The sequence below is a fragment of the Betaproteobacteria bacterium genome, assembly GCA_016713305.1.
Classification (GTDB): domain Bacteria; phylum Pseudomonadota; class Gammaproteobacteria; order Burkholderiales.
Window position 1 is genome coordinate 55,494 of the sequence record JADJPK010000018.1, and the last position, 53,061, is coordinate 108,554.

41 protein-coding genes and 10 pseudogenes (1 of these 51 cut by a window edge) are annotated in these 53,061 nt (G+C 65.9%); 24 read left to right on the forward strand and 27 right to left on the reverse strand.

Features of this window, described 5'->3' with window-relative positions; translation table 11 throughout:
• The 6 genes and pseudogenes from IPK20_19565 to IPK20_19590 form a co-directional block, all read right to left on the reverse strand.
• Positions 1-204 carry the 5' portion of a hypothetical protein gene (locus tag IPK20_19565; GenBank protein ID MBK8018689.1) on the reverse strand. Its footprint begins 582 nt before the window's first position, so only the first 204 of its 786 coding nucleotides appear in the window; the start codon lies at positions 202-204; the stop codon falls past the left edge of the window.
• Positions 194-1,195 carry a flagellar motor switch protein FliG gene (gene fliG / locus IPK20_19570; GenBank protein MBK8018690.1) on the reverse strand — a complete coding sequence of 334 codons (1,002 nt, stop codon included), beginning with the start codon at positions 1,193-1,195 and terminating at the stop codon, positions 194-196. Before fliG ends, IPK20_19565 begins: the two co-directional genes overlap by 11 nt.
• Positions 1,188-2,868, reverse strand: a pseudogene (gene fliF, locus IPK20_19575) (flagellar M-ring protein FliF). The gene fliG and the pseudogene fliF overlap by 8 nt, the downstream one beginning before the upstream one ends.
• 18 nt (positions 2,869-2,886) lie before the next feature.
• Positions 2,887-3,204, reverse strand: a complete 318-nt coding sequence (fliE, locus tag IPK20_19580) for a flagellar hook-basal body complex protein FliE (protein ID MBK8018691.1) — start codon at positions 3,202-3,204, stop codon at positions 2,887-2,889.
• Positions 3,205-3,283: 79 nt separating this feature from the next.
• A pseudogene (locus IPK20_19585) lies at positions 3,284-4,644 on the reverse strand (sigma-54-dependent Fis family transcriptional regulator).
• 28 nt (positions 4,645-4,672) lie between these two features.
• Positions 4,673-5,857, reverse strand: coding sequence for a PAS domain-containing protein (locus tag IPK20_19590; GenBank protein ID MBK8018692.1), 1,185 nt, complete (start codon positions 5,855-5,857; stop codon positions 4,673-4,675).
• A 349-nt stretch (positions 5,858-6,206) separates the two neighbouring features.
• On the opposite strand from IPK20_19590, the gene IPK20_19595 reads away from it, so the two are divergent.
• From IPK20_19595 to IPK20_19635, 9 genes and pseudogenes are all read left to right on the forward strand, one after another.
• Complete coding sequence (locus IPK20_19595; GenBank protein MBK8018693.1) at positions 6,207-6,701, forward strand: superoxide dismutase family protein; 495 nt, start codon at positions 6,207-6,209, stop codon at positions 6,699-6,701.
• Positions 6,697-7,401: pseudogene (locus IPK20_19600) on the forward strand (leucyl/phenylalanyl-tRNA--protein transferase). The gene IPK20_19595 and the pseudogene IPK20_19600 overlap by 5 nt, the downstream one beginning before the upstream one ends.
• Positions 7,398-8,138: an arginyltransferase gene (locus IPK20_19605; protein ID MBK8018694.1), complete on the forward strand. Its 741-nt coding sequence runs from the start codon at positions 7,398-7,400 to the stop codon at positions 8,136-8,138. The pseudogene IPK20_19600 and the gene IPK20_19605 overlap by 4 nt, the downstream one beginning before the upstream one ends.
• Complete coding sequence (locus IPK20_19610) at positions 8,135-8,920, forward strand: crotonase/enoyl-CoA hydratase family protein (protein ID MBK8018695.1); 786 nt, start codon at positions 8,135-8,137, stop codon at positions 8,918-8,920. Before IPK20_19605 ends, IPK20_19610 begins: the two co-directional genes overlap by 4 nt.
• A gap of 8 nt (positions 8,921-8,928) precedes the next feature.
• Positions 8,929-9,943 (forward strand): annotated as a pseudogene (locus IPK20_19615) (quinone-dependent dihydroorotate dehydrogenase).
• Between the two features lie 198 nt (positions 9,944-10,141).
• Positions 10,142-13,337, forward strand: a pseudogene (locus IPK20_19620) (hypothetical protein).
• Between the two features lie 9 nt (positions 13,338-13,346).
• The gene (gene rsxB / locus IPK20_19625; protein MBK8018696.1) at positions 13,347-14,036 is read left to right on the forward strand and encodes an electron transport complex subunit RsxB; all 690 of its coding nucleotides are present in this window, start codon (positions 13,347-13,349) and stop codon (positions 14,034-14,036) included.
• Positions 14,033-14,764 carry an endonuclease III gene (gene nth, locus IPK20_19630; protein ID MBK8018697.1) on the forward strand — a complete coding sequence of 244 codons (732 nt, stop codon included), beginning with the start codon at positions 14,033-14,035 and terminating at the stop codon, positions 14,762-14,764. Before rsxB ends, nth begins: the two co-directional genes overlap by 4 nt.
• A gap of 64 nt (positions 14,765-14,828) precedes the next feature.
• Positions 14,829-15,254 (forward strand): DUF1841 family protein, encoded by a 426-nt coding sequence (locus IPK20_19635; protein MBK8018698.1) that lies wholly within the window; start codon positions 14,829-14,831, stop codon positions 15,252-15,254.
• A 64-nt stretch (positions 15,255-15,318) separates the two neighbouring features.
• Here the strand turns inward: IPK20_19635 and IPK20_19640 are convergent, their stop codons facing one another.
• From IPK20_19640 to IPK20_19655, 4 genes are all read right to left on the reverse strand, one after another.
• Positions 15,319-15,660: a cytochrome c gene (locus IPK20_19640; protein ID MBK8018699.1), complete on the reverse strand. Its 342-nt coding sequence runs from the start codon at positions 15,658-15,660 to the stop codon at positions 15,319-15,321.
• Positions 15,661-15,689: 29 nt separating this feature from the next.
• The gene (locus IPK20_19645; protein MBK8018700.1) at positions 15,690-16,019 is read right to left on the reverse strand and encodes a cytochrome c; all 330 of its coding nucleotides are present in this window, start codon (positions 16,017-16,019) and stop codon (positions 15,690-15,692) included.
• Positions 16,020-16,387: 368 nt separating this feature from the next.
• Complete coding sequence (locus IPK20_19650) at positions 16,388-17,227, reverse strand: quinoprotein dehydrogenase-associated SoxYZ-like carrier (protein ID MBK8018701.1); 840 nt, start codon at positions 17,225-17,227, stop codon at positions 16,388-16,390.
• Positions 17,228-17,425: 198 nt separating this feature from the next.
• Complete coding sequence (locus IPK20_19655; protein ID MBK8018702.1) at positions 17,426-18,385, reverse strand: quinoprotein relay system zinc metallohydrolase 2; 960 nt, start codon at positions 18,383-18,385, stop codon at positions 17,426-17,428.
• Between the two features lie 129 nt (positions 18,386-18,514).
• Here IPK20_19655 and IPK20_19660 point away from each other — a divergent pair, with 129 nt between their 5' ends.
• The 4 genes from IPK20_19660 to IPK20_19675 all read left to right on the forward strand — a co-directional run bounded on the left by IPK20_19660 (position 18,515) and on the right by IPK20_19675 (position 21,368).
• Positions 18,515-19,414 carry an MBL fold metallo-hydrolase gene (locus IPK20_19660; GenBank protein MBK8018703.1) on the forward strand — a complete coding sequence of 300 codons (900 nt, stop codon included), beginning with the start codon at positions 18,515-18,517 and terminating at the stop codon, positions 19,412-19,414.
• A 72-nt stretch (positions 19,415-19,486) separates the two neighbouring features.
• Positions 19,487-20,050: a cob(I)yrinic acid a,c-diamide adenosyltransferase gene (locus IPK20_19665; GenBank protein ID MBK8018704.1), complete on the forward strand. Its 564-nt coding sequence runs from the start codon at positions 19,487-19,489 to the stop codon at positions 20,048-20,050.
• 35 nt (positions 20,051-20,085) lie between these two features.
• Positions 20,086-20,652, forward strand: a complete 567-nt coding sequence (locus IPK20_19670; protein MBK8018705.1) for a sigma-70 family RNA polymerase sigma factor — start codon at positions 20,086-20,088, stop codon at positions 20,650-20,652.
• On the forward strand, positions 20,649-21,368 hold the full coding sequence (locus tag IPK20_19675; protein MBK8018706.1) for an anti-sigma factor: 720 nt from the start codon (positions 20,649-20,651) through the stop codon (positions 21,366-21,368). The genes IPK20_19670 and IPK20_19675 overlap by 4 nt, the downstream gene beginning before the upstream one ends.
• A 55-nt stretch (positions 21,369-21,423) precedes the next feature.
• On the opposite strand, the gene IPK20_19680 is transcribed toward IPK20_19675, so the two are convergent.
• The 4 genes from IPK20_19680 to IPK20_19695 form a co-directional block, all read right to left on the reverse strand.
• A complete protein-coding gene (locus IPK20_19680) occupies positions 21,424-21,969 on the reverse strand; it encodes a cyclic nucleotide-binding domain-containing protein (protein ID MBK8018707.1) in 546 nt (181 codons plus the stop codon).
• Positions 21,970-22,081: 112 nt separating this feature from the next.
• A complete protein-coding gene (gene tldD, locus IPK20_19685; protein ID MBK8018708.1) occupies positions 22,082-23,554 on the reverse strand; it encodes a metalloprotease TldD in 1,473 nt (490 codons plus the stop codon).
• Positions 23,555-23,654: 100 nt separating this feature from the next.
• Positions 23,655-24,473, reverse strand: a complete 819-nt coding sequence (locus IPK20_19690; GenBank protein ID MBK8018709.1) for a carbon-nitrogen hydrolase family protein — start codon at positions 24,471-24,473, stop codon at positions 23,655-23,657.
• A 237-nt stretch (positions 24,474-24,710) separates the two neighbouring features.
• On the reverse strand, positions 24,711-28,544 hold the full coding sequence (locus IPK20_19695; protein MBK8018710.1) for a TIGR02099 family protein: 3,834 nt from the start codon (positions 28,542-28,544) through the stop codon (positions 24,711-24,713).
• A gap of 165 nt (positions 28,545-28,709) precedes the next feature.
• Here IPK20_19695 and glnE point away from each other — a divergent pair.
• Positions 28,710-31,378, forward strand: a pseudogene (glnE, locus tag IPK20_19700) (bifunctional [glutamate--ammonia ligase]-adenylyl-L-tyrosine phosphorylase/[glutamate--ammonia-ligase] adenylyltransferase).
• On the opposite strand, the gene IPK20_19705 reads toward glnE, so the two are convergent.
• On the reverse strand, positions 31,297-32,334 hold the full coding sequence (locus IPK20_19705; GenBank protein ID MBK8018711.1) for an adenylate/guanylate cyclase domain-containing protein: 1,038 nt from the start codon (positions 32,332-32,334) through the stop codon (positions 31,297-31,299). The pseudogene glnE and the gene IPK20_19705 overlap by 82 nt on opposite strands.
• 26 nt (positions 32,335-32,360) lie before the next feature.
• Entirely contained in the window at positions 32,361-32,687 is a 327-nt protein-coding gene (locus tag IPK20_19710; protein MBK8018712.1) for a hypothetical protein, read from the reverse strand.
• A gap of 353 nt (positions 32,688-33,040) precedes the next feature.
• Here IPK20_19710 and IPK20_19715 point away from each other — a divergent pair.
• The 7 genes and pseudogenes from IPK20_19715 (at position 33,041) to IPK20_19745 (ending at position 39,583) form a co-directional block, all read left to right on the forward strand.
• A pseudogene (locus IPK20_19715) lies at positions 33,041-33,960 on the forward strand (branched-chain amino acid transaminase).
• Between the two features lie 6 nt (positions 33,961-33,966).
• Positions 33,967-34,173 (forward strand): zinc-finger domain-containing protein, encoded by a 207-nt coding sequence (locus IPK20_19720; protein ID MBK8018713.1) that lies wholly within the window; start codon positions 33,967-33,969, stop codon positions 34,171-34,173.
• A gap of 52 nt (positions 34,174-34,225) precedes the next feature.
• Positions 34,226-35,233, forward strand: coding sequence for a lipopolysaccharide heptosyltransferase II (gene waaF, locus IPK20_19725; protein MBK8018714.1), 1,008 nt, complete (start codon positions 34,226-34,228; stop codon positions 35,231-35,233).
• Complete coding sequence (locus IPK20_19730) at positions 35,230-35,667, forward strand: nuclear transport factor 2 family protein (GenBank protein MBK8018715.1); 438 nt, start codon at positions 35,230-35,232, stop codon at positions 35,665-35,667. The genes waaF and IPK20_19730 overlap by 4 nt, the downstream gene beginning before the upstream one ends.
• A gap of 26 nt (positions 35,668-35,693) precedes the next feature.
• Positions 35,694-36,660 (forward strand): annotated as a pseudogene (locus IPK20_19735) (alpha/beta fold hydrolase).
• A gap of 274 nt (positions 36,661-36,934) precedes the next feature.
• A pseudogene (locus tag IPK20_19740) lies at positions 36,935-38,309 on the forward strand (phosphomannomutase/phosphoglucomutase).
• A gap of 41 nt (positions 38,310-38,350) precedes the next feature.
• A pseudogene (locus IPK20_19745) lies at positions 38,351-39,583 on the forward strand (EAL domain-containing protein).
• Between the two features lie 81 nt (positions 39,584-39,664).
• On the opposite strand, the gene IPK20_19750 reads toward IPK20_19745, so the two are convergent.
• From IPK20_19750 to recA, 4 genes are all read right to left on the reverse strand, one after another.
• Positions 39,665-40,189 (reverse strand): SRPBCC family protein, encoded by a 525-nt coding sequence (locus tag IPK20_19750; protein ID MBK8018716.1) that lies wholly within the window; start codon positions 40,187-40,189, stop codon positions 39,665-39,667.
• 85 nt (positions 40,190-40,274) lie between these two features.
• A complete protein-coding gene (alaS, locus tag IPK20_19755; GenBank protein ID MBK8018717.1) occupies positions 40,275-42,872 on the reverse strand; it encodes an alanine--tRNA ligase in 2,598 nt (865 codons plus the stop codon).
• Positions 42,873-42,903: 31 nt separating this feature from the next.
• Positions 42,904-43,344, reverse strand: a complete 441-nt coding sequence (gene recX, locus IPK20_19760) for a recombination regulator RecX (GenBank protein MBK8018718.1) — start codon at positions 43,342-43,344, stop codon at positions 42,904-42,906.
• Positions 43,341-44,357, reverse strand: a complete 1,017-nt coding sequence (recA, locus tag IPK20_19765; GenBank protein MBK8018719.1) for a recombinase RecA — start codon at positions 44,355-44,357, stop codon at positions 43,341-43,343. The genes recX and recA overlap by 4 nt, the downstream gene beginning before the upstream one ends.
• Positions 44,358-44,527: 170 nt before the next feature.
• On the opposite strand from recA, the gene IPK20_19770 reads away from it, so the two are divergent.
• Genes IPK20_19770 through IPK20_19780 form a run of 3 tightly spaced genes read left to right on the forward strand, consistent with a single transcriptional unit; the run spans position 44,528 to position 48,093 of the window.
• Positions 44,528-46,921 (forward strand): protein kinase, encoded by a 2,394-nt coding sequence (locus tag IPK20_19770; protein ID MBK8018720.1) that lies wholly within the window; start codon positions 44,528-44,530, stop codon positions 46,919-46,921.
• Entirely contained in the window at positions 46,914-47,834 is a 921-nt protein-coding gene (locus tag IPK20_19775) for an adenylate/guanylate cyclase domain-containing protein (protein ID MBK8018721.1), read from the forward strand. The genes IPK20_19770 and IPK20_19775 overlap by 8 nt, the downstream gene beginning before the upstream one ends.
• A gap of 37 nt (positions 47,835-47,871) precedes the next feature.
• Positions 47,872-48,093 (forward strand): hypothetical protein, encoded by a 222-nt coding sequence (locus IPK20_19780; protein MBK8018722.1) that lies wholly within the window; start codon positions 47,872-47,874, stop codon positions 48,091-48,093.
• Positions 48,094-48,165: 72 nt separating this feature from the next.
• On the opposite strand, the gene IPK20_19785 is transcribed toward IPK20_19780, so the two are convergent.
• The 7 genes from IPK20_19785 to IPK20_19815 form a co-directional block, all read right to left on the reverse strand.
• Entirely contained in the window at positions 48,166-48,669 is a 504-nt protein-coding gene (locus IPK20_19785) for a CinA family protein (protein MBK8018723.1), read from the reverse strand.
• Positions 48,662-49,174, reverse strand: a complete 513-nt coding sequence (locus IPK20_19790; GenBank protein ID MBK8018724.1) for a phosphatidylglycerophosphatase A — start codon at positions 49,172-49,174, stop codon at positions 48,662-48,664. The genes IPK20_19785 and IPK20_19790 overlap by 8 nt, the downstream gene beginning before the upstream one ends.
• Positions 49,158-50,111, reverse strand: coding sequence for a thiamine-phosphate kinase (gene thiL, locus IPK20_19795; protein MBK8018725.1), 954 nt, complete (start codon positions 50,109-50,111; stop codon positions 49,158-49,160). The genes IPK20_19790 and thiL overlap by 17 nt, the downstream gene beginning before the upstream one ends.
• A gap of 105 nt (positions 50,112-50,216) precedes the next feature.
• A complete protein-coding gene (nusB, locus tag IPK20_19800; GenBank protein ID MBK8018726.1) occupies positions 50,217-50,768 on the reverse strand; it encodes a transcription antitermination factor NusB in 552 nt (183 codons plus the stop codon).
• On the reverse strand, positions 50,665-51,147 hold the full coding sequence (locus IPK20_19805) for a 6,7-dimethyl-8-ribityllumazine synthase (protein MBK8018727.1): 483 nt from the start codon (positions 51,145-51,147) through the stop codon (positions 50,665-50,667). The genes nusB and IPK20_19805 overlap by 104 nt, the downstream gene beginning before the upstream one ends.
• 14 nt (positions 51,148-51,161) lie before the next feature.
• On the reverse strand, positions 51,162-52,271 hold the full coding sequence (gene ribB, locus IPK20_19810; GenBank protein MBK8018728.1) for a 3,4-dihydroxy-2-butanone-4-phosphate synthase: 1,110 nt from the start codon (positions 52,269-52,271) through the stop codon (positions 51,162-51,164).
• Positions 52,272-52,530: 259 nt separating this feature from the next.
• Positions 52,531-53,061: choline dehydrogenase (locus tag IPK20_19815; GenBank protein ID MBK8018729.1), on the reverse strand; the 531-nt coding region annotated here is incomplete at its 5' end.

Sequence of the window (53,061 nt, forward strand, 5' to 3'; positions counted from 1 at the left end):
CGACGGAGCGGCGGCCTTCGAAACAGATGCAACGACCGACGACGTTGCCGCCGCGGTCGCGTTGCGTTCGGCCTCCGCCTGCTGGCGACGCACGGCGAGCGGCGGCTTCGTGGATTTCACCGGCGGCCGGGACTGCAGATCCCCCGGCTTCCACGCCTCCACGCGAACCGGGTCGTCGGGCCGGATGACGCGATTATTCGACAAGTCCCTCGTCTCCGCCCTTGCTGCCCATCACGATCTGACCTTCGTCCGCGAGACGCCTGACGATCTTGAGGATCTCCTTCTGCTCCGACTCGACCTCGGACAGGCGCACAGGCCCTTTCGCCTCGAGATCTTCCCGAAGCATCTCGGCCGCTCGCGACGACATGTTCTTGAAGATCTTCTCCTTGAGAGGCTCGGACGTGCCCTTGAGCGCCACCACGAGCGTCTCGGACTGCACTTCCCGCAGCAGCAGCTGGATGCTGCGGTCGTCGAGCTCCAGCAGATTCTCGAAGACGAACATCTTGTCCTGGATCTTCTGCGCGAGATCCGCGTCGGATTCCTTGATGAATTCCGTGATGGACGTCTCGTACTGTCCGCCCATGAAATTGAGGATCTCCGCCGCGACGTCCACCCCGCCCATGGAACTCTTCTTCAGCCGTTCGCCCCCGTGAGAAGCTGCGTGGAGGACCTCGTTCAGATCGCGCAGAGCGGAAGGCTGCACGCCCTCGAGCGTGGCGATGCGAAGCATCACGTCGTTGCGTTGCCGCTCCGTGAACGACTTGAGGATATCGCTCGCCTGGTCGGCATCCAGATGCACGAGGATGGTGGCGATGATCTGGGGATGTTCGTTCTTGATGAGCTCCGCGACCGATCCGGCGTCCATCCACTTGAGACTTTCGATGCCGGCGTTGTCGTTGTTGCTGAGAATGCGGTCGATGAGCGCGCCTGCCTTGTCGGTGCCCAGCGCCTTGGTGAGCACGTTCCGGATGTATTCGTCCGAATCGGTATGTATGCCGTCCTGCCGCTCGGACTCCAGGCGGAAGTCCGTCAGGACCGTCTCGAGCCGCTCGCGCGGGATGCTGCTGATCTTGGCCATTTCCATGCCGAGCTTCTGCACCTCCTTCGGGCCGAGGTACTTGAAGACTTCGATGGAGGCTTCCTCGCCCAGGGTCATCAGCAGCACGGCCGCGCGATTGACGCCGTCGTCACTCATCCTTCGTCACCCAGCTCCTGATGATCTGCGCCACCAGGCGCGGATTGTCGCGTGCGATCTCGCGTGCGAGCCGCAGATTGCGCTCGTACTCCGTTTCCTCGTGCGGCGCCGCCTGCGTGGCTTCCGCACCTTCGCCGGTCCGGGCGGCGGCTCCTTCGGCCGTCTCCTCGCCCCCCACCGCCGGTCCGCCCTCGGGCACGGGCTCCGGCGGCCGGCTCAGGCGGATCACGTCGCGCACGGCGGACCGGACCATGAGCAGCATCGCCAGGACCAGCCCGGCCACCAGCAGCCACTTGGCCGCGTCGATGGCGAACGGCAGGTTGCCCGGATCCTTCCAGAACGGAATGTCTTCGGTCTCGAAGGCCGGCCGGAACGCCGCGTTGACCACATTGAGCGTATCGCCGCGGTCCTTGTCGAAGCCCATCGCCTCGCGCACGAGCGTCTGGATCTGCACCATCTCCTTGTCGTCGTAAGGGACGAACTTGGAGGCGCCGTTGTCGATGACCTTCTTGTGATTCACGACCACGGCCACGGACAGCCGCTTGACCGAGCCCACCTCGGACTTGGTGTGGCGGATCGTCTTGTCCAGCTCGAAGTTGACCTTGTTGTCCTTCTGCGACGTGGTGGCCATGGGCACGGTCGCGCCCGCCGGCTGCCCCGACGGGCCGCCCGGGGGTGCCGACACCAGCGGCGCCGATGCGGCGCCCGGAGGTGTGTTCGAGAGTGCACCCGGCACGCCCTGCGGCGGTTGCGGCGTCTGGCTGTTCGATTCGACGAGTTGCTGGCTGCGCATCGCCTGGTCTTTCGGATCGCTGTTGGGGCGATACGTCTCGGAAGTCTGCTCGACCTCCGAGAAATCCAGGCTTGCCGCGACCTGGGCGCGCACGTTGTCCGGTCCGGTGATGGGGCGGAGGATCGTCTCGATCTTGCGGGCGATGTCGTCTTCGATCTGATGCAGGGAACTTGAGCTGGGACCGATCGAGACCGGCCACGCCCATGTCCTCGCTCGGGCCGGACAGGAGCTTCCCGGACTGGTCGACCACCGTGACCTGTCTCGGGGAAAGCTCGGGAACGCTCGAAGCGACGAGGTGGACGATGCCACTCACCTGCGCGGCATCGAGCACGCGCCCGGCATGCAGCGTGAGCAGGACCGACGCGCTGGGCTTCTGGTTTTCCCGCAGGAACACCGTGGGGCGAGGAATGGCCAGGTGCACCCGCGCGTCCTGCACCTCGCGCATGGACCGGATCGTCTGGCCGAGTTCCCCTTCCAGTCCGCGCTGGTAGTTCACCTGCTCGACGAACTGGCTGGTGCCGAACTTCTGCTTCTCGAGGACTTCGAAGCCGACGCCGCCACCCTTGGGCAAGCCCTGGCTCGCAAGCGTGAGACGGGTGCGGTAGACCACGTCCGAGGGGACTTCGATGACCGTTCCGTCCCCGCTGATGCGATAGGGGACGTTCATCTGCGACAGCTGGGCGATGATGGCACCGCCGTCCTTGTCCGAGACGTTGGAGAACAGGATCTTGTAACTGGGCGCGGATGCGAAGACTGCGATGGCGATCGCGACGGCGATCAGCGCAGGGACACCGATCAGGATCGCGAGCTTGCGGGCGTTGCTGAGCTGGCTGAAACCCCGCCGCAACGCGTCTAGGGTTTCACGAGGAGCCTGGGCCACCGGTGCGAGACCTCAAGCTCAGACTTGCATGCTCATGATTTCCTGATACGCCGAGACGAGGCGGTTGCGCACCTGGACCATGGTCTGGAAGGAAAGGCTGGCCTTCTGCAACTGGACCATGACGTCCTGGAGATTGACGTTGGGATCGTTGGCATCGAACGACTGCTGGAGGTTGGCCGCCTCCTGCTGGGCGGCATTCACCTGGTCGAGCGATGCCTTGAGGAGGTCGGCAAAATTTGCCGCCCCCCCGGCAGGCGTTGCCGCGTCCTGGCCTGCCGCCTGTGCAGCCGCCTGACGCAGTTCGCCGAGTAGTTGGTCGATTCCCTGTGTGTTCATAGTGCTCGCGGGCGCGGACCGGATGCCGGAGGGCAGCCGTTCGCGTCGAGGACCTTCTCCGTTGCAAAGCCCATGCCGGCTACATGTCGGCGGTGTCGTCCTGCGTTCCGCCGGAGGGGATGGCGAACCCCTCCTGACGGTACTGCTGCAGCTTGTACCGCAGCGTGCGCTCGGCCATGCCCAGTCGCTCCGCAGCTGCCCGCCTCACTCCCCCGGCCGCTGCAAGCGTTTCCAGGATATGCCGGCGTTCCAGGGTTCGCATGTCTTCGTTCTGCGGTTCCGGACGTCCTCCGCCCGATTCCCGCGACGGGCCCGCGGAATCCTTCGGCAAGGCCAGATGCTGCACGTCGATCACGCGTGCGGGCGCGAGAATCATCGCCCGCTGCAACACGTTTTCAAGCTCCCGGATGTTACCGGGCCACCCATAGGCGGTCAACGCAGCTTCGGCCGCGGCGGTGAGCGTGCAGGCCTCGTGTCTTCCGGGCGTGATTCCGCGCGCAAGCAGGCGGCGAGCAAGAGGGACGATGTCCGCCTTGCGGCTGCGCAGCGGCACGTTGTGCAGCGGAAATACGTTCAGCCGGTAGTACAGATCCTCCCGGAACCTCCCTGCCCGGACCTCGGCCGCCATGTCGCGATTGGAGGTGGCGAGAACGCGGATATCCAAGGGGACAGGCTTGCGTCCGCCCACGCGCTCCACCTCCCTCTCCTGCAGCACTCGCAGGAGCTTCGCCTGCAATGCGAGAGGCATTTCGGAGATCTCGTCCAGCAGCAGCGTTCCGCCCTGCGCCTGCTCGAACTTGCCGGGCGTCGCGGCAGCGGCCCCGGTGAAAGCTCCCTTCTCGAACCCGAACAGGGTGGACTCCAGCAGGTTGTCGGGAATGGCCGCGCAATTGATGGCCACGAAAGGGCTGGCCGCCCGCGCGGACAGGCGATGGATCGCCCGCGCGAGTACCTCCTTGCCGGTGCCGCTCTCGCCCGTGATCAGAACGGTGGCGTCGGTGCCGGCCACGCGCCGGGCGAGTTCCAGGGACTTCGCGGGACGCGGGATCCTCCCGCGATCACGTCGCCGTGCTCGCCGAACGTCGCGGGTAGCATGTGACGGACGATCTGCGCGAGCAGGACTTCCGGCTCGAACGGCTTGGTGATGTAGTTGCAGGCGCCGTCCCGCATCGCCGCCACGGCGCGGTCGATCATGCCGTACGCCGTCATCAGGAGCACCGGCAGATAGGGCTGCCGCTGCTTCACCTCCACCAGCAGCCGATGGCCATCCATCGGTTTCATCTGCACGTCGGTCACGACCATGCCGACCCGTTGGCGGTCCAGATGCCGCAGCGCGGATTCCCCGTCCACGGCTTCTATCACGTCGTAGCCGGCCAGACGGACGGTGTCGACGAGGGCCTCCCGCAACGCCGGATCGTCCTCGACGATCAGGATCGGCAGCGGCCTTCCTGCCTTGTCCCGGGCACGTTCATGGCTGCACCTCCTCCGGTACCGGCCCCAGCAGCGGAAGACGGATCACGAAGTCGCTGCCCTGTCCGGGATCCGACTCCACGTCGGCGTCACCGCCGTGGGCATTGGCCACACTGCGAACGATCGCCAGTCCCAGGCCGGTACCCTCCTGACGGGTCGTGAAGAACGGCTCGAACACGCGCCGACGCACCTCGGGTTCCATTCCTCGCCCTGTGTCGATGACATGAATGCGGATTTCCTGTTTCACCGTCTCCGCCGATAGCGTGACGGTCCCTCCCTCCGGTGTCGCCTGCATCGCATTCTCCAGGAGGTTGAGCAGCGCACCCGCGAGGGCCTTGCGGTCTCCCCGCACCTGCCGCGCAGCGGCATCGCCCAGGACGCGAAAGCTCACCCCCCGGGCCTGCAACTGCGGCTCGATGGTCTGCGACACGTCGGCCAGCACCTCGCCGACATCGACCGCCTCGTCCGCGGCAGGCTGCCCGCGCACGAACTGCAGCATGTCCTGGATCATGCGCTCCAGATGGCGCAATCGCTCGCGAACGCGTTCGCTGAAGCGCTGACGGTCGGCCTCGGACAGGTCCGACCGCGCAAGATTGGCCGTATGCAGCAGCGCCGTGGCGAGCGGCGTGCGCAGCTGGTGGGCCAGGCCCGCGGCCATTTCGCCCATCGCCGACAGCCGTTTGTGATGCTCGAGCTGATGGCGCAGCTTCACCGCATCGGTGACGTCGTTCAGCAGGAGAATCCGTCCGCCCGAGGCGTCCAGCGGGCTTTCGGAAACGGTGAGCCGGCGGGCGCCCTTGGGTGCGACGAGCGTCCACTCCTGCGCACCGGGGGTCGCGACCAGTCTTGCGGACGCGACCGCCGCCCATCGCTGCCCCGCCAGTTCATCGCCCAGCCACGCGCGTGCTGCGGGATTGGCCTCGATCACCCTGCCCTCGCCATCCAGAACCACGACGCCGCCCGGCAGCGCATCGAGCAGCAGGCGCAGGCGCTCCGACAGCGCTTCCTTCTCCAGGAACTGGCGTTTCAGTTCACCGTTGGCGACCGCAAGCTCCCCCGCCAGACGGTCGACGCGCGCCTGCAGGTCCGCATAGGCCGACGCGAGCTGCGTCGACGCCTGGTTGAACAGCGAGAACGCTGCCTCGAGTTCGCGCGGATCGAGCGGTGGAACGCTTTCGGTCACGGCAGCGGCGACGCTTCGTCTCGCGGTTGCATGGCCGCATTATGCTCGCGTGATCGCGATTTCGGGAGCGGCGCCGCGCCCCGTCCGGCGAGCTCTCCACGCCTCGCCGGCGGGCATGGACGCGAGCGGCGCATCCGCACGCATCTCCTTTGCGCGGGACGCCGGCGCAGCGCGTTCGGCACCCTTCCGCCCGGGTTTGACACTCGCCTGGGCGGGTGCTAAAAGAAGCCGGACCCGGAACGCGCGGGCATGGACCTTCAGCCGTCGCTGTCGCATAGAAGATTCGATGAAATCGATCCTGCTGTTGCTGGTGTGCGCCACCGCCCTGACGGAGGTCGGTTGCGCTCGCGTGAACAAGATCGTCAACAAGACTGCCGGCGCAACGGCCATGCTGCTTCCCACCCGGGACAGCGAGGTTCGCGGCACCATGAAATTCCAGCAGCGGGCAGACGTGGTGTTCATTACAGGCACGGTGACAGGCCTGACCCCCGGTCCGCACGGGCTCCACATTCACGAGAAGGGTGACTGCACCGCCCCGGACGGCAGCAGCGCCGGTCCACACTTCAACCCGCACGGCAGCCCTCACGGCGCGCCGACGGATGCGGGCCACCACGGCGGTGACTTGGGCAATATCGTGGCCAACGAAGAAGGCACGGCCGATTTCACGCTGGAGTCGCGCGACATCACGCTTGGCACGGAGCCGCACAGCATCATCGGACGGGCGGTGATCGTGCACGCCGATCCGGACGACCTCAAGTCGCAGCCGGCAGGGCAGGCGGGGCAAGGCTCGCGTGCGGTCTCGTCAGCAAGGATCCCTGAGGCCTCTCGCGTGGCCTGCGATTGATTCCCTGGCTGCGGCCCGGCGATCCGTTCCCCCCGTCACCCAGGCCCTAGAGCGGCCCAATGGGCTGCTCGCGGCCGGCGGCAATCTTTCCGTGGACTCCCTCCTCGGGCCTATCGCCAGGGAATCTTCCCTGGTTTCCGAAGGGGAACCGCTCTGTGGTGGAGCCCCGACCCCGCATGGTCCTGTTCCCCGAGGAATTCAATCCTCCCGCTCTCTCGGCAAGACTCTGCGCAACCCGCCACTACACCGTGCGCGCGGACACGCATTCCGCGCCGTGATGGAAGGCTGCGGCCGCCCTAGGCCGGGCAGTCATGGCACGTGGATCACCGCCCGGATGATCGATGCGTACTGCGAACTGCACGACGCGGGGTGGGCGCACAGCGTCGAGACCTGGATGGACGGCGAACTGGCGGGCGGCCTGTACGGGGTCGCGATCGGTCACGTGTTCTTCGGCGAGTCCATGTTCGCGCGGGTGACGGACGCCTCGAAGATCGCATTCGCGCCCACCTGGTCGCCTACATGCGTGAACGCGGGTTTCGGCATGATCGATTGCCAGATGGCGACGGAGCACCTCGCGTCGCTCGGCGCGCGCGAAATACCCCGGCGGGAATTTTCGGCCCGGCTCGCAACCTTGGTAAACTCGTCTGATTCGCGGCCGGCTCCGTGGCCGCTGCTTGCCCCGCACGAGGGCGCCCGATGACCCAGTTGAACGACCTGCCCTTTTCGGTACTGCAGTTCTACGCCACGGCGCCGTATCCGTGCAGTTACCTGGCGGACCGGCTCGCGCGTTCGCAGGTCGCCACGCCCAGTCACGCGATCGACACGCACGTCTACAGCGAACTCGTGCGCGCCGGCTTCCGCCGCAGCGGAGCATTCACCTACCGTCCCTATTGCGACAGGTGCCGCGCCTGCGTGCCGGTTCGCATCCTGGTAGATCAGTTCAAGCCCAATCGCGCGCAGCGACGGACTGCGACCCGGCATGCCAATCTCGAAGCGCGACTTCTCGAACTCAAGTACAGCGCCGAGCACTATGCGTTGTATCTGCGGTACCAGTCCGCCCGCCATTTCGGCGGCGGAATGGATCACGACTCCCGCGAGCAGTACCGGCACTTCCTGCTCCAGAGCAACGTGCGCTCGAACCTCGTGGAATTCCGCGAGAACGGCACGTTGCGCATGGTGAGCATCATCGACCGCCTCGAGGACGGAATCTCCTCGGTGTACACGTTCTTCGAGCCCGATCTGCCGCAGTCGAGCTTCGGCACCTTCAACGTGCTCTGGCAACTGCAGATGTGCCGGAGACTCGGCCTGCCTCACCTGTACCTCGGCTACTGGATCGGCGAAAGCCGCAAGATGGCCTACAAGGTGAATTTCCGGCCCATCGAAGGACTCGTCGACGGCCAGTGGCAGCTCCTGCCGGACAGCCCTTCCGAGCCATGATCGGTTCGGTCACCGTCGAACGGCGCGGCCACGTCCTGTCGATCGGGCTGGATCGCGTCGCCAAACGGAATGCCATCGACGTTCCCATGTACGAATCGCTGTCCGCAGCACTCGGGACGCTGGAGCGCGACCCCGAGCTTCGTTGCGGTGTCCTCTTCGCCCACGGCGACCACTTCACCGGCGGAATCGATCTGCCGCAGTGGACGCGGCATTTCGACGAGGGCCGCAGACCGGCGCTGCCCGACGGCGGCATGGACCCGCTGGGACAGGAACCCGAGCGCGCGCTGACCAAGCCCCTGGTGATGGCGGTGCAGGGTTACTGCTTCACCATCGGCATCGAACTGCTGCTCGCGGCCGACATCCGCATCGCCGCGGACAACACGCGATTCGCGCAAATCGAGATCAAGCGCGGCATCTTTCCGATCGGCGGAGCGACGACCCGGTTCATTCAGGAAGCAGGGTGGGGCAATGCCATGCGCTGGCTCCTCACCGGCGACGAGTTCGATGCATCCGAGGCGCTGCGGATCGGCCTCGTGCAGCAGGTGGTGCCGGCAGGTACGCAGGCCGACGTGGCTCACGCGATCGCCGCGACGATCGCGGAACAGGCACCGCTCGCCGTGACCGAGACGCTCGTTTCGGCGCGCCGGTGCCGCGTGGAAGGTGAACGCGCGGCGACGGCCCGGCTGCTTCCGGAACTGCAGCGGCTGCTTCGCACGGACGACGCCCGCGAGGGCATGGAGTCCTTCCGCAGCCGCAGACCGGGACGATTCACGGGCCGCTGAGGATCGCCATGTCGCTCTACGCGGTGATGCGGCCGCTGCTTTTCTGCCTGGACGGCGAACGTGCCCACGATCTCACGCTGTCCGCCCTCGATCGCGCATCCTCCCTGCATCTGCTGCCCCCTCCCAGGGCCCTGCCCGGGCGGCCGGTCCGCTGCATGGGGCTCGACTTTCCCAACCCCGTGGGGCTCGCGGCCGGCCTGGACAAGAACGGCAGCCATGTCGATGGTCTCGCTTCGTTCGGCTTCGGCTTCCTGAGGTGGGCACCGTCACGCCGCGCCCGCAGACGGGCAATCCGAAGCCCAGGATGTTCCGGATCCCGCAGGCGCGCGCCATCGTCAACCGCATGGGCTTCAACAACGATGGCGTCGACGCGCTCCTGCGCAACGTCTCGCGCATGCGCTACCGGGGCATCCTCGGAATCAACGTGGGCAAGAACTTCGACACGCCGATCGAGCGCGCGGTGGACGACTATCTGGCGGGATTGCGCAAGGCCTATCCGCTCGCCCACTACGTGACGGTGAACATCTCGTCCCCCAACACGAAGAACCTCCGCAGCCTGCAGGAGCCGGGCGCACTCGATCCCTTGCTTCAGGCGTTGAAGGAGGAGCAGGCGCGGCTCGCGCAGCAGCATGGCCGCCAGGTGCCCATCGCGCTCAAGATCGCACCCGATCTGGACGAAAGCCAGATCGACGTGATCGCGGATCGTCTGATCGCTCACCGGATCGATGCAGTGATCGCCACCAACACCACGCTGTCGCGCGAGGGCGTGGCCGGCCTTCCCGGAGCCGAGGAAGCGGGAGGGCTGAGCGGTGCGCCATTGCGCGACCGGGCGACGGCCGTCGTCCGCTCGTTGGCAACGCGTCTGACCGGCAGGGTTCCGATCATCGCGGCCGGCGGAGTGCTGAGCGGCGCCGACGCGCGGGAGAAACTGGACGCCGGGGCAGCGCTGGTGCAGATCTACTCCGGCTCGTCTACCGCGGTCCGGGCCTGGTCAGGGAAGCCGTCGCAGCCACAAGACGCTGAGAACGTACCGCTTGCGGGTCTTCTCTCCGATGCCTTTCGCACCGAAGGCGATGCCCTCCGGCCGGGCCCTTTCACAGATGGAGCGGGCATGTGCTTATGCAGGCCCGGCATAAACACCCCTGGGTATAATTCTCTCTCCTGGCCGAGCGCGCAAGCCTGCGTCACCGGGACCCGTCTCATTCCATCCTTGCCGACCCAATGCCCGTAGAACATTCCCTGAGTCTCGGATACGGACTCAGCCTGCCCGATCTTTACCATCGCGAAGGTCTCGCCCGCGTAGACCGCGCCTTCGTCGAAGCAGTTGCAGCGGACGACCCTTCGCTCGCGTTCCGCCTGGCCGAAGCGCGCATCGACGCCACCGAGCTGGCGCCCAAGGCGGAGGCCGCGCTGCTCCTGGAACTCGCGCCATTCGTCGAGGACTTCGTCGCCCGCCTCTTCGGCATCGGCGCCGAGGCGCAGGCGCTGGCAAGCCGGCATCACGCGCTCGCTCCCCTCTACGCGGTCAAGCGACTGTTCGTCCAGCGCAAGGCGATGAATCGCGTGAAACCGGACGACGCGCAAGGCATCGACGGCCCAGCCCTTGAAAAGGAACTGGCCGAGGCCATGGGGACCCCGTTCACGGAACTCGATTTCGCTCGTGCCGTGCTGACCTGGCAGCAGGATGAAGCGGCCAACGCGGCCATCCTGGAAGCAGCGCTGCGCTACAGCGCGTGGTCGGCGCACACTCCGGTCGGGCAGACCCGCCACGCGGAAGGCGTCCTGTTCAAGGCACCGCGCAAGCTCGATTTCCTGAATCTCGTTCCTCTGCACACCGACGCCGAAGCCGGCATCACCCGTCATCGGTTGCATCATCTCCGCCGGCGCGAAGGTTTCGCCCTCACCGACGCGGGCACGGATCTCACCGGCGCGCTCGATCAGACCAACTATTGCATCTGGTGTCACGAGCAGGGAAAGGACTCCTGTTCCCACGGCCTGCCCGAGAAGGCTCCGGCGACCGGTTTCAAGAAGACGGTGTTCGGCGTTCCGCTGGCCGGCTGTCCGCTGGAAGAACGCATTTCCGAGTTCCAGAAGCTGAAGAGCGAAGGATTCCCGGTCGCAGCCGCTGCGATGATCTTCGTGGACAACCCGATGGCGGCTGCCACGGGCCACCGGATCTGCAACGACTGCATGAAGTCCTGCATCTACCAGAAGCAGGAGCCGGTCAACATTCCGCAGGCGGAGACGCGCACGCTGAAGGACGTTCTCGAACGGGGGCGTGGCGGAGTACGGCATCACGGTGCGGTGGGACAAGAACTTCCTGAAGGTGATCCGCCTGCTGCTGGAACGGCGGGCCGAGTTCTCTCTCTTCGGTGGCGTGCGTTTCGGCGGAACGCTCACGGTGGACGACGCGTGGGCCGCCGGATTCGACCACATCGCCCTGTGTGCCGGGGCGGGACGTCCGACGATCCTCGATCTTCCGAACGGGCTCGCGCGGGGCGTGCGGACGGCTTCCGACTTCCTCATGGCACTGCAATTGACCGGCGCGGCGCGTACGGATTCCATCGCCAACATGCAGCTCAGGCTGCCGGTCGTGGTGATCGGCGGCGGGCTTACCGCCATCGATACCGCGACGGAATCCGCTGCCTATTACCCGCTTCAGGTCGAGAAGTTCCTGCAGCGCTACGAGACGCTCGTGGCGGAGCATGGCGACATCGCGGTGCGTGCGCGATGGACGCCGGAGGAAGCGGGCATCGCCGACGAGTTCATCGCCCATGCGCGCGCGATCCGCGATGAGCGCCAGGCAGCGGTGGCGCAATCCCGCCCGCCGCGCATCGCGGAGTTGATCCAGTCCTGGGGGGGCGTCACCGTGGCGTACAGACGCCGGCTGGTCGACAGCCCCGCGTACACGCTCAATCACGAGGAGATCGAGAAGGCGCTGGAGGAAGGTGTGTCGTTCGCCGAAGGTCTGACGCCGGTCGCGGTGGAGGTCGATACTTTCGGCCACGCATGCGCGCTCAAGGTGAAGGCCAGGTCCGTGGAGGGTGAAGGCAACGAGATCGCGGAGGAAAGGATCCTCCCTGCCCGCGCCATTCTCGTGGCGGCCGGCACACAGCCGAACACCGTCGCTGCGCGTGAGGACGAGACCCACTTCAAGCTGGACGGCAAGTACTTCCAGGCAGTGGACGAAGCGGGACAGCCGGTCAAGCCGGAACGCAGCGCCAAGCCGCAGGAAGTCCGAGTGCTGCTGTCCAAGGAAGCGGACGGCCGTGCGATCAGCTTCTTCGGCGATCTGCATCCTTCCTTCTTCGGCAACGTCGTGAAAGCCATGGGCAGCGCCAAGCAGGGTTATCCGGTGGTGAGCAGGGTGCTGGCCGGAATCCGCCCTTCTTCCTCCCTGGACGATGCCGCGTTCCTGCGCCGCTTCAACGACGACTTCCGGGCGACCGTCCACGCCGTCCACCGGCTCACGCCCAACATCGTGGAGGTGGTGCTCAGGGCACCCGCTGCCGCGAGGCGATTCCGGCCCGGCCAGTTCTACAGACTGCAGAACTTCGAGACGCGGGCACCGCTCGTCGACGGCACCCGTCTCGCGATGGAAGGCCTGGCGCTCACGGGAGCCTGGGTCGATCCGGATCGCGGTCTGGTGTCGACGATCGTGCTGGAGATGGGCGGGTCGTCGGACCTCTGCGCATCGCTGGAACCGGGCGAGCCCGTGGTCCTCATGGGACCGACCGGCACCCCCACCGAGATTCCTTCCGGCAAGACCGTGGTTCTGGTGGGGGGCGGTCTGGGCAATGCGGTGCTCTTCTCGATCGGTCAGGCGCTGCGCCGGGCCGGTTCGCGCGTGCTCTACTTCGCCGGCTACAAGAAGCGGATCGACCGGTACAAGGTGGCCGACATCGAAGCGGCCGCCGACACGGTCGTGTGGTGCTGTGACGAGGCGCCGGGATTCGAGCCGACGCGCAAAGGCGACCGGACGTTCACGGGCAACATCGTGCAGGCGATGCGTGCCTACGCCGAAGGTGACCTGGGGGAACGTCCGATCGACATGCGGGACACCGATCACATCATCGCCATCGGGTCCGACCGCATGATGGCGGCGGTGGCAGCCGCACGGCACGGCATCCTTGCTGCGCATCTGAAGCCGCATCATTTCGCCATCGGCTCCATCAACTCGCCGATGCAATGCATGATGAAGGAGATCTGCGCGCAGTGCCTCCAGCCGCAGGTCGATCCGGTCACGGGAGAACGGTCGGTCGTGTTCTCGTGCTTCAACCAGGATCAGCCACTCGACTCGGTGGACTGGGCCGGACTCAATGCGAGACTGTTGCAGAATTCCGTTCTGGAGAAGCTGACGGCGCAATGGATCGATCGCTGCCTCGTACGTTCGAAGCGCCGTCCTGTGGCAGCGTGAGCGCCTGACATCGGGGACCGCAACCGCGTGATTTCCAGCGACGACATCGATGCGCTGCTGCCGCAGACCCAATGCACCAAGTGCGGTTTCGGCGGCTGCCGGCCTTACGCCGAAGCCATCGCGGGCGGCAGTGCAGCAATCAACCGCTGCCCTCCGGGAGGTGCGGCAGGCATCGAGCGGCTCGCCGTGCTGCTGGAATGTGCGGCCCTGCCCCTCGACCCTGAGGTGGGCATCGAAGAGCCGCCCGCGGCAGTGCTGATCGACGAAACACGGTGCATCGGGTGCACGCTGTGCATCCAGGCATGTCCGGTGGATGCGATCGTGGGCGCATCGAAGAAGATGCACACCATACTTCTCGAAGACTGCACGGGTTGCGGCCTGTGCGTTCCGCCCTGTCCCGTCGACTGCATCGTGGTGGTACCCATAGGCCGTCTGCGCGCGGACGGTTACAGGCTGGAGGACCGGCCATCGGAGCGGTGGCGCGAGCGCGCAGCTGCCGCCCGCTCGCGAACGGCAGCCCGCAACGCCCGTCTGGTGCGCGAGAGGTCGGACCGGGACGAGCGTCTTGCCGCGAAAGCCGTTCACAAGCTTGCCACTCTGTCCCCTGATGATCCTGAAGCGGAGCGCAAGCGCGCAACGATCGAGGCGGCCATGGCGAGGGCGCGAGCGCGCCGTGCGACAACGGCGGGTTCCGCATGAACAACGCCAAGCGGTCGGAAATCTTCCGGCGCCTCCAGGCCGCCAACCCCGCGCCCACGACAGAACTTGTCTATCTCACGCCGTTCGAGCTGCTCGTGTCGGTGGTCCTGTCGGCCCAGGCCACGGACAAGAGCGTCAACGCGGCGACGGCGAGACTGTTTCCCGTGGCCAACACGCCGGAGGCGATCGCCCGGCTCGGCGAGGAAGGACTCGAGAACTACATCCGTACCATCGGGCTCTACCGCACGAAGGCAAGAAACGTGGTCGCGTTATCGCGCCTGCTGATCGAGCGTCACGACGGCGAAGTGCCCCGAGACAGGGAATCGCTGGTAGCGCTGCCGGGCGTCGGGCGCAAGACCGCCAATGTCGTCCTCAATACTGCATTCGGAGAACCTACCATCGCGGTGGACACGCACATCTTCCGTGTATCGAACCGCCTCGGGCTGGCTCCCGGCAAGACGGTGGAAGCGGTAGAGGAGCGTTTGCTGAAGGTGGTGCCCCCCGAGTACCGCAAGGATGCGCATCACTGGCTCATTCTCCACGGACGCTACGTGTGCATCGCTCGCAAGCCGGCTTGCCCCACGTGCCTCCTGCGGGACCTGTGCGAGTACAAGGACAAGACCCCGCCGCCCCCGGAACGGCCTCTGGCGCCCCCCCCGGCGCAAGGCGCCATGACCTGCGACACTCGGGCAGGACTGAAGAAGTCACGCGGTGGTGAGGGACGTTGAGCGATTGTCTTCCCACGGCATGCCAATCGCCTGACGCATTCCTGCGCCCCTTCGGAGCCGATCGATGTTCACACCCACCAGAGACGAAGCCCGCTGCTACTTCTTCGGTGTCTGGGCGAAGCACCGGGCCGGGGAGACGCTCGAACCCATGGAGCGGCTATGCCTCGCCGTGATTTTGGAACATCCGGAATATCACAAGCTCCTGGATGATCCGGAACGCAATCTCCAGAGGGACTGGACGCCTGAAAGCGGCGAATCGAATCCCTTCCTGCACCTGTCCCTCCACGTGGCCATCGAGGAACAGTTGTCGATCGATCAGCCACCCGGAATCCGGGCCGCCTGCGACGCGCTGGAGGTACGGCTTGGAAACCGGCACGAGGCTCGTCACGGGGTTCTCGAGTGTCTGGCCGAGACGATCTGGAGCGCACAACGGCACGGCACCGCGTTCGACGTGGCCGGTTATCTCGACTGCTTGCGCTCGCGGGCCTGATTTCCTTGCGGGTTACCGAGCGCGGGCCGCGCATGCGGCCGCACTCGTGTCGAACGTGGCGAGGTCAGTGATGGTACTTGTAGCGGAGCGACTGCTGCCGGGAGAAGTAGGCCGCAAGATCCGCGATGTCCTTCTTGCTGAGGGGTGTGGCCATGCCCGCCATGATGGGGTTCTTGCGCTTGCCCGTCTTGTAGGCGTGGAGACTGTGCCGCAGGTAGTCCTCGTGTTGACCGGCAAGCACGGGATAGTCGGGGCTCGTGGGCGTCGCGCCCGTGTCTCCATGACAGGCCGCGCAAACTTCCTGGGCCTTCTTCTGGCCGGCCGCGACGTCTCCGCCTGCGAGAACACCGCCGCTCGCCAGGAGCGTGACGGCCGCAAATGCGACTGCTGCAACGAATGCGTTCATTGCGAATCTTCCGTGGTGGTTGCGGGAACTCAGTTGGCGGCGGAGTAGTACGCAGCCAGATCCGCCATGTCCTGCTCCGACAGGCTCGCCGCGATGCCGCGCATCGTGGGATGCACACGATCGCCGCTCTTGTAGGCCTTCAGGGCGCTCACGATGTAGCCCGGATTTTGTCCACCGAGCTTGGGCACCGTGTAGACGTCGGGATATGCCGTGCGGAAGCCTTCGATGCCATGGCACCCGGCACACATCTGCGTCTTCTTCTTTCCCGAGTCGGCGTTACCGTCGGCCGACCAGGCCTGGGAGGAGGCGGCCGCGAGAGCCAGCCCGGCCAGAATGGCCGTCGAGCATAGAGAGTTCATTGTGTATTTGGTGTCGTTCAGGGTTGGAACAACACCATTGTGGCGGAACTCGCCGAACGCGGTCAACGGCGCACACCCTGAACGGCCGGCCGTCCTGCTCGCCTGCTGCGGAGCACAACAGGGCGCCCAATGGAGAACGGAGAAACGTGGCGGGCGAAGGCCTTGTCCACGGGGATTCGACCGGGGCCGTCAGAGCACTCACCCCGTCATGGCATCGGCATCCGCCGCGGTACGGGCATCCGGCTTCGCCGGCCATGTTACGCCGCCGGACTTCGCCGGCCATCCTACGCCGCCGGACTTCGCCGGCCATGTTACGCCGCCGGACTTCGCCGGCCATCCTACGCCGCCGGACTTCGCCGGCGCGGCACTCAGCCCCCCGGAAGCGGCGTGCCCTCCGTGATGGTCATGCGGTGAACGTACTGCTGGTCGTGCGTGTCCTCGACGATCGCCTCCAGCTGACCCTCGTGAGGGGGCTTGAAGAAGAAGCGGAAGCTGGGATTGTCGGAAATGGAGAAGTCCACCTCGCCGCTCATCACCGGTTTGCCGTCGAAGGTCACCTTCACGCTTCGGACGAAGCGCGGCACCTTGGTCTCGTCGAAATCGGACGCGAGGGCGGATTCGTTCGGATGCCGGATCATGAGCTGCACCAGCGCCGGCTTGTTGTACTCCAGGGACTCCTCGACGAACTTGAACCGCATCTGGCCGACCAGATGGGGCGGAATGCGGTTGCGTTCGCCCGGGGCCGAGCATCCTCCGGCCGCCTTGACCCAGCGCGTGGACATGTACAACTTGCCGTCGTTGGTCTCGGCGATGGCCCGCACGAAACTGAAGTCCTCGAAGCGAAGCCGCGTCTCGAGTTGTGCGCGACCGCTGTCGGGAGTGAAGTGGAACAGGCCCGCTGCGGGCGACGGATTGCGCTCGACGATGAGGTAGAGCAGCTTGATGTACCGCTCGGATGTCTGGTCGAACTGCGCCTTCACCGACAAGGGCACCGTGGTCGCATCGATCGCACGGGTGTTGAGGTAGACATGGATGACGTCCTTGCCGTCCAGGATCTCGCGGTCTCCGAACATCATCTGCCGGATCGGGGTCCAGTACTGGCTCTTGGCGGGGTCGGGTTCGGCATTCTCGTTGGCTGTAGCCGCCGCGGCCGTTGCGGCCAGCAACAACGCCAAGATCCACCGCATGAAGGGCAAGGCAATCGACATCTCACGTCCTCCTGGAACCGGCCGGACCGTGGATTCTCCATGGTGCCGGCAGTGTTGCTGTCACGGGCTCGTCTTCGCGGTCACCGGGGGAACCGGGAGATCCGCAGACGGCCATGCCCGGATCGGTGTGCGCCTTCGATGCGTCCCCGCCAGGGTCTGGTGAAGGAAGTATAACCCCGGCCCAGCGCCCGGCCCCTGTCACTCCCACTCGAGCTCGGTGTATGCCGCCGAGACATTGCGCTGGTGGTACAGATCGAAGTTCACCCACTTCGCCGCCTCCGAGCCACCAACGGAGTCCATGGCCTGTTCGAGCGTCTTGCGGAACTTGAGGGCCTCCCGCGTCTCCCTGACGATGAGCGAGAGATAGTCTCTCTGACGGTCGAGCACCTGGGGCCAGGGCAGATCGCTTCGGCCATGACCCGGCACGTAGTGTCTCACCTGCATGGCGGCGAGCATGTCCAGCGCCGCGAGAAATCCGGAGATGGAGCCATCCACGACGGGGGTATGATCGACAAACAGCAAATCGCCCAGCCAGAGCGTGTTCGTCGATTCTTCCACCACCGTCAGGTCGTTGTTCGTGTGGGCCACCGGCCACGCCCGTAGGGACAGGGTCCGCCCGCCCAGATCGAGCCTCAGGTCCTGTCCCGTCTTCACGGCCACGGTGGGAGACACGATGTCGCTGCCGGCCGCGGCTTCGCCCAGGTCACGCTTGAGCGCGTTGCTGTACGGCCTTGCGAGGATACCCATGGCCCGTGAATACGCCTCGTGGGAAACGAACTGCACGTCGGCACCGCGGAACGCGGCCGCCCCGAAGAAATGATCCGGATGAAAATGCGTGATCACGACGTAGCACACCGGTTTGTCCGTGATGCGGCGCACGGCGCCCGCCAGCGCCTCTCCCACGGCCCGGGACCCGCCCGTGTCGATGACTGCGACGCAGCGCTCGCCCACGATGAAACCCCCGTTGGCCTGGTCGCCCAGATTGGCAGGGGAACGATCCTCCAGGCTGCCGAAATGGACGAAGTTTCCGGGCGCGATCTCGTCCACGGAGAAGTCGCCCAGGGGGCTCTGCGCGCCTTGGGCACTGCAAGCCATCAGTGCCGCCACCGCACCTGCAAGAACGCGGCTTACCGCGGCGCGCCAGACTCCGTCGATCATCGTCCGTCTCCACTTCGTCAGCGGGACCTCCGGCAGGACCTTCCGGCCGGTCTCCCCGCTACGCTGGATCATGCCCGGGTCGGTCCAAGCTTGGCAACGTGGCTCGCAAACGGGTTCGCCGCCTGTCTTTTGCTATTCGCGTCCTTCGGCGAGGCCGCCGCGACGGATGCGGTCCGCGTGGCGGAGGGGGTGTACGTCTTCGTCGGCGCGGCCGGAGAGATCTCGCCGGAGAATCTGGGGCGCATCGGCAATAGCGGCTTCATCGTGAGCGATACGGAGGTGACGCTCATCGACTCCGGGGTGTCCCACGCCCATGGCCTGGAACTCCTCGCTGCGGTGCGCCGGGTCACCGACAAGCCGCTGGGTAGACTCATCCTCACCCACGCCGTTCAGGAATTCATCTACGGAACGAGCGCCTACGTGGACGCCGGAGCGAGGCCGCTTTGCCACGCAGGGAGCGCAACGCTGATGCGGAGCCGATGCGAGCACTGCCTCCAGAATCTGCGAACGGCGCTGGGGGAACCGGCGATGGCCGGTACACGCCTCATCGTGCCCGACGATCTGGTGGACGGCAGCACGGACTTGCGCAGCGGGGACCGGATCATCGAATTGATTCATCCGGGTTGGGCGAGCACTCCGGGCGATCTCATGGTGCTTGACCGCCGCTCGGGCGTGCTCTTCGCTGGCGGCGTGGTCACGAACGGCCGCATTCCGGAACTGCGGGACGGCCAGCTGGACACCTGGCTCGAGACGCTGCAGTCGTTGGGGCAGCGGCCTCTGAACCGTGTGATTCCGGGCTACGGCCCGCCCATGCCGCCTGAAAGAGTCGCGGACACGCTCGACTATCTGCGGGCGCTCGATGCTGCCGTGCAACAGATGTACGCCGCCTCGGCGAGCCTCATGGAAACCATCGAGGGAGCCGATGCGCCTGCCTTTCGAGGCTGGACGGGCTACGATTCGATCCATCGCCGCAACGCTCAGCTGCGCTATCTGCAGCTTGAGACGAAGGAGCTAGATTCTTCCCGGTAGACGGGCCTGCGATTACCCGCGCCCGCGGAAGGCCGATATAGTGACGGTTCCGAAACGCATGAGGCCTTCCACGTGGGAAACCGTCTATCGAAGATCTATACACGCACGGGCGACGACGGCACGACCGGACTCGGCGATGGTTCCCGGACGGCCAAGGACAGTCTTCGTATCGAGGCCATCGGCGCCGTGGACGAACTGAACAGCGCCATCGGCGTGCTGGCCACCGAGCCTTTGAGCACGGATCTGACGGTGCTTCTGAACGGCATACAGCACGACCTGTTCGATCTGGGCGGCGAACTCAGCATCCCGGGGTACGTCGCCGTCAAGGAAGCGCACATCTCCGCACTCGAGCTGGCACTGGACCGCCACAACGCCGACATGCCTCCCCTCAAGGATTTCATCCTCCCGGGAGGAACGCGTGCCGCAGCGCTGTGCCACGTGGCACGCACCATCTGCCGGCGAGCGGAACGGCGAGTGGTGAGCCTGTCACAGTCCGAGGCAGGGTCCGACCTGCCGAGACGCTATCTCAACCGGCTTTCCGATCTCCTGTTCGTCCTGTGCCGGGTCATCAACCGGGACGCCGGGGTGACCGACGTGCTGTGGAACAAGGAAAGAAGCCGCACCGCATCCGAATGAAGCGCCGGCTCGTATCTGCTGGGTGAGGACTGTCCATGGATGGAATTGACGAACTGATGGCGCGTTGCAGCCTGCGCGACCAAAGGGCCTTCGCCGAGCTTTATCGGCGGACTTCCGGCAGGCTGCTGGGAGTCGCGCTGCGCATCGTCAGGCGGCGCGACTGGGCCGAGGAGATTCTTCAGGAGAGCTTCGTGAGCATCTGGCACCACGCGCCCGACTTCGACCGCGTGCGCAGCGCCCCGATGACGTGGATGACGACGATCGTCCGTAACCGGGCGCTCGACTGGGCCCGGCGGCCGCGTCACGAACAGCCGGAGGAGGATCTGGAAGGCATCGCGGAATCCTGGGCGGATTCCGGACCGGGGCCCATGGAACGGCTGCAGGACGCGTCGCAGGCGTCAGCGCTCGCCCACTGCCTCGATCAGCTGTCCGGCCAGCAAAGGCAGTCGATCGCCCTCGCCTACATGCACGGTCTGTCCCACAGCGAACTGGCGACGCACCTGGAACAACCTCTGGGAACCATCAAGACGTGGATCCGGCGCGGACTGGAGCGTCTGCGGGGTTGCCTGGACACGCGGGGCATCGAGGGGCAACGATCATGAAACTCAAGGATCCGAAAGCCCGCACGCTGATCGCGGCCGAGTACGTCCTGGGAACGTTGAACGGCCGCGCGCGCGCCCGCTTCGAACTGTGGCTGCGCAGCGACCCGGCCCTGCGGCGCGAGGTCGCGCAGTGGCAGCAACACCTCGAACCGCTCGGAGGCGCGCTTCCCGAAGTGGCTCCGGCACCTGCTGTCTGGAGGAATATCGAGTCGCGCATCAATCCGCAGCAGGCGTCTGTCCGGTCGCAGCCTTGGTGGTCCAGTCTCGCCTTCTGGCGCTGGTCGTCCGTCGGCACGGCGGCACTGGCAACCGCGTTGTTCGCCTACGTGATGATCACGCCCTTGCAGCACGCGCCCATGCCGGAGGACGCCATGGTGGTGGTGATGGCGGACGACACGGCCAGGCCGCAGATGACCGTCGCCTGGACCATGGATCCGGTAGGCCGGCCACGCCTGCGGGTCAGGGTGATCGGTCATCAGACCATGGAGCCCGACACCGCATGGGAGTTGTGGGCGCTTCCCAAGGGGGAAGGATCGCCGAGGTCGCTCGGGCTCATTACGACTCACGAAACCCAGTGGGTCGAAGTTCCGGCCGAAATGCGGTCGTTGGTGAACGGAGCCGCCGGCATGGCGATGAGCGTGGAACCGAGAGGCGGATCGCCCACGGGCAAGCCATCCGGACCTGTGCTCTATTCCGGAAGGTGCGTGAGGATCTGAAGCAGCTGACCGCCGCGCCACGGGACCGGCTCCCGCGTGGCTTGTCTTGGCTCGCTCACTTCTCCATGTAATGCAGGAGGTTGTGACTGGTCTGGCGCAGCCGCGCCGACAGGAGCGTGACGAGCTTGATGAGGATCTTGGCACCCAGGCTGGGTTCCTCGAGAATGATCCTGACCATGCCGTCGCGGGACAGAACGGCGAAGGTCGTGGGCTCCGCCGCGTTGCAGGTTGCGAACCGAGGTTCGCCGTCGATCATCGACATCTCTCCGAGCGTGGCGCCCGGACCCACGGAGGTCATGGACTGCTTCATGCCGTGGCGGTCGCGCTTCACGATGTCCACGCGGCCCTCGATGATGAGCAGCATGTAGTCGTCGACGTCGCCTTCCCGGATGATCGTCTGGCCCGCGTCGGCCCGGTAGATGCTCATCGAACGTGCCAGCAGTTCGATATCGCTGCGGGTGAAATCGGAGAAGAACCGCGAGTGCCCGATCATGGCGAAGATCCGCTGGGTCGCCGAACTGCCTTCGCCCAGGTATTCCAGCGCCTTCAAGGTCTCGTTCTTTGGCGCCTGCTCCGCGATGTCCGCGTCCACGGTATCCACGCTTTCCTCTGATTTCACTGCCCGAATGCGGTCGCGGCGCGCCGCCTGATCGAGGCAAACGATTATGGGCCAACCGCGGAGTTTGAGGAACTCCCCGCATTGGCAAGCATTTCTACCCTCCCGTCCCGCCGACCGTCAGTCCGTCCACGCGCAGCGTGGGCTGACCCACGCCTACGGGAACGCTCTGCCCGTCCTTGCCGCACGTTCCCACGCCGGGATCGAGCCGCATGTCGTTGCCGATCATCGAGACGCGCTTCAGTACATCCGGCCCGTTGCCGATCAGCGTGGCGCCTTTCACGGGATAGGTGACCTTGCCATCCTCGATCATGAAGGCCTCGGCGGCACTGAAGACGAATTTTCCGCTCACGATATCCACCTGGCCCCCGCCGAAATTCGCGGCATACAGGCCGTTCCTGACCGAACGGATGATCTCCTCCGGGTCGCGGTCGCCGTTCAGCATGCAGGTGTTGGTCATGCGAGGCATCGGGATGTGGGCATAGGACTCCCTCCGGCCATTGCCCGTGGGAGCCATGCCCATCAATCGTGCATTGAGGCTGTCCTGCAGGTAGCCGCGCAGAATGCCGTCCTCGATCAGCACGGTGCAGCCGGTCGAATTGCCTTCGTCGTCCACATTGAGCGATCCGCGGCGACGCTCCAGCGTGCCGTCGTCCACGACCGTGACACCGGGCGCCCCGACGCGCTCGCCGATGCGGCCGCTGAAGGCCGACGTGCCCTTGCGATTGAAGTCGCCTTCCAGTCCATGACCGATCGCCTCGTGAAGGAGGATTCCCGGCCAGCCCGCACCCAGCACGACGGTCATGGTCCCCGCAGGCGCCGGTCGGGCAGCGAGGTTCACCAGTGCCTGTTCCACCGCCTTCCGCGCGTATTCGCGGAGCACCTGGTCATCGAAATAGCCGAAATCGAAACGGCCGCCGCCCCCTGCCGAGCCCTGCTCCCGCCGGCCGTCCTCCTCGACGATCACTTGCAGCGACACGCGGACGAGCGGCCGCACGTCCGCGGAAACCAGCCCGTCGCTCCGGGCAATCAGGACGACCTCGTACTCCCCGGCGAGACCGGCGGTCACCTGCGACACACGCGGATCCGCCGCGCGCGCGAGTCCCTCCAGGCGTTCGAGCAGCGACACCTTCTGCTCGTCGGATAGGCTCTTGAGCGGGTCCACGGGCTCGTAGAGCCGCAGGGCTTGACCGATCCGCGGGACGGCCGCCACGCCGGTCCCTCCCTGGCGGGCGATTGCCCGGGTCGCGCGTGCGGCGTCTTCGAGCGCTCCCAGACTGATGTCGTCCGAGTAGGCAAAGGCGGTCTTCTCGCCCGAGATCACGCGCACGCCCACGCCCTGATCGATGCTGAAGCTGCCCGACTTGACCCGGCCCTCTTCCAGGCTCCAGCCCTCGCTGCGCGTGTACTGGAAGTACAGATCCGCGTAGTCCGCATCGTGGGTCATGATCTGCCCGAAGATCCGGTCGAGACTCGCAAGCTCGAGACCGTAGGGGGCAAGCAGCGCGGAGCCGGCGAGATCGAGCCTGGCAGAGGAAGTGGAGGGGAGGGTCACGGCAGAGGGAACCATCGAAGTGTCGGTCATGGAGTGTTGTCGGCCGCCCGAGGGCGGCAAGGAGTCGGCGGCGGTTCGGGACGAAGGATGGAGGGTGCGCGATGCTCGGATGATGTCACGTCTTTCCCTCCAGCCGTCGATGCGATAGTGCAGGCAATGCCGTTCGGACCCGCGCCACTTCGGAGAGTTTCACCGGGGCGATGACCACGCCCGGCCCGGTCTCGCGGCACGCGAGAACCGTGCCCCACGGATCGACGATCATGGAATGGCCGTGCGTCCGGCGCCCGCTCGGATGGACGCCGCCCTGCGCCGGTGCGACGACGTACGCCTGGTTCTCGATGGCCCGGGCGCGCAGCAGTGTTTCCCAGTGGGCCTGTCCGGTCGTTGCCGTGAACGCCGAAGGGACCGTGATGAGATCGACTGCGCCCATGGCCCGGTAGAGTTCGGGAAAACGCACGTCGTAACAGATCGAGAGGCCGATCCGGCCCCACTCGGTCGGCACCGTGACGATGCTATCTCCGCGGGTGATGGTCCGGGCCTCCGAGAACGACTCGCCGGAGAGTTCCAGCCCGAAGAGATGGATCTTGTCGTAGCGGGCCACGCGTTCCCCGGAAGGGGAATAGACAAGGCAGGCGTTGTAGATCTTTCCGGGCACCGGAGACACGAGAGGAACCGACCCGCCGACGATCCACACCCCCGCGTCCCGCGCCTGCGTGGACAGGAACTCCTGGATGGGTCCCTGTCCAGGTCTTTCCGCCGCATCGACCTTGTCGGTATCCCGCAGACCCATGATGGCGAAGTACTCGGGCAGGACGATGAGCCGCGCCCCGGCGGAGACGGACTGCGCGATCAGTTCACCGGCGACGGCGAGATTTTCCGCCACGATGGGGCCGGAGACGGTCTGGATGGCAGCAACTGGAAGGATATCGGTCATGGTGTCAGGAAAGGTCTGGTCAATGGTCGCGTATCGCGCGGTCCCCGGAAACGGGCAATCGCAAGGCGGGAGGTGAGAGCGCGATGGGACATCCCGTCGATCCGGCCCACGCCGCCGGCACCCGTTTGCGGCACCACGAAGTGAGGGTGGAGGCTCATGCCGCCTCGTGGGCGCGATGCCGAAGCCAACACCCACGGGAAGGGGCCCGGAAAGAGCACGACGCAAGACCGAACGGATTCATCGCCGGCCGCCGAAGTCTCCGGGAACCGGGGAACGCTTCGACTTGCTCACATTCGGTTCGGCCCAGGTCCCCGTTATCCGGTACTCGAACGCGATGGCCTGGTCGAGCGGATTGTTGAGCACCTTGCCTACGATGAGCGCCATGAGTCCGACCACGGGGTTGACCACGGCGGTGCCGAGCGCAAGGCTGTCGGTCACAGAGGGAACGACGCGGACCTCGAGGTCCTGCGTTTCCCGCACGAGATCCAGTTCTCCCATCATCGCGACCTTGGCGCTCGTGCCGTTCATGCGGAAATCCGACGTGCGCAGGACGCCGTGGTTGATGGTCCAGTTGGCGAGGATCTCATCGAATGCGAAACCCTGGCTGAAGACGTCCCTGAAATCGAGCGTTACCCGGCGCGGCAAGGCCTGCAGACTCAGGATCGAGAAGAGCTTGCCGATGCCTGGCTCCATCTGGGTGAAGCGGCCCTGGTGCGCCTCGACCTGGAGAAATCCGGACAGGCTGGGGAGGTCCACCCGCGGAGGCGTGCCCTCCCATTCGACCGTTCCAGTCGCCCGGGCCGTCCCGCCCGCGATGTTCGCCGACCGCCCGAAGCGATCCAGCATCTTGCCCAGGTCGCGCGCCTCCGCCCGCACGTTGAGCTTGGTCCGCGGTTTCCCCCGTTCCGATTTCCACCCGCCTTCCGCCGAGATCCGGCCATCCGGGTTCTGCAGATCGAGCTTGCGCAACTGCCATGCATTGCCATTGGGAACGGCTTGCAGGACGAGGCTTCCAAGGTCCGGCCCGCCGAGCCGGAAACTGGCGGCCGTCACGTCGAACTCGGGCAGATCCGACCCTTCGATGGCACTTGCCGGGGGCGAAGGAACGCCGGCCGATGACTCGGGAACGTGCAATCGCTCGAGTCTCGCCACCAGGCGGCCTCGTCCCTTGGGAAACCACGAGACCTGGCCGGAAATCTCCCGCCCGGTCAGCGTTGCCTCCCACGCGTCACCACGCCGGCTGCCGCGCAGCCGCACCTCGTGGAATTCCCTGCCGTAGGCAACCAGGGTTTCGCTCCCCAGATCCAGCGCCAGCGGCAGCGTGGGCGCCGCGGCCATATCGAGTTCGTCATTCGCGCGCAGCCGCTCCAGCGCTCGTGTCCAGTCTTCCAGAGAGATGCGCGGGAACGTCCCTTCGAGACTGATGACGGCGGACGACGGCAGGCGGGACGCCCCGCCGAACGTGATCGCCGCCCGCCTGAGCCTGGGCGCCCCTCCTTGCGTGCCGAACTCGCCCACGGCACTGCCACGATTCCCCAGCGAAAGCGTGGCTGTCACTTCGTCGTCGCGGGTCTGGGTCTGCAGTCGCGCCGCCACGGACTCGTTCATGGACTTGCCCAGCGGCGCCGGCAGATCGATGGCAAGGCCCTTCAGGTCCGAGTCGACCGTGATCTCGAGCCGGTCTCCTCGCGCAACGGCCTGGGCGCGCACCTCCGTCTCGCCCCGGAGCAGACCCAGCAACGGGTTGTCCGTCTGTTCGGCGAGGCGATCCACGGCGATGCGGCCGCGGGCGTCCACGCGGACGGCTCCTGCGGCCTGGGAAAGCACATTGAATCGCACGGGGTTCCCGAGCACCTCTGCCGTGGCCCCCGTCACCCTGGCGCCCTTCTCCGTGAAGTCCAGCACGCCCTGGACCCTGGATAGTGGAGGAAGAATGGACAGATTCTCGATGCGGTTGGCGGTAAAAGTGTACGTGCCTGCGACGGCCGTCTCGCCGAGGCGGTGGATCGGGATCGACAGAGCCAGCTTGAGCGCTCCGTCCCCGCGTGCGCCGACACCTCGTGCCACGCCACCGATCAGTTCGCCCACGGGGCTGTCGGCAAGATAGCGAAGGAATTCGGCGGTCGGCCCTTCCGCTTCCCCCTTCACCTGCACGGTGAGATCGCTGGATCCGAGATCGGGAATGACCACGCTGGCGCGGGTGACACGAGCGCCCAGGATGTGTCCTTGCGCCTCGATGTCCATGCGGTTGGCACTGAACTTGATCGACCCATCGATATCCTGGATGGGGGGCCAGCCGGGTGCGAACTCGAGCACCCCGTCCCGCACGTCGATGGCCACCTCGAATCGTCCGTCGCCCTGAACGAAAGGAAACTCCCGCAGATCGCCCTGCAGCAACACGGTTGCGCGCGGGATGTGCCCCGAGCGCAACGCCGAACGCAACCACGATCGGGTCTGTTCCCCCGCCACCCGGGGCACGTATTTCCACACGGCCGCCGGGTCGGCGCGCACCAGCGATCCCTGAAGATCGATACGCCGCGACCCGTCGCCGCGCTGCCGGTAAGTGCCCGAGGCGCCGCCCGCCGCATCGGAGTTGAATGCCGAGGCCCCGCGGATCGTCACGTCGAACCCGTCTTCCACCAGTGTCCAGTCGGCCTGGGCACGCACCTGATCGAAGCGCAGCGGATCGGGGAAGATCAGCGGCGCCGCGAAGGCCGTGTTCCCGCTATCCAGCCGCAGACTGCCCCCGTGCTGGTCGGCCGTGACGGTGCCCGCAAGCCCGCTGACGCCGGGCCAGGGCCCGGCCGGCGCCATGCTCAGCGCTTCGAATCCGGTATTGAGTGAATAGCGGGTCGGCGCCCCCTCCGGCAGTTCGATCCAGAACGCGAGGTTGACGAGGCGGCCGGCAGGCCGATGCGACGCGAGCGACTCCCGCAATGCGGACGGAACGGGCAGCCGGTCGAGAAAGTACCTGACGGGCGCCAGATCGAGCCGGTCCGATTCGATCTGCAGCCGCGCGGGCGCGCGGGGCGTCGCGTAACGGTGTCGGACCATGACGTCGGCGGGCGGAAGCTGCTGGCCATCGCCGATGCCGAACGCCAGACGGCGAGCCGACGCCTCGTATCCGTCGTTCGTGGCAAGCCAGCCGATTCGCCCCTGCAGTTCCGGGATATCGAGAGCAGGCATCGAATCGTCGATACGGGCGGTCGCGCCGGCCACCCGCAGGTCGAACGTCGCACTGCGCAGGACGCCTCCCGCAAACTCGGCCCAGGCTTCCACGTTACCCGCCCCCGATTCGAAACGGAGCGGCAGATCGAGCCAGACACGGGCGGCCGCGAGATTCATGTAGGGTGCGTGCAGGTAGATCCTGCCACGCCATTGCCGCAACCCGGACGTTCGTCCGCTGCGGAACTCGCCGCGCACGTCGATCGCCGAACCGACCTCGAACGCCGGACGCGCATTGAGCTGGAACCGGTGATTGCGCCCGCGATTGCGGAACTGGATCTGCACGTCCTTCAATTCCAGCGGCACACCAGTGCGCTGTTCGTCGATCCATGTGAGATCCGCGTCCGAGACCACCACATGCGACTGAACGAGAAACCAGTCGCTGAAACCTCCGGCGTGCTCATCCGGTCGCACCCGGATCCCACCCACGGTGATCTCGCCGTCGCTGCTCCGGCGCACGGTAAGGCCGAGGCGCTCGATCGAGAGCGTGCGGCACCGCACCTGCAGACTGGTGAGCGAACTCCAGCCGAAGATCGCCTGCACGCGCCCCAGATGCAGCGCCTCCCGGCCACTGTCGTCGTGGATCGCGACATCGCGGATCATCAGCCAGGGACGAAAACCTGCCCACCCGCCTGTGATGGGCCCCAATGAAACACGCTGCCCGAGCGATTGTCCGATCGCCTGCGCGATCGGCTCGCGGAAGCGGTCCACGTTGGGCAGCACGAACATCCGCATGACCCCGACGGCGACTGCGCCCACGACGAATCCGGCGAGCAGCACCCACTGCAGCCACCGCCACAGGCGCCGTGCCAGACGCCAGTAGTAGGGCAGCCTGAGGAATTTCACCGGGAAATGGTTCGAAGTCCGGCCCGGATCGGTTCTGCCGGGGCCGTGTCGGCTATAGTCGTCGATCGGTGGGTGGCCCGGCCGGAATTGAATCCGGCACACGCGTCGCGACGCGAAGCCCGCCTGCCGTTGGAGCTCATGACCACGAGAAGAGTTTACCCTGCCATGTCCCCCCACGCAGCCTGGCTGGCCCGCGCCGCGCAGTTCTCACGCTATGCGAAGCGCGTTCTCGAACGCGACCCGGCGCTCCTCGAACCCTCGACCCTGGCGGAGGCCTACGGGCGCGAACGCATGGTCGGCGAACTGGTCGCTGACGCGCCCGCCGACGAGACTGCGCTCAAGCGCGCGGTGCGGCGGCTGCGCGCACGCGTCATGGTCCACGTGATGACGCGGGATCTCGCCGCGCGGCGCCGCTGGAGGAGGTGACAGCGACGGTATCCGCCCTGGCAGAGGTCACGACTTCGTTCGCCTTGCAGCATCTCCACGGCTGGCTCGTGCAGCAGTTCGGGGAACCGGTCGACGGCATGGGCAATCCGCAGGCCCTCATGGTCGTGGGCATGGGCAAGCTGGGGGGGGGTGAGTTGAACGTCTCGTCGGACATCGATCTCATCTTCGTCTACCCGGAAGACGGCGAGACCCGGGGCGGGCGCGGCGTCTCCGTCCACGAGTTCTTCACCCGCCTGGGGAGGAAGCTCATCGCGGCCCTGAGCGAACACACGGAGGACGGATTCGTTTTCCGTGTGGACATGCGCCTGCGCCCCTACGGCGACAGCGGCCCGCTCGCGGTGAGCCTCGACATGCTCGAGGAGTACTTCGCCACCCAGGGCCGTGCATGGGAACGCTACGCGTGGGTCAAGGCGCGGCCTCTCACCGGCGACCGGTGCAGCGAACTGGAAGGCGTGTCGCGTCCCTTCGTCTTTCGCCGCCACCTCGATTTCAGCGCCATCCAGTCGATGCGCGAACTGCACGCTCAGATATCGGCCGAGGTGCGACGGCGCGACATCGCGGACAACGTGAAGCTGGGGCCCGGCGGCATCCGGGAGGTCGAGTTCACGGCCCAGGTCTTCCAGCTCATTCGAGGCGGACGCGAGGCCAGCCTGCGCGTGCGACCCACGCTCCAGGCGCTTGCGGCGCTCGCGGAACGCGGTCTGATGCCCGAGGATGCTCGCGCGGAACTGGACGCCGCATACCGGTTCCTTCGCACCCTGGAGCACCGTCTCCAATATCTTGATGATCAGCAGACCCAGGAACTCCCGCGCTCTCCCGAGGATCGGGAGAGCGTCGCCCGATCCATGGGTTTCGCGGACTTCGACGCGCTGCACGCCTGCCTTTCGGTGCACCGGTCGAACGTCTCCCGTCAGTTCGACGCCATCTTCGCCGGCTTCGACGGGACCCGTGCCGACCCGGTCGGCGATGCGCTGCGAAACGGGATGGACGAAGCCAGCGCAGTTGCCCTGCTTGCCGGATTGGGCTACGGCCAGCCTGCCGAAGCACGTGACAAGGTCCGTGCGCTGCGCGCGAGCGCGCGTTTCCAGCGCATGTCGGCCCAGGGTCAGTCCCGGCTCGATCAGGTTCTGCCCAGGCTCGTCCGCGCCGCGGCACAACACGCTCCCGCCGACACGACGCTCGACCGGCTGCTCCGCATCGTGGAAAGCATCGGGCGGAGGGAGTCGTACATCGCCCTGCTGGTCGAATATCCACAGGCGCTGGATGCGGTCGCGCGGCTGGTCTCGCTCTCCCCCTGGGCCTGCGACTATCTGGCCCGGCACCCCATGCTCCTGGACGAGCTCATCGACGCACGCCAGCTGTCCGAACCCGACTGGCGAGCGCTGGATGGATCGTTGACGGCCGCTCTCGCGCAGGACGACGGCAATCTCGAGGCGCAGATGGACCGCCTGCGCAATTTCAAGCACACGCAGACATTCAGGCTGCTGGCGCTGGATCTCGCCGGAGCGTTGACGGTGGAACGTCTCTCGGACCACTTGAGCGATCTCGCGTGCCTGCTCCTCGGCCACGTGCTCCGGCTCACCTGGGACCGGTTGCCGATGCGGCACCGGCCGCTGCCCCGGTTCGCGGTGATCGGTTACGGCAAGCTGGGCGGCAAGGAACTCGGCTACGAAAGCGACCTGGACATCATTTTCCTTTACGACGACGAGTCACCAGCGGCATCTGAGAACTACGCGCGCCTCGCCCAACGCATGAACGGCATGATGAACAGCCATACGGGGGCCGGCATGCTCTACGAGACGGACCTGAGGCTGCGTCCGGACGGTGCCAGTGGCCTGCTGGTGAGCCGGCTCACCGCTTTCGAGGAGTACCAGCGCCAGCAGGCCTGGACCTGGGAACACCAGGCTCTGACCCGGGCCCGCTTCGTGGCGGGCGACCGCGACCTGGGGGATCACTTCGAGGCGTTGCGCACGGAAATCCTGCGTCAACCGCGGGACCTTGACACCCTGCGCGCCGAGGTGCTCGCGATGCGGAAGAAGATGCAGGACGGACATCCGAACTCATCCGGCCAGTTCGACGTCAAGCACGACCCCGGCGGAATCGTGGACGTGGAGTTCACGGTCCAGTATCTGGTGCTGGCCCATTCGGCCGCGCGGCCGGAACTGACGGGCAATATCGGCAACATCGCGCTTCTCAAACTGGCGGAAGCGCTGGGCCTCATCGATTCCCCGCTGGGATCCGCGTCGGCCGACGCCTACCGGACGTACCGGCGCCGGCAGCACGCACTGCGATTGAGGGGAGAGCGTTATGCGCGCGTGGCGCCAGGCGATCTCGTGCGGGAGAGAGAGGCGGTGATGTCTCTTTGGCGCTCGGTCTTCGGCACCTGATCCCGGATGCGCCGGCCGAGAAGGCGGTGGGCCGTGACCCGGCCCTTTCCCTTGAGGGGAAGCTCCACGGGATCGCCGAACTCGTAGCGGCCGGCCAGACGCGCATGGGTGTTGCCGTCCACGAGGATGCTTCCACCCGTCGCGTCCGTGGTCAGGCGGGACGCCAGATTCACCGTGTCTCCCCAGACGTCGTAGCTGAACCGGGTGGTCCCGATGACACCGGCCACCGCAGGCCCGGTCGCGATGCCCACGTGAAAGGCGATGTCGTACTTGCTCACGATGGGGTCCAGAGCAAAGGTCTGCTGCAACTGCAGCGCCATGTCGGCCATGGCCTCCACGTACGCGTCCATTTCGTAGTTGAGCCCGCCCACGACCATGTAGGCGTCGCCGATCGTCTTGATCTTCTCGAGACCATGCTGGGCGCACAGGTGGTCCATGCGGGTGAAGACGTGATTGAGCAGGCCGACGACCTGCCGTGGTTCCAGATCGCCCGCGAGCCGGGTGAAGCCCACCATGTCGGCGAACATCACTGTCACATCGGCGTGACCATCCGCGATGAGCCCGGCCTCGCGCTTCAACCGGGCTGCGATGTACGGCGGTAGCAGGCTGCGCAGGAGGGTCTCGGACATTTCCCGTTCCGCCTGCAGCAGGGCATGCTGCCGTCCCAGCTCGTCCTGCGCCTGCTCCCGCTGGCCCACGAGATGACGAAGAAGAAAGAACGCGATGGTGGAAAGCACAGCTCCGTTCAGTACGGCGAACAGCCCCACGGTCTTGCCGGGAATGCTGGGAACCGATTCGTCCGCGAAGTAATAGTCCCAGCCGACCGAGACCGTGAGCACCGCCGCATACGCAGCGAACCAGGGCAGAGAGCCGCGCCTGCCGTAGGCGAGCAGAGCCCCCAGAGGGGCGAGCATCGACAGCAGCAGAATGCCCGACGAAACGACGAACCCGCCCATGGACCAGTGGATGATGGCCGGGACGATCAGGAAGAGTCCCAGCTGGAGCGCCCGGTAGACACGGAAATTGCGCGATCGGAGGAAATAGATGAGCAGCGCCGCGACGCGACCTGGTACCCCAGCGGAAGAGTGGCGGGCAGCCTCACTCCGAACGCCCAATAGATCGCCAGCCAGACGGCCGCGGCGACGTTCGTGAGCGCAGCGGTGAACAGCAGCATGCTCTTGCGCAGACGTTCGTCGGCGGAATCGTCGGGATCGAACGTGATCCAGCCCAGCCGCTCCAGCCACGAAGGCGGCGATTGCGGGGGGGTTGGCCGAGGTGGCTCGGAGCGCTGCGGTGGCTTCTGGGACACTGGCTTGCCGCGGTGCCGCGGGGTCTCCTGGTGGACCGGCAGGTTTGTATTCGACCGACCCATGGACGCAGCGGCGGGTCCGGGCCTGCGCTCGACGACCGAACCGGTCCGGATGGCGAGCCGCCGGCCTCCCACCATCCCGCAGCCGGCGACATCGCGTGTGCCGCGGGTTCGCCCCTGGAGTTGCCCATCGATCAGCCGTCCGTCAAGGGTAGTGCAGGGGCGTCCGGGCGACAAGTCGGGGACAGGGGGCTTCGCGGCAACTGTCACGTTCTCCGGAATGGCGGGCTGTGCCTTCGTCGCGACGGAACGATCGGCTACAATTCTTCTCTTTGATCCGGGAGTGACTCAGCATGTCCATGGCAGACCGCGACGGCTTCATCTGGTACGACGGCAAGCTCGTGCCCTGGCGGGAAGCCAACACGCACGTGCTCACCCACTCCCTGCACTACGGTCTGGCGGTGTTCGAAGGCATGCGGGCCTACAACACCGCAAAGGGCACCGCGATCTTCCGGCTGCGCGAGCACATCGAACGGATGTACAACTCGGCGCACATCTACATGATGCAGATCCCCTTCACGCCCGAAGAGCTGATCGAGGCGTCGAAGGAAGTCGTGCGGGCCAACAAGCTCGAATCCTGTTACATCCGCCCCATCGCGTTCTACGGCTCGGAGAAGATGGGCGTCTCCCCCGCGGCGCCACGGTTCACGTGGCCATCGCCGCCTGGCCCTGGGGCGCGTATCTGGGTGCCGAGGGTCTGGAGAAGGGAATCCGGGTCAAGACCTCCTCCTATTCCCGCCATCACGTCAACGTGACCATGGCACGTGCCAAGTTCGCGGCAACCTATGCGAACTCGATCCTCGCCAATCTGGAAGCGACTCACGACGGCTACGACGAGGCGCTGCTGCTGGATGTCGACGGCTTCGTGGCGGAAGGCGCCGGAGAAAATCTGTTCGTGGTCAAGAATGGACGCATCTACGAACCCGAACTCACGTCGGCGCTGATCGGGATCACCCGCGACACCGTGGTCCAGCTGGCGCGGGACGCCGGCCTGGAGGTTCAGGCCAAGCGGCTCACCCGCGACGACATCTACATCGCGGATGAAGCGTTCTTCACGGGGACGGCGGCCGAAGTCACGCCCATTCGCGAACTGGACAACCGGCGAATCGGCCCCGGCACCTGCGGACCCGTCACCAAGCGGCTGCAGTCGGCGTTCTTCGATCTGGTGAACGCGCGCGACCCGAAACATCTCGAATGGCTCACCTTCGTCTGAACGTCGATGGAAACTGGCAAGACGGATAACCGTTCCCGTACCGTGGAGGTCACCGCAGCGGACCTCCCCCTCCACTGCCCCACGCCTGCCATGCAGTTGTGGAACACGCATCCCCGGGTGTTCCTGCCCATCCAGAACTCCGGCGAGGCGCTCTGCCCGTATTGCGGCACGCATTTCCGGCTGACGGGCGGCCCGGTCGCGACCGGACACTGACCGCCTGCTCTCGCAGGATCGGTTTCGGGCCTGCCATGGCGGCGGCTTCCCCGTGAGTCGGCGCATCCTGGTCGTGGGCCCGAGCTGGGTCGGTGACATGGTCATGGCGCAGCCGCTCGTTCATCAGCTGAGTGGCGGTGGCAAGGCCAGGGTGGATATGCTCGTTCCCCCATGGGTCATGGGGCTGGCCGCGCGCATGCCCGGAGTGACGGATGCCATGGCAAGCCCGTTCGGCCACGGTGAGCTCGCGCTCGGCAGGCGCTGGCGGCTCGGGCGCGACATATCCCCGCGCGGCTACGATCAGGCCGTCATCCTGCCCAACTCGCTCAAGTCCGCCCTGGTTCCCTGGTTTGCCGGCATCGCACGCCGCACGGGATTTCGCGGCGAGATGCGATGGGGCGTGCTGAACGACATCCGCGCTCTCGATCGCACCTCGGTGCCGCGGCTGGTGGACCGCTTCCTTCTGCTTGCAGACAGCGCTCCCTCCATTCCGCCCATGCCGCAGTTGCGGACGGACGAAACCCGGCAGCGCCAGTTGCTGGAACGCCTGCGCCTGGACGTTTCCCGGCCCGTCGCCGGACTGTGCCCCGGGGCCGAATTCGGCCCGGCGAAACGCTGGCCCCCCCGGCATTTCGCTGCGCTGGCAGTGCACCTGATCGAGCGCGGCATGAGGATCTGGCTCCTTGGATCCTCCCGGGACGCCGCCATCGCCACCGAGATCGAGGCGCAATGTCCGGAAGCCGTCGTGAATCTCTGCGGACGAACCACCCTGGAAGACGCCGTGGATCTGCTCGCAGCATGCTCGGTGGTGGTCAGCAACGATTCCGGACTCATGCATGTGGCCGCCGCCGTGGGACGCCCCGTGATCGCACTGTTCGGATCGAGTTCTCCGGAGTACACGCCACCGCTGTCGGCCACCGCCCGTATCGTGCGCAATCCGGTTCCCTGCAGCCCCTGCTTCAAGAGAGAATGCCCGCTCCGCCATTTCGATTGTCTTGACGGTCTGCTTCCGGCCACAGTCGTGGCACAGGTCGAGGCCGCCATGGAACTGCCACGATGACCGACGCACCGCGATTCTCCGACCCCGACGAGGCGGAAGAGGCTTTCTACGCCGCCTTCGAAACGGCCGATCTCGAAAGCATGATGAAACTGTGGGCCGACGATGACACGATCACGTGCGTCCATCCCGGGGGCAGCAGGCTGGTGGGCCGCGACGAGGTCCGCGAGTCCTGGCGCCAGATCTTCCAGAGCCAGATGCGGCTCAGCTTCCGCCTCACCGAGCGTCACGCGATCTCCGATCGCAACATCGCCGTTCATAGCGTTCTGGAAGAAATCGAGGTAAGTGGCCAAGGCGGGCTCAGCGCCGTCGTCGCCTCCACCAACGTGTTCGTCCTCACGAAAGACGGCTGGCGCATCTGGATGCACCACGCCTCCAATGCGGCGACCAGCGAGGAGGAAGCGGACGACGCGGCGGAAAGGCCGACGCTGCACTGACGCGCAGCGATCGCCCTACGCCCCGGATGGCTCGCAGTTCCTATCGGGCGCCATGGTGGCTCCCGAACCGGCATCTCCAGACGGTCTATCCGACGCTCGTTCTGCGCCCGAAAGCGCCGATGTATCGCAGGGAAGAGTGGGACACGCCCGATGGAGACTTTCTCGAGGTCGACTGGGTCGACGGCCCCGCCGGCAGGCCTCTGGTCGTGCTGTTCCATGGTCTCGAGGGCCACTCCCGCAGCCCCTATGCCGCGGCAATGATGCGGGCCATCCGCGACCGGGGGTGGCGCGGGGTGGTTCCGCATTTTCGCGGTTGCGGTGGACGCCCCAATCGGCTCGCCCGTGCCTATCACTCGGGCGATGCCGACGAGATCGACTGGATCCTGCGGCGCCTTCGGAGCGCGTGCGAAGACCCACTCTTCGCCGCGGGAGTGTCCCTGGGCGGCAATGCACTCCTCAAGTGGCTCGGCCGTGAGGGCGCAGGTGCTTCCAATGTGGTCGGGGCGGCGGCCGCGGTGAGCGCTCCCCTCGACCTGCAGGCGGCGGGACCGGCGCTGGGGCGCGGCCTCAACCGGATGTACACGCGCGAATTCCTTCGCACGCTGATCCCCAAGACACGAGACAAACTCGGACGGCAGGCCCATGGGTTCGATCTGAAGCGCATCGTGGCCGCCACCGATTTCGAGACGTTCGACGATGCATACACGGCACCCGCGCATGGCTTTGCCGATGTGAACGACTACTGGAAGCGCGCCAGCAGCAAGCCGGACCTGCCGCGGATCGCCGTGCCGACTCTGGTGCTCAATGCACGTAACGATCCCTTCCTTCCCGCCCGCCATCTTCCGGGTTCCGGGGACGTATCGGACCGGATCACCCTGGACCAGCCACAAGGGGGGGCACGTGGGATTCGTCAGCGGGCCATTCCCCGGCAATCTGACGTGGCTGACCGATCGACTGCTGGACTTCTTCGCCGCGCACCTGTCCTTGCCGTGAGGATCCCTCTCGCACGGAGGCATCCGCGCCAACCATTGGCACGCACGGATTCAGGCTCCACCAGCTTCCGCGCCGCATGCGCGATTGGACCGGGTGAAGAATCGTTCCGCGTGCGGCCGACCTGCCTCAGGGCATCGCCCACACTGCATGACCATCCTGCGGTTGGCACGCCCGCCTTCATGAATTTGCGCCGCTGCCCTACAGAAACAGGTCCCGCAAGCCGAAGTAACCGGGCGATGGGATAATTCCCCTGTCCTGAGACCTTCGAGCCCCCATGCCACGCATAGCACCCGAAATTTTCAAAGCCTACGACATCCGCGGCATCGTCGACCGCACGCTCACCACGGAAGCCGCCGAACTCATCGGACGCGCGTTCGGCTCCCAGGCGCTCCTGGAGGGAACGCCCCGGGTGGCCATCGGACGCGACGGCCGCATGTCCGGCCCCAGGCTTGCGGAAGCGCTCGCCCACGGCCTGCGCAGCGCGGGCTGCGACGTCGTGGACGTCGGGCGTGTGACCACGCCCATTCTGTACTTCGCCGCCCACCACCTGGGCACCCGCTCCGGAATCATGGTGACGGGCTCCCACAATCCCCCCGAATACAACGGCCTCAAGATGGTCATGGCCGATCGCGCCATTGCCGGAGAGGACATCCAGGCGCTGCGCCGTCGCATCGAGAGCAACGAGTTCGCAAGCGGACAAGGAAGCTACGAGACGGCCGACGTCGGTCAGGCTTACATTGACCGGGTCGTCGGAGACGTGAAACTCGCCCGCCCGATCGATCTGCTCGTGGATTGCGGCAACGGTGTGGCAGGCGCCTTCGCTCCTGCGCTCTATCGCGCCCTCGGATGCCGTGTCACGGAGATGTTCTGCGAGGTGGACGGCAATTTCCCCAATCACCATCCGGATCCGTCCCAGCCCGAGAACCTCGAGGATCTCATCGCCGCCCTGCGTTCCGCTGGGGAACTCGGCTTCGCCTTCGACGGCGACGGAGACCGGCTGGGCGTCGTGACGAAGAGCGGCCGCATCATCTATCCGGACCGCCAGCTCATGCTGTTCGCGGCCGATGTCCTCACGCGCAATCCGGGTGCGGACATCATCTTCGACGTGAAGTGCACGCGGCAGCTCTTTCCCTGGATCCGCGCGCGAGGCGGCAACCCGCTCATGTGGAAGACGGGCCACTCCCTGGTGAAGGCAAAACTGCGAGAGACAGGTGCGCCGCTGGCAGGCGAGATGAGCGGGCACGTCTTCTTCAAGGGAGCGCTGGTACGGATTCGACGATGGCCTCTACGCCGGCGCGCGGCTGCTGGAAATTCTCTCCCGCGAGAAGGATGTCAGCGTACCGCTGGAATCGCTGCCCGACTCCGTGAATACGCCGGAACTGCAGATCAAGCTGGAAGAAGGCGAGAACTACGCGGTGATCGACCGGTTGAAGAACCAGGGCAGGTTCGAGGGATCGCAGTCCATCGTCACGATCGATGGCGTCCGCGTCGAGTATCCGGACGGCTTCGGCCTCGCGCGGCCTTCCAACACCACGCCCGTCATCGTTCTACGCTTCGAAGGCGATAACGCAGCCGCACTGAACCGGATTCAGGAGGCGTTCCGACGGGAGATTCTCGCCGTGGCGCCATCGGCGCAGCTTCCTTACTGACCGCCGATCCCGCACACATCGTGGCCAACGGCGCCGCCACCGAGCTCTATCTCGGACGACAGCCCATCCTTGACGTCAAGGAGAACCTCGTCGCATTCGAGCTCCTGTTCCGATCCAGTCGCATGAACGGAGCGCAGATCGACGATGACCTGGTCGCGACGGCGACGGTGATCAACCACGCGTTCAGCGAACTGGGCGTCGACGCCGTACTGGGTCATTACACGGGATACATCAATCTCTCGGCCGCCCTGCTCATGTCCGATGTGATCGAGTTGCTTCCCAAGGACAGAGTGGTCCTCGAACTTCTCGAGACAGTCGAGATCACGGAGCGGCTCATCACCCGGCTCAAGGAACTCCGGGCGGCAGGATTCCGGCTCGCGCTGGACGACTATGTCGGCGACGAGGCCCAGTACGTGAAGGTCCTCGATCTGGTCGACGTGGTGAAGGTGGACGTGAGCGTGCTGACCACGGAGGAACTGGCGGCAGTGACGGGCCGACTCAAACGTTGGCCTGTCCGATTGCTCGCCGAAAAGGTGGACACGAAGGCGCAGGTCGAGCGTTACATGGCGCTCGGCTACGAGCTGTTCCAGGGCTACTACTTCGCCAAGCCGTCGATCATCACGGGACGCCGCCTGTCCCATGCCGAGACGGCGATCATGCGGCTGATGGGCCTCGTCCTGTCCGATGCCGAAAGCGGCGAGATCGAACAGGTGTTCAAGCGCAATCCGGACCTTTCCCTCAATCTGCTCCGTCTGGTCAACTCGGCTGCCGTGGGCGCCCAGCGCACGATCACGTCCCTGAACGAGGCCATTGCGCTGCTGGGCCGCAGCCAGCTGCAGCGCTGGCTCCAGCTTCTGATGTTCACGGTGTCGGCCAAGAGCGATGCCCGCTTTCCCAGCCCGTTGCTGGTCCTTGCCGCCACTCGCGGCAAGCTCATGGAATTGCTGTTCGCCGCGGCCAGTACCGGAAAGCGGCGCTCAGGCGACGAAGCATTTCTGACCGGCATCATGTCGCTCCTGGGCGCCCTGCTTGGGCTTCCCATGGCCGACGTCGTGAAGAATCTGCCGGTGCCGGAAGCCGTGCGCGACGCGGTCCTCGACCGCTCGGGTGAACTCGGCGCGCTGCTCACACTGACCGAGAAGGTGGAGCAGACGGATATTCCCGCCATCGAGGCCCTGCTCGCCACGCTGCCGTCGCTCGATCCCAGCAAGGTCAACGACGCCTACGTGGGCGCCATCGAATGGGCGAACAACATTGGGGACTCGGGTGACTGACCCTGGAGCAGCGGCGAGTTCTCGACGCGTCCAGCGGGGTGCCGCGGACCTGGGATCCGAAGCCCCCCCCTTCGACCGCCGTCAGTTCTCTTCCACGGCCTTCTTGAGTGCGTCCAATCCTGCCTTGTAGGCGTTGGTGAAGAACTTGGTGACCGTGGCATCGTCCTGACCTTCCGCGGCCGGATCCTGCCAGTAGTTGAGACGGGTGAATCGGCCGCTCCACACGACCTCGGTCTCGCCGTTGCCGGCATCCTTCACCTGGACCGTCGCGAAGTAGTCGCTGGCCATGACGGCCCCGTCCACGTACGTGTAGGTGAGGCGCATGTTGTAGGGATCGTATTCAGTCAGTTTCTCGAATACCTTGGTCCCGTTGCGGCGGATCAGTTCGCGGATCGCGCCTTCTTCGCTGCGCGACTTCAGTACCAGCCGGGTCGATGCCGCTGGCGGAAACCAGCGTGCGAGACCGCCGAAGTCGCCGACGTAGGTCCACACTTCCTCGGGCGAACCCTTGATCCGGATCGTCTGGGTCGTGGACAGTTCTTTCGCCTGCGCCCAGGCCAGCGACGGCAGCAACAATGCCGCCACGACTGCAATCGATCGTTTCATATCGACCATCTCCTCTGTTGTTCAACGACACAATCGTGCGAATTGCGCCTCACACATCGACGGAGAACAGACGCATCCGCGGTTGTCATGTCCTGCTCTTGACCCACTCGGCGACGGACGCCAGGGCCCCTGCCAGCTTGCCTGCGTCCGTGCCTCCGCCCTGTGCCATGTCGGGCCGCCCGCCGCCCTTTCCTCCGATCTGCGCGGCGACGTGCCCCACCAGTTCGCCTGCCTTCACCTTGCCGGTGAGATCGGCCGTGACCCCGGCGATGAGCGTGACCTTGTCTGCAGATTCGGCGCTGCCCAGCACGATCACCGCGGATCCGAGCTTGTCCTTGAGCTTGTCCACCGTCTCTCGCAGCGCCTTGCCGTCCGCGCCCTCCATGGAAGCCGCGAGCACCTTGACACCCTTCACGTCGACCGCAGCGGAGGCCAGATCCTCGCCCTGGGACGCGGCGAGTCTGCTCTTGAGCCTCGCCAGTTCCTTCTCCATGGCCTTCACGTTGTCGACCACCTGGGCGAGCCGGCTGCCCAGTTCGGAGGGCCCCGCCTTGAGCAACCCGGCGATGTCATTGAGCTGTCGTTCCTGCGCCTGAGCGAAGGCCAGCGCTCCGTCTGCCGTCACGGCCTCGATGCGTCGGACGCCGGCGGCCACGCCGGACTCGGCAACGACCTTGAAGAACCCGATGTCACCACTGCGCTTGACATGCGTTCCGCCGCAAAGCTCGGTGGAGAACTCGCCCATGCCGATCACGCGGACCTCGTCTCCGTACTTCTCGCCGAATAGCGCCATCGCACCAGCCTTGATGGCTTCGTCGTATTTCATTCGCCGCGCCTCGACGGAGACGTTGCGGCGGATTTCGCGGTTGACGAGCGCCTCGACCTGAGCAATCTCCTCGGACGTCAGCGGCTGGCCGTGGCTGAAATCGAAGCGGGTACGCTCGGACGTGACCAAGGAACCCTTCTGCTGGACGTGCATGCCGAGAACGGAACGCAGAGCCGAATGCATCAGATGGGTAGCGGAATGGTTGTAGGCCGTTCGCTGGCGGTCCTCCGCGTCGACCTGCGCGACCAGCGTGTCACCCAAGGTGATGCGGCCGGTCTCGACCCTCCCCTTGTGCCCGAACACGTCGGCCTGGATCTTCAGCGTATCGGCAACGGCGAACGTGCCATTTCCCGAGACGAGCTCGCCCGAATCGCCGACCTGTCCGCCGGACTCCGCGTAGAAAGGCGTGCGGTCCAGCACGATCACGGCTTCGTCTCCGTTCTCCACCGCGGGTACGGATGTCCCCTCGCGGTAGATCGCCAGCACCCGCGCATCCTCGATGCGCAACGTGTCGTAGCCATGGAATTCCGTCGCATCGCCGCGGTACTCCACACCCGACTGCATGGAGAACTTCGACGCAGCGCGTGCGCGTTCCCGCTGCTGCTCCATCGCGGTCTGGAATCCGGCGATGTCCACCGTGAATCCACGCTCCCGCGCGATATCGGCCGTGAGATCCAGGGGGAATCCGTAGGTGTCGTAGAGCTTGAAGACCGTGTCGCCGTCCAGCATGCGGTCTTCCTTGGTGAGCGCCGTCTCGAGCACCTCCATGCCGTGCTCCAGGGTTTCGGCAAACCGCTCCTCCTCCTGCTTCAGCACCTGCTCGACCTTGGCGCGGGAAGCCGGCAGTTCGGGATACGCCTCCCCCATGACACGCGACAGCTCGCTCACCAGCGTATGGAAGAAAGGCTGTTTCTGGCCCAGCTTGTAGCCGTGGCGGATCGCCCGGCGGATGATCCGCCGCAGCACGTAGCCACGGCCTTCGCTGCCGGGAATGACGCCGTCGGTGATCAGGAAGCTGCAGGCACGGATGTGATCGGCGATCACCTTGAGGGAATTGCTCTCGAGATCGTCGCTGTGCGTCGCGCGGGCCGCGGCAGCGATGAGGTCCTGGAAGAGATCGATGTCGTAGTTCGAGTGCACGCCTTGCATGACCGCGGAGATGCGCTCCAGGCCCATGCCCGTATCGACGGAAGGACGCGGCAGGGGATGCAGCTCGCCCTTCTCGTCCCGGTTGAATTGCATGAACACCAGGTTCCATATCTCGATGTAGCGGTCGCCGTCCGCATCGGGGGAACCCGGAGGCCCGCCGGCCACACCCGGTCCGTGGTCGAAGAAGATCTCGGTGCAGTATCCACAGGGGCCGGTATCGCCCATCTGCCAGAAGTTGTCGTTCGTCGGGATGCGAACCAGCCGGTCGGCCGGAACGTGGATATCGTCCAGCCAGATGCGGGCCGCACCGTCGTCGTCCGAATGCACCGTCACCCACAGCCGGTTCTCCGGCAGTTGCAGTTCCTTGGTGAGAAAACCCCACGCGAACTCGATCGCCTCGCGCTTGAAGTAGTCGCCGAAGCTGAAGTTGCCCAGCATCTCGAAGAAGGTGTGGTGGCGTGCCGTGTATCCGACGTTTTCGAGGTCATTGTGCTTGCCGCCCGCCCGCACGCATCGCTGCGACGTGGTGGCGCGCGTGTAGGGCCTGCGATCCTGACCGAGGAACACGTCCTTGAACTGCACCATGCCTGCGTTCGTGAACAGCAGCGTGGGATCGTTGCCGGGCACGAGCGGTGACGAGGACACGACCGCGTGACCGTTGCGGCGGAAGTACTCGAGGAAACGGTGACGGATTTCGCTGCTTTTCATGAATGACGATCCTGCTTCCGGAAATGACTCGTTACAGTTCGAAGGGCGTCCGCAGCACCTGGCGGATCACGTCCAGGCCAAAGCCGCGGTTGCGAAGGTACCGCGCCTGTCTTGCCCATTCGTCCATGCCTTCGGGCGGCGCAGCATACTTCCTTCTGAGTACCGCCAGAGCACGCGCCGGTTCATCCTCGCGTGCTGCCGCCACCACCGACTCGACGACAGACTCGGTCACGCCCCGGCTTCGCAACGCCTGCTCGAGCTTGAGCGCGCCGTGCCGGCCCCCGTGGCGGCGGGCCAGCTGTTCGCCGAAGCGGGCATCGGACAGATAACCGGAACGTTCCAGCTCGTCCAGGAGCCCGTCCACGTCGTCGTCCTGGCCGGCGTGCGTCTCCAGCTTCTTCTTCAGTTCTGCCCGGGCGTACTCGCGGCGGGCCAGCATGGACAGGGCACGGCTTCGCAGACCGAGGGTCAATCTTCTTCCGCGGCCACGGGTTCGGCCACTCCCACGGCCTCCCGGATGCGTTGTTCGATCTCCCGGGCGGTGTCGGGATGCTCTTTCAGGTACTCGCGGGCGTTGTCCTTCCCCTGCCCGATCTTGTCGCCCTTGTACGCGTACCAGGCACCGGACTTCTCCACGATGCGGTGGAGCACCCCCAGTTCGATGACCTCGCCCTGCCTGGAGATGCCCTCTCCATAGAGGATGTCGAAATCAGCCACGCGGAACGGCGGCGCAACCTTGTTCTTCACCACCTTGCAGCGGGTTTCGCTGCCGATCACTTCCTCGCCCTTCTTGATGGACCCGGTCCGGCGGATATCGATCCGTACCGACGCATAGAATTTGAGCGCGTTCCCTCCGGTCGTCGTTTCCGGATTGCCGAACATGACGCCGATCTTCATGCGGATCTGGTTGATGAAGATGACCAGGGTGTTGGAACGCTTGATGTTGGCCGTGAGCTTGCGCAGTGCCTGGCTCATCAGACGGGCCTGCAATCCGGGGAGCTGGTCGCCCATCTCTCCTTCGATCTCGGCCTTGGGTGTCAGAGCGGCGACCGAATCGATGACCACCACGTCGATCGAGCCGGAGCGCACCAGCATGTCCGCGATCTCCAGGGCCTGTTCGCCGTTGTCCGGCTGGGAGATCAGCAGATCTTCCACGTTGACGCCCAGCTTGCGAGCGTACTGGGGATCGAGCGCGTGCTCCGCATCGATGAAGGCGGCGGTGCCGCCCAGCTTCTGTGCCTCGGCGATGACCTGCAGGGTGAGCGTCGTCTTGCCCGACGATTCCGGTCCGTAGATCTCGACGATCCGGCCGCGGGGCAGGCCGCCGATGCCGAGGGCAAGATCCAGCCCGAGTGAGCCCGTGGAGACAACCTGGATGTCCTGCGAGATGTCGTTCTCGCCCAGACGCATGATGGAGCCTTTGCCGAACTGCTTCTCGATCTGAGACAAGGCGGCGGCGAGCGCCTTGGCTTTGTTGTCATCCATGGGGTGGCGGCGACCTGTGAGAATGTGGGAAACGGCGATTATGGCACAAGGGACTTGGCCGTCCCATTTGTATTTTATGTCTTCTATTCAGATACGTAGGAATCACGGAAGGCGACTTTCCCGAGCGTTCCCAGCATAAAGAAAGGGGGCATCCGGCCGTTATCGCTCCCATGGCTTCTCTCCCCCAGACGGTACGCAGCATCGGCCGCTTCGAAGTGGTGCGCCAGCTCGGGCGCGGCGCACAGGGATCGGTCTGGCTCGCCCACGATCCAGAACTGAAACGCGAGGTCGCGATCAAGACCATCGAGGTCGATGGGCGCAACAATCCGGCCGCGGTCAGGACGCTCCTCGATGAGGCGATCATGATGAGCCGCCTCGTGCATCCCAACATCGTCACCCTTTTCGACGCGGGACGGGACGGCGAGCAGCCCTACCTGGTGTTCGAGTTCGTGGCGGGCAGCACGCTCGCCACGTTGATCGAGAAATCCGGGCAGCTGCAACCCGCGCGGGCCAGCGAGATCGCCGTGCAGATTCTCAAGGGCATCGAATTCGCCCATCAGAAGGGCGTGGTCCATCGGGATCTGAAGCCCGGAAACATCATGATGACCGAGGATGGCATTCCCCGGATCATGGACTTCGGGATCGCGGCGCTGATCTCGACGCGAAGCGCCGAAGAGGACGGGTTTCACGGCACCCCGGCCTACACTGCCCCCGAGTACATCACGAAGCGCGAGTTCTCGCCGCGATCCGATGTCTTCTCCATGGGCATGATGCTGTACGAAATGCTCACCGGTTCGCCCGCCGTAAGCGGCAAGACCGTCTGGGAGCTTCTGCACAAGGTCTCCACGACGCCCTTCGACCGGCCGTCCACGCGGGCGGAGCAGGTGGACGAACGGCTGGATGCGCTGGTGATGCGGGCGCTGGCCAAGAATCCCGACGAGCGGTTCGAGTCGGCGCAAGCCTTTCGCGAGGCGCTCGAGAGCTACCTCAGACCCGCCATCGCGGCCGTGCCCACCGAAGCGGCGGGTGGCACCCTCGACTTCCTGTTGCGACGCATCCAGGTCAAGAGCGACTTTCCCGCCCTGTCGGGCACCATCAGCGCCGTCAGCCGGGCCGCGAACTCCACCAAGGAAGGAGTCGCCGCGCTGTCGGCGACGATCCTCAAGGACTTCGCGCTCACCAACAAGCTGCTCAAGCTGGTCAACACGGCGCGTTTCGGGCAGCTGGGCCGGGGTGTCTCGACGGTCTCCCGCGCCATCATGGTGATGGGCTTCGATCAGGTGCGCGCCATCGCCATCGGACTGGTCCTGTTCGACACCCTGCAGAACAAGTCGCAGGCGGCCAATCTGCGGGACGAACTGATCGCCACGTACTTCTCGGCGGTGCTCGGGCGAAGCCTCGCCGGACCCGCCGGTGTGCGTGACGGAGAAGAAGCGTTCATCGCCGCGATGTTCCATAACCTGGGCAGATTGCTCGCCGCCTTCTACTTCCACGACGAATTCCTGGAAATGCAGAAGATGGCCCGCAATGGCATTGCGGAACGCGAGGCCGCCATCCGCGTCTTCGGTACGTCCCTGGACGAACTGGGGGTTGCCGTGGCGCGATCGTGGAACTTTCCGCCGAACGTGATCGCCAGCATGAAGGAGGTGACCGAGGATCCCGATCGCGTCGCCAACGGTGATGCCGAGCGTCTGCGCATGCTGTCGGCCCTCGCGTACGCCATGACGGATGCAATCCGTCACTCCCCCGACGACGACCGGGAAGGCAGGCTCCTGGCGGTTCAGGGCCGGTTCGACCCCGCGCTGGGTGTCGATCAGGGTCAGATCATTGCCGCAGTAGGGAAATCAGTGGCGGACATTGCCCGGGATGCCCAGACCCTCGACCTCAAGACCACCGCGAGCCCGTTCTTCGAGCGGGCCGTGTCGTGGTCGCACCAGTTCAGCGAGGACGAGGAGATCGAGACACTCTCCGACACCCTGACCGGCGCGGTGCTCGCAGAGCAGGCCGCCCGCGGCGGCGAGAGCGACGCCCAATCGCTGCCGGCGAGGCGGAAGGCCACACTTTCGGCCGGCATCCAGGACATCACCGGTGCCCTGGTCGGCAAATTCGTATTGAACGACCTGCTCAAGATCGTCGTCGAGACGGTGCACCGCGCGGGCGGGTTCAGCCGCGTGATGCTCCTCACCAGCGACCCGGCCAGCAATTACATGAAGGCCCGTGTGGCTCTGGGCGTCGACGCGGAACAGCATGTCAAGAAAGGGTTTTCCGTGCCCTTGAGTGGCGGTCGGGATATCTTCCAGGCCGCCCTGACCCAGGGTGTCGACATCTCGATCGATGACATCGACGCGCCCAAGATAAGGGCTCATGTCCCCGACTGGTACCGCAAGGCCGTTCCCGCCAAGTCCGTGATGCTGTTCCCCATCGTGCTGAACAAGAAGGCGGTGGCACTGCTGTACGGCGATGCCGACACGGCCGGCGCCCTGGCTTTCGGCGCCGAGGAACTGTCCTTGCTTAAGACCCTGAGGAACCAGGTCGTCCTCGCCATTCGCACCCAGAATGTCTAACGCCGCACAGACCGTCGAAGCTACCGCGGCCACCTCCGCCCAGGACCTCACCGTCCTCTTTGCGGACGTGGCCGGCAGCACCCGCCTGTACGAACAGCTCGGCGACACCGAGGCGCTCCGCCGCGTCGGTGCCTGCCTCACCGCCGCATCGGACGCCGCCCAGGCCTACCAGGGCGAGGTGGTCAAGGAGATCGGCGACGAGATCATGTGCATCTTTCCTGACAGCGGCGCTGCTCTGCTCGCCGCCTGCGCGATGCAATCGGCCGTGCGCGGACTGCCGACGGTGAACGGCATTGCCATGGGATTGCGCATCGGCTTTCATACCGGACCGGTCCTGCGCAAGGACGGCGACGCCTTCGGCGATACCGTGAACGTGGCGGCGCGCATCGTGGCACTCGCCAGTGCGGGCCAGATCCTGGTGGGCGACGCCGCCTGTTCGACACTGCCGGCCTATCTCAAGTACGGAGTCCGTGCGCTCGGCCATGCGTCGTTGCGTGGCCGCAACGCAGAGATCCGGCTGCACGAAGTTGTCTGGGATCTCGGCGCCGACCTGACGCTCGTGGGGAGCACCATCTCGCAGCGTGGTCCCCAGGCCAATACCGCCCTGGAACTCAAGTTCGGCACCTACCGCTGGCGGGTCGAATCCGGTTCGATCACCATCGGACGGGACGCCACGAACCAGATCGTTCTGACCACCCGCCGCGCGTCCCGCAATCACGCCCGTATCGAAGCCCGCCAGGGCAAGTTCTTCGTGAAGGACACGAGCACGAACGGCACGTTCGTCCGCCCGGAGGACGGGGACGAAGTCCGCCTGAATCGCGAGGAGACGGTGCTGCACGGTCGCGGCAGCATCTTCTTCGGCGACCCGCCTTCTTCGGAAGGCGCGGAAGAACTCCGCTACTACATCGAGTGAACTCGCCCGGCCGCCCCTCCACAGGAAAGCCCCGGCGATGACGCGCGCCATCGCCGATCTGCTGTGGTGGCTGTGCTGGCACGGTTGGAAGTCGCTCAGAGCGCTATCCGGAGACGACGCCTACGACCGCTATCTGGCCAGCAGACTCCCCGACGATTCTTGCGGGCCTCCCATACCCCGGTCGCGCTTCTTCGAACTGCAGGTCAACCGGAAATGGGATCGCATCACCGCCTGCGGCCGGTATTCCGATCTTCGCTGAACGGTTCCCGCCTCGCGCGAGTCGCCCCCCCGGGCATTTCACCCCGGCATCGTTGCCGCGTGATGGCTGACGTCAGGCGGTGAACGGGCGCCCGGCGATGTCGATGATCCCTTCGAGCGCGGCCACCACGCTGCGACCGCGGACCTCGGCCCGATCGCCGGGAAACCGGAATGTCCGCACTTCACGGACGCCATCCGATCTTCCCCACGCCAGACATACCATGCCCACCGGCTTGGCCGGCGTGCCGCCTCCAGGACCCGCGACACCGCTGACCGCGACCGCCACCTGGGCTCCGCTTCGAGCCAGCGCACCCTCGACCATTTCAAGGACCACGGGCTCCGATACGGCACCGTGCCGGGCGAGAGTATCGGCAGAAACGCCCAACTCGGTCCGCTTGGCATCGTTGCTGTAGGTAACGTAGCCGCGCTCGTACCAGCCGGAACTCCCGGCCACCATGGTGATCGCGGCCCCGATGCCGCCCCCCGTGCAGGATTCGGCCGTGGTCAGACGCAAGCCACGCGACGCAAGCGCCTGCCCCGCCCTGGCCGCGAGATCGTGGAGAGAGGCGTCATCCATCCGTCACCACCGTCTTCCAGATAGCGATTGCGAGCAGGACATAGAACGCAGCCAGCAGGTCGTCCAGCATCACGCCAAACCCGCCTTTCAGCGTCCGGTCGAAGTGGCCGATGGGCGGAGGCTTGACGATGTCGAAGAAGCGGAAGAGCAAGAATCCGGCGACCTGCCACCAGAGCGTCTTGGGAATCATGAACATCACGAGCAGGAACGCGACGATCTCGTCGAACACGATCCCGCCGTGATCGTGCACGCCGAGCGCCCTGCCGGTGCGGTTGCATGCCCAGATGCCCAGCGCGAACAGCCCAAGCAGGACAAGCAGGAACTGGCCGTCGGAAAGTCGCGGATGAAGGAACCAGAAGAGGGGCACGGCGGCCAGGGTTCCGGCCGTGCCGGGTCCCGGCCGCATCAATCCGGAACCGAAGCCGAACGCGATGAAGTGGGCCGGGTGCCGAAGGACGAACGCGGCGGTCGGACGGACTGGCGAGGACTCAACGGAAGTGGTCATAGCCACTTCTCGACGTGTCCATGACGCAACCGCTTCGATCGAAGACACGCACTCCCGGGCCTTCGACGATGCGGCCGATGCGGGTCAGCGCGACCGGGGATTCCGAGGCGATGCGTGACACGGCCTCGCGCGATCGTTCCGGTGCGGTCACGATCAGTTCGTAGTCGTCGCCGCCCCCCAGCACGGCCGCTGCGCGATCCTGAGGCGAAAGGGTGGCGAGCGCGGAGGAATGCGGCAGCCGATCCCACTGAAGCTCCGCACCCGCGTTGGAGGCTTCGCACACATGGCCAAGGTCGGCGAGGAGTCCATCCGAAACATCGATGGCCGCCTGTGCGACGCCGGCGAGACGTGTGCCCAGTGACACTCGCGGTTCCGGACGATCGAGCCGGCGGCGGCAATGCCGCACGTCCGCGGAATGCGCACCGGTGGCTTCACGATACGTCCGCAGACCGAATGCCGCCTCCCCGGTACACCCGCTGACATAGATGTCGTCGCCGATGCGCGCGGCACTCCGCCGCAAGGCCCGGTCAGGCGCCACTTCTCCGATCGCCGTCACGCACAGATTGCGCGGCCCTTTCGTGGTGTCGCCTCCCGCCAGGTCGACGTCGAACCTGCGCGCGAGCGCCAGCAGTCCGCGGGAGAACGCCTCGCACCATTCGTCGCCGGCGTCCGGCAATGCCATGGCGAGAAAGGCCCACCGCGGCTGGGCACCCATCGCTGCAAGGTCCGAGAGATTCACGGCAAGGGTCTTGTGTCCGAGAGACTCCGGGTCGGCACCGGCCAGGAAATGGACGCCTTCCACGAGCATGTCGGTCGTCACGGCAAGCTGGCGGCCGGGCGTCGGTGCGAGCAGGGCCGCATCGTCGCCTCCTGCCACCGCTGTGTGACTGACACCCGGCGTGAAGTACCGGGCAATGAGAGCGAACTCGGAAGACATGACGGAATTCTAACCGCCCCTGCTCCGGGCTTCGTCACGAGGGAGGTGCGATGCTTCGGATAGCGGACCGGCAAGGGGGCGAGGACCGAGGTCGCCCGTGCCGGATCAACGCCGCCGGGCTTCGTCCGGCCGCACTTCCATAGCAAGGCGGTCGAGCACTCCGTTGACGTACTTGTGACCATCGGTGCCGCCGAAGGTCTTGGCCAGTTCCACGGCCTCGTTGATGATGACCCGATAGGGCGTCTCGACGTGCGCCGACAGCTCCAGCGCCCCCATCAGCAGAATGGCATGTTCAACAGGAGACAGGCTGTCGACCTTCCGGTCGAGCAGCGGGGCGAGCGATTCGCGCAGTCCTTCGGAATGGGACAGGACACCGTCCACGATACGGTCGTACAGGGCGGCATCCGCCTTCGGAAAGCGCTCGTCCAGCCGGGCGTCCCGCTTGATCTCCATGGCTTCACGAGGATTGATGAGCCAGGCGTAGAGCGTCTGGACGGCCAGTTCGCGGCTGATGCGCCGCGCGTTCTTGGGGCGGGGTCTGGGCTCTGCGGAATCAGTCACGTTCGTCCTCGATGGCCTGGAGCAGGTTGGCCATCTCCACGGCCACACGCCCCGCCTCGGCCCCCTTGACGTGCATGCGTTCCTCCGCCTGGGCATCCGTCTCGGTGGTCAGCACTCCATTCGCGACCGGAACACCGCTGTCGAGCTGCACCCGCATGATCCCGGCCGCGGACTGGTCGGACACGATCTCGAAGTGATACGTCTCGCCGCGGATCACGGCGCCCAGCGCCACCAGTGCCGTGAACTGGCCCGACCCGGCCAGCTTGGAAAGCGCGATGGGAATCTCGAGTGCGCCCGCGACCGTGACGATCGTGATGTCGTCCTTTCGGACTCCGAGCGACAGCAGTTCGGTCACGCACGCGCGCAGGAGCGCATCGCACACACCGGAATTGAAACGGCTCATGACGATGCCGATCGTCAGCCCCTCCCCCGAGAGATCGGATCCGATCTCGTAGATGTCGTCGTACCTTGCCATGGTGTTCTCCCGGATCAGGCGGATCGCGCAGGCGGCCGGGGCTCGACGTGCCCGGTCACCTCGAGGTCGAAGCCGGTCATGCTGGGCATGCGGCGAGGATGTGCGAGAAGGCGCATGCGCGCCACGCCCAGGTCACGGAGGATCTGGGCTCCGATGCCGTAGGTGCGCAGATCCAGCTTGCGCCGCCCGTTCCCGCGGCTATCGGCACAGACGCGCGCGAGCAGATCGGCGCCCGTCTCGGTCCTGTGCAGCAGGACGATCACGCCGCGGCCCTCGCCGGCAATGGTCTGCATGGCATCGTTCAGACTCCACGAGTGCGTGGTGTCCCTCGCGTCCAGAGCATCCAGAGCCGAGAACGGTTCATGCACACGCACGAGAACCTCGTCCTCCGTGGCCACGTCCCCCTTCACGAGTGCGAGATGCGTGTCGCGCGTGGTCTTGTCCACGTACGCGACGAGGCGGAAATCGCCGTGAACGCTTGGCAGGACCCGCTCGTGGGCACGTTCGACCAGAGACTCCGTCCGGCTGCGATAGTGGATGAGATCCGCGATGGTTCCGATCTTGAGGCCATGCTGCCTGGAGAATTCCACGAGGTCCGGCAGCCGCGCCATGGTGCCGTCGTCCTTGAGGATCTCGCAGATGACGGCGGCGGGTTCCACGCCGGCGAGCTGGGCAAGATCGCAGCCCGCCTCGGTGTGGCCGGCCCTCACGAGCACACCGCCGGGCTGGGCCATCAGCGGGAAGATGTGTCCCGGCTGCACGACGTCGCCAGGCCGGGCATCCCGCTCCACTGCAGTCCTGACCGTATGCGCACGATCCGCCGCCGAGATGCCGGTCGTGACGCCCTCGGCTGCCTCGATCGATACCGTGAAATTCGTCCCCATCTGCGAACGGTTGCTGGACACCATCAGGCCCAGGTTCAACTGCCGGCAGCGAGACTCCGTCAACGTGAGACAGATGAGCCCCCGTCCGAATCGGGCCATGAAGTTGATGGCCTCGGGGGTGACGAACTGGGCCGCCATGACGAGATCGCCTTCGTTCTCGCGATCCTCCTCGTCGACGAGCACGACCATGCGGCCGGCGCGAAGCTCGTCGATGATCTCGGGTGTTGCACTGATGGTCATGCGTTGCGTTGCCTGATGTGCGTTCGCCTGAGGCGAAGCGAGAGACACCTGCGCCAAGAAGTCGCCCGTGCGTGCCGCCCGCGCGAAAGGGACCGCATTCTACCGTGTCGACCCGGCCTCGGCATCCGGACTCCGGGCGTCCACGCGGAAACTCCGGCGCGGCCACGACGCCGGGGAAACGTACGCCGGCACGCCGCAAACGCGGTTCCGCGAGCGAGGATCTCGCCGAACGAAGCCCCAGTCTGCCTGTCCCCGCTGATCAGGCCCGTTCGCCGCGAATGAGATCCGACGCCTTCTCCGCGATCGCCATCGTCGCCGCGCACGTGTTGGCCGAAGGAATGCGGGGCATGACCGAGGCGTCCACGACTCTCAGTGCGTCCACACCGTGGACCCTGAGCGATGCGTCGACCACGGCGCCGGGATCGCCTGCCGGTCCCATCCGGGCGGTGCCGTTCACGTGATAGGACGACACGCCGTATCGCCGGATGAAGTCCAGGACCTCGTCGTCCCGCTGGACCTGCACTCCGGGCATGCTCTCCGACACCACGAACGGAGAGAGCGCCCGGGTGCGCAACAGCCTCCGCGCCAGCCGTACGCCGTCGATCAGCGTGCGCCGGTCCTCGGCGTGCGACAGGTAGTTGGGCTGGATCCGTGGAGCCGCGAACGGATCGGATGACCGGATCTCCACCGTGCCGGTGCTTTGCGGACGGTGCTGCCAGACGCCGCAGGTCATGCCCGGAAAGACGTCCAGCACGCCGACGTAACCTTCGCGGTAGCTCGCGGGCGAAGA

What these genes read in the sequence shown, in the direction of transcription:
- fliE (MBK8018691.1), bottom strand. Translation starts at nt 3,204, where the DNA reads ATGAACACACAGGGAATCGACCAACTACTCGGCGAACTGCGTCAGGCG.
- tldD (MBK8018708.1), bottom strand. Translation starts at nt 23,554, where the DNA reads ATGGTTCCCTCTGCCGTGACCCTCCCCTCCACTTCCTCTGCCAGGCTC.
- IPK20_19605 (MBK8018694.1), top strand. Translation starts at nt 7,398, where the DNA reads ATGACCCAGTTGAACGACCTGCCCTTTTCGGTACTGCAGTTCTACGCC.
- IPK20_19610 (MBK8018695.1), top strand. Translation starts at nt 8,135, where the DNA reads ATGATCGGTTCGGTCACCGTCGAACGGCGCGGCCACGTCCTGTCGATC.
- IPK20_19730 (MBK8018715.1), top strand. Translation starts at nt 35,230, where the DNA reads ATGACCGACGCACCGCGATTCTCCGACCCCGACGAGGCGGAAGAGGCT.
- ribB (MBK8018728.1), bottom strand. Translation starts at nt 52,271, where the DNA reads ATGACCATCAGTGCAACACCCGAGATCATCGACGAGCTTCGCGCCGGC.
- IPK20_19690 (MBK8018709.1), bottom strand. Translation starts at nt 24,473, where the DNA reads ATGACCGATATCCTTCCAGTTGCTGCCATCCAGACCGTCTCCGGCCCC.
- IPK20_19705 (MBK8018711.1), bottom strand. Translation starts at nt 32,334, where the DNA reads ATGGGCGGGTTCGTCGTTTCGTCGGGCATTCTGCTGCTGTCGATGCTC.
- IPK20_19640 (MBK8018699.1), bottom strand. Translation starts at nt 15,660, where the DNA reads ATGAACGCATTCGTTGCAGCAGTCGCATTTGCGGCCGTCACGCTCCTG.
- alaS (MBK8018717.1), bottom strand. Translation starts at nt 42,872, where the DNA reads ATGAAAAGCAGCGAAATCCGTCACCGTTTCCTCGAGTACTTCCGCCGC.
- IPK20_19785 (MBK8018723.1), bottom strand. Translation starts at nt 48,669, where the DNA reads ATGGATGACGCCTCTCTCCACGATCTCGCGGCCAGGGCGGGGCAGGCG.
- IPK20_19670 (MBK8018705.1), top strand. Translation starts at nt 20,086, where the DNA reads ATGGATGGAATTGACGAACTGATGGCGCGTTGCAGCCTGCGCGACCAA.
- thiL (MBK8018725.1), bottom strand. Translation starts at nt 50,111, where the DNA reads ATGTCTTCCGAGTTCGCTCTCATTGCCCGGTACTTCACGCCGGGTGTC.
- IPK20_19720 (MBK8018713.1), top strand. Translation starts at nt 33,967, where the DNA reads ATGGAAACTGGCAAGACGGATAACCGTTCCCGTACCGTGGAGGTCACC.
- fliG (MBK8018690.1), bottom strand. Translation starts at nt 1,195, where the DNA reads ATGAGTGACGACGGCGTCAATCGCGCGGCCGTGCTGCTGATGACCCTG.
- IPK20_19805 (MBK8018727.1), bottom strand. Translation starts at nt 51,147, where the DNA reads ATGGCAAGGTACGACGACATCTACGAGATCGGATCCGATCTCTCGGGG.
- IPK20_19780 (MBK8018722.1), top strand. Translation starts at nt 47,872, where the DNA reads ATGACGCGCGCCATCGCCGATCTGCTGTGGTGGCTGTGCTGGCACGGT.
- recA (MBK8018719.1), bottom strand. Translation starts at nt 44,357, where the DNA reads ATGGATGACAACAAAGCCAAGGCGCTCGCCGCCGCCTTGTCTCAGATC.
- IPK20_19790 (MBK8018724.1), bottom strand. Translation starts at nt 49,174, where the DNA reads ATGACCACTTCCGTTGAGTCCTCGCCAGTCCGTCCGACCGCCGCGTTC.
- IPK20_19770 (MBK8018720.1), top strand. Translation starts at nt 44,528, where the DNA reads ATGGCTTCTCTCCCCCAGACGGTACGCAGCATCGGCCGCTTCGAAGTG.
- IPK20_19655 (MBK8018702.1), bottom strand. Translation starts at nt 18,385, where the DNA reads ATGATCGACGGAGTCTGGCGCGCCGCGGTAAGCCGCGTTCTTGCAGGT.
- IPK20_19645 (MBK8018700.1), bottom strand. Translation starts at nt 16,019, where the DNA reads ATGAACTCTCTATGCTCGACGGCCATTCTGGCCGGGCTGGCTCTCGCG.
- IPK20_19750 (MBK8018716.1), bottom strand. Translation starts at nt 40,189, where the DNA reads ATGAAACGATCGATTGCAGTCGTGGCGGCATTGTTGCTGCCGTCGCTG.
- IPK20_19775 (MBK8018721.1), top strand. Translation starts at nt 46,914, where the DNA reads ATGTCTAACGCCGCACAGACCGTCGAAGCTACCGCGGCCACCTCCGCC.
- nusB (MBK8018726.1), bottom strand. Translation starts at nt 50,768, where the DNA reads ATGCCCAGGCGGAGGAACGCATGCACGTCAAGGGGGCCGAGGCGGGGC.
- nth (MBK8018697.1), top strand. Translation starts at nt 14,033, where the DNA reads ATGAACAACGCCAAGCGGTCGGAAATCTTCCGGCGCCTCCAGGCCGCC.
- IPK20_19675 (MBK8018706.1), top strand. Translation starts at nt 20,649, where the DNA reads ATGAAACTCAAGGATCCGAAAGCCCGCACGCTGATCGCGGCCGAGTAC.
- IPK20_19635 (MBK8018698.1), top strand. Translation starts at nt 14,829, where the DNA reads ATGTTCACACCCACCAGAGACGAAGCCCGCTGCTACTTCTTCGGTGTC.
- IPK20_19650 (MBK8018701.1), bottom strand. Translation starts at nt 17,227, where the DNA reads ATGTCGATTGCCTTGCCCTTCATGCGGTGGATCTTGGCGTTGTTGCTG.